At 73.2% G+C, this 56,216-nt stretch carries 54 protein-coding genes and 2 pseudogenes (2 of these 56 cut by a window edge); 32 read left to right on the top strand and 24 right to left on the bottom strand.

All coding sequences use genetic code 11. The features are described from left to right. Positions 1–1,258, top strand: the 3' portion of a protein-coding gene (locus HS045_RS12510; protein WP_196451462.1) for a transglycosylase domain-containing protein. It extends 965 nt beyond the left edge of the window; only the last 1,258 of its 2,223 coding nucleotides appear in the window; the start codon falls outside the window, past its left edge; it ends in the stop codon at positions 1,256–1,258. A gap of 124 nt (positions 1,259–1,382) precedes the next feature. Here the strand turns inward: HS045_RS12510 and HS045_RS12515 are convergent. Together HS045_RS12515 and HS045_RS12520 are read right to left on the bottom strand one after the other, a co-directional pair. Continuing rightward, a pseudogene (locus tag HS045_RS12515) lies at positions 1,383–3,391 on the bottom strand (thioredoxin domain-containing protein). A 157-nt stretch (positions 3,392–3,548) separates the two neighbouring features. Next, on the bottom strand, positions 3,549–5,204 hold the full coding sequence (locus HS045_RS12520; RefSeq protein ID WP_196451463.1) for a recombinase family protein: 1,656 nt from the start codon (positions 5,202–5,204) through the stop codon (positions 3,549–3,551). 121 nt (positions 5,205–5,325) lie between these two features. Here HS045_RS12520 and HS045_RS12525 point away from each other — a divergent pair, with 121 nt between their 5' ends. Further along, positions 5,326–5,598 (top strand): transposase, encoded by a 273-nt coding sequence (locus HS045_RS12525; RefSeq protein WP_307827598.1) that lies wholly within the window; start codon positions 5,326–5,328, stop codon positions 5,596–5,598. Here HS045_RS12525 and HS045_RS12530 read toward each other — a convergent pair whose 3' ends face one another. Next, positions 5,599–5,742: a hypothetical protein gene (locus HS045_RS12530; RefSeq protein WP_196451466.1), complete on the bottom strand. Its 144-nt coding sequence runs from the start codon at positions 5,740–5,742 to the stop codon at positions 5,599–5,601. A gap of 304 nt (positions 5,743–6,046) precedes the next feature. Between HS045_RS12530 and HS045_RS12535 the strand changes: the two genes are divergently transcribed. Further along, entirely contained in the window at positions 6,047–7,225 is a 1,179-nt protein-coding gene (locus HS045_RS12535) for a hypothetical protein (RefSeq protein WP_196451468.1), read from the top strand. Between the two features lie 24 nt (positions 7,226–7,249). Here the strand turns inward: HS045_RS12535 and HS045_RS12540 are convergent, their stop codons facing one another. Together HS045_RS12540 and mca (HS045_RS12545) are read right to left on the bottom strand one after the other, a co-directional pair. Then, positions 7,250–7,447: a hypothetical protein gene (locus tag HS045_RS12540; RefSeq protein WP_196451469.1), complete on the bottom strand. Its 198-nt coding sequence runs from the start codon at positions 7,445–7,447 to the stop codon at positions 7,250–7,252. A gap of 34 nt (positions 7,448–7,481) precedes the next feature. Next, complete coding sequence (gene mca, locus HS045_RS12545; protein ID WP_196451470.1) at positions 7,482–8,369, bottom strand: mycothiol conjugate amidase Mca; 888 nt, start codon at positions 8,367–8,369, stop codon at positions 7,482–7,484. Between the two features lie 170 nt (positions 8,370–8,539). Here mca (HS045_RS12545) and HS045_RS12550 point away from each other — a divergent pair, with 170 nt between their 5' ends. The 3 genes from HS045_RS12550 (at position 8,540) to HS045_RS36125 (ending at position 11,101) form a co-directional block, all read left to right on the top strand. After that, positions 8,540–8,968 carry a DUF4307 domain-containing protein gene (locus tag HS045_RS12550; protein WP_196451471.1) on the top strand — a complete coding sequence of 143 codons (429 nt, stop codon included), beginning with the start codon at positions 8,540–8,542 and terminating at the stop codon, positions 8,966–8,968. Positions 8,969–9,074: 106 nt separating this feature from the next. After that, positions 9,075–9,578: a transcription elongation factor GreA gene (gene greA / locus HS045_RS12555; protein WP_068901175.1), complete on the top strand. Its 504-nt coding sequence runs from the start codon at positions 9,075–9,077 to the stop codon at positions 9,576–9,578. A 122-nt stretch (positions 9,579–9,700) separates the two neighbouring features. Continuing rightward, entirely contained in the window at positions 9,701–11,101 is a 1,401-nt protein-coding gene (locus HS045_RS36125; RefSeq protein ID WP_196451472.1) for a C40 family peptidase, read from the top strand. Positions 11,102–11,163: 62 nt separating this feature from the next. Here HS045_RS36125 and HS045_RS12565 read toward each other — a convergent pair whose 3' ends face one another. Both HS045_RS12565 and HS045_RS12570 read right to left on the bottom strand, forming a co-directional pair. Beyond that, a complete protein-coding gene (locus HS045_RS12565; protein ID WP_196451473.1) occupies positions 11,164–11,808 on the bottom strand; it encodes a TetR family transcriptional regulator in 645 nt (214 codons plus the stop codon). Continuing rightward, positions 11,786–13,276 (bottom strand): MFS transporter, encoded by a 1,491-nt coding sequence (locus tag HS045_RS12570; protein WP_230884012.1) that lies wholly within the window; start codon positions 13,274–13,276, stop codon positions 11,786–11,788. The genes HS045_RS12565 and HS045_RS12570 overlap by 23 nt, the downstream gene beginning before the upstream one ends. A gap of 82 nt (positions 13,277–13,358) precedes the next feature. Between HS045_RS12570 and HS045_RS12575 the strand changes: the two genes are divergently transcribed. From HS045_RS12575 to HS045_RS12610, 8 genes are all read left to right on the top strand, one after another. Next, on the top strand, positions 13,359–13,886 hold the full coding sequence (locus tag HS045_RS12575; protein WP_196451474.1) for a hypothetical protein: 528 nt from the start codon (positions 13,359–13,361) through the stop codon (positions 13,884–13,886). Positions 13,887–14,175: 289 nt separating this feature from the next. Continuing rightward, positions 14,176–15,975 carry a phosphoenolpyruvate carboxykinase (GTP) gene (locus tag HS045_RS12580; protein ID WP_196451475.1) on the top strand — a complete coding sequence of 600 codons (1,800 nt, stop codon included), beginning with the start codon at positions 14,176–14,178 and terminating at the stop codon, positions 15,973–15,975. A gap of 347 nt (positions 15,976–16,322) precedes the next feature. Further along, positions 16,323–17,306 (top strand): TIGR04222 domain-containing membrane protein, encoded by a 984-nt coding sequence (locus tag HS045_RS34485; RefSeq protein WP_196451476.1) that lies wholly within the window; start codon positions 16,323–16,325, stop codon positions 17,304–17,306. A 35-nt stretch (positions 17,307–17,341) separates the two neighbouring features. Continuing rightward, entirely contained in the window at positions 17,342–18,172 is an 831-nt protein-coding gene (locus HS045_RS12590) for a DUF692 domain-containing protein (RefSeq protein ID WP_196451478.1), read from the top strand. Then, positions 18,165–18,773, top strand: a complete 609-nt coding sequence (locus HS045_RS12595; protein WP_196451479.1) for a hypothetical protein — start codon at positions 18,165–18,167, stop codon at positions 18,771–18,773. Before HS045_RS12590 ends, HS045_RS12595 begins: the two co-directional genes overlap by 8 nt. Before the next feature lie 42 nt (positions 18,774–18,815). Further along, positions 18,816–19,388, top strand: a complete 573-nt coding sequence (locus HS045_RS12600) for a hypothetical protein (protein WP_196451480.1) — start codon at positions 18,816–18,818, stop codon at positions 19,386–19,388. Between the two features lie 85 nt (positions 19,389–19,473). After that, positions 19,474–20,241 (top strand): isoprenyl transferase, encoded by a 768-nt coding sequence (locus HS045_RS12605; RefSeq protein ID WP_196451481.1) that lies wholly within the window; start codon positions 19,474–19,476, stop codon positions 20,239–20,241. Positions 20,242–20,484: 243 nt separating this feature from the next. Beyond that, a complete protein-coding gene (locus HS045_RS12610; protein WP_196451482.1) occupies positions 20,485–21,807 on the top strand; it encodes a PhoH family protein in 1,323 nt (440 codons plus the stop codon). 140 nt (positions 21,808–21,947) lie between these two features. Here the strand turns inward: HS045_RS12610 and HS045_RS12615 are convergent, their stop codons facing one another. The 3 genes from HS045_RS12615 to HS045_RS12625 are packed head-to-tail and all read right to left on the bottom strand — an operon-like array spanning position 21,948 to position 24,702. Beyond that, positions 21,948–22,604: a hypothetical protein gene (locus HS045_RS12615; RefSeq protein WP_196451483.1), complete on the bottom strand. Its 657-nt coding sequence runs from the start codon at positions 22,602–22,604 to the stop codon at positions 21,948–21,950. Beyond that, complete coding sequence (locus HS045_RS12620; protein ID WP_196451484.1) at positions 22,601–24,031, bottom strand: sensor histidine kinase; 1,431 nt, start codon at positions 24,029–24,031, stop codon at positions 22,601–22,603. Before HS045_RS12620 ends, HS045_RS12615 begins: the two co-directional genes overlap by 4 nt. Continuing rightward, positions 24,028–24,702: a response regulator transcription factor gene (locus HS045_RS12625; RefSeq protein WP_196451485.1), complete on the bottom strand. Its 675-nt coding sequence runs from the start codon at positions 24,700–24,702 to the stop codon at positions 24,028–24,030. The genes HS045_RS12620 and HS045_RS12625 overlap by 4 nt, the downstream gene beginning before the upstream one ends. A gap of 526 nt (positions 24,703–25,228) precedes the next feature. On the opposite strand from HS045_RS12625, the gene HS045_RS36130 reads away from it, so the two are divergent. The 3 genes from HS045_RS36130 (at position 25,229) to mca (HS045_RS12640) (ending at position 28,960) form a co-directional block, all read left to right on the top strand. Continuing rightward, the gene (locus HS045_RS36130) at positions 25,229–25,846 is read left to right on the top strand and encodes a transglycosylase SLT domain-containing protein (protein WP_374191391.1); all 618 of its coding nucleotides are present in this window, start codon (positions 25,229–25,231) and stop codon (positions 25,844–25,846) included. Between the two features lie 96 nt (positions 25,847–25,942). Then, a complete protein-coding gene (locus HS045_RS12635) occupies positions 25,943–27,913 on the top strand; it encodes a glycosyltransferase family 2 protein (RefSeq protein WP_196451486.1) in 1,971 nt (656 codons plus the stop codon). A gap of 183 nt (positions 27,914–28,096) precedes the next feature. Further along, positions 28,097–28,960 (top strand): mycothiol conjugate amidase Mca, encoded by an 864-nt coding sequence (mca, locus tag HS045_RS12640; protein WP_230884015.1) that lies wholly within the window; start codon positions 28,097–28,099, stop codon positions 28,958–28,960. Here mca (HS045_RS12640) and HS045_RS12645 read toward each other — a convergent pair. From HS045_RS12645 to HS045_RS12665, 5 genes are all read right to left on the bottom strand, one after another. Beyond that, positions 28,950–29,336, bottom strand: coding sequence for a tautomerase family protein (locus HS045_RS12645; protein ID WP_196451487.1), 387 nt, complete (start codon positions 29,334–29,336; stop codon positions 28,950–28,952). The genes mca (HS045_RS12640) and HS045_RS12645 overlap by 11 nt on opposite strands. Positions 29,337–29,489: 153 nt before the next feature. Continuing rightward, the gene (locus HS045_RS12650; RefSeq protein WP_196451489.1) at positions 29,490–30,890 is read right to left on the bottom strand and encodes an aspartate ammonia-lyase; all 1,401 of its coding nucleotides are present in this window, start codon (positions 30,888–30,890) and stop codon (positions 29,490–29,492) included. Between the two features lie 123 nt (positions 30,891–31,013). Beyond that, entirely contained in the window at positions 31,014–32,768 is a 1,755-nt protein-coding gene (locus tag HS045_RS35840) for a serine/threonine-protein kinase (protein ID WP_304609602.1), read from the bottom strand. Between the two features lie 36 nt (positions 32,769–32,804). After that, positions 32,805–33,953, bottom strand: a complete 1,149-nt coding sequence (locus HS045_RS12660) for a serine/threonine-protein kinase (RefSeq protein ID WP_196451490.1) — start codon at positions 33,951–33,953, stop codon at positions 32,805–32,807. A gap of 199 nt (positions 33,954–34,152) precedes the next feature. Then, a complete protein-coding gene (locus tag HS045_RS12665; RefSeq protein ID WP_374191380.1) occupies positions 34,153–34,677 on the bottom strand; it encodes a MarR family winged helix-turn-helix transcriptional regulator in 525 nt (174 codons plus the stop codon). Between the two features lie 181 nt (positions 34,678–34,858). Between HS045_RS12665 and HS045_RS34495 the strand changes: the two are divergent. The 3 genes and pseudogenes from HS045_RS34495 to HS045_RS12680 all read left to right on the top strand — a co-directional run. Next, positions 34,859–35,089 (top strand): annotated as a pseudogene (locus tag HS045_RS34495) (RNA polymerase sigma factor); the annotation flags it as partial. 565 nt (positions 35,090–35,654) lie between these two features. Then, positions 35,655–36,476 carry an alpha/beta fold hydrolase gene (locus HS045_RS12675; RefSeq protein WP_196451491.1) on the top strand — a complete coding sequence of 274 codons (822 nt, stop codon included), beginning with the start codon at positions 35,655–35,657 and terminating at the stop codon, positions 36,474–36,476. A gap of 180 nt (positions 36,477–36,656) precedes the next feature. Continuing rightward, positions 36,657–37,499 (top strand): alpha/beta fold hydrolase, encoded by an 843-nt coding sequence (locus HS045_RS12680; RefSeq protein ID WP_196451492.1) that lies wholly within the window; start codon positions 36,657–36,659, stop codon positions 37,497–37,499. Between the two features lie 125 nt (positions 37,500–37,624). Here the strand turns inward: HS045_RS12680 and HS045_RS12685 are convergent, their stop codons facing one another. After that, complete coding sequence (locus HS045_RS12685) at positions 37,625–39,280, bottom strand: fumarate hydratase (RefSeq protein ID WP_196451493.1); 1,656 nt, start codon at positions 39,278–39,280, stop codon at positions 37,625–37,627. Between the two features lie 239 nt (positions 39,281–39,519). Here HS045_RS12685 and HS045_RS35415 point away from each other — a divergent pair, with 239 nt between their 5' ends. Together HS045_RS35415 and HS045_RS35420 are read left to right on the top strand one after the other, a co-directional pair. Beyond that, on the top strand, positions 39,520–39,651 hold the full coding sequence (locus tag HS045_RS35415) for a hypothetical protein (protein WP_255531804.1): 132 nt from the start codon (positions 39,520–39,522) through the stop codon (positions 39,649–39,651). A 175-nt stretch (positions 39,652–39,826) separates the two neighbouring features. Beyond that, entirely contained in the window at positions 39,827–39,958 is a 132-nt protein-coding gene (locus HS045_RS35420) for a hypothetical protein (protein WP_255531805.1), read from the top strand. 59 nt (positions 39,959–40,017) lie between these two features. Here HS045_RS35420 and HS045_RS12690 read toward each other — a convergent pair whose 3' ends face one another. After that, on the bottom strand, positions 40,018–40,941 hold the full coding sequence (locus tag HS045_RS12690) for a DMT family transporter (protein WP_196451494.1): 924 nt from the start codon (positions 40,939–40,941) through the stop codon (positions 40,018–40,020). A 67-nt stretch (positions 40,942–41,008) separates the two neighbouring features. Between HS045_RS12690 and HS045_RS12695 the strand changes: the two genes are divergently transcribed. Next, positions 41,009–42,454 carry a PLP-dependent aminotransferase family protein gene (locus HS045_RS12695; protein WP_196451495.1) on the top strand — a complete coding sequence of 482 codons (1,446 nt, stop codon included), beginning with the start codon at positions 41,009–41,011 and terminating at the stop codon, positions 42,452–42,454. On the opposite strand, the gene HS045_RS12700 is transcribed toward HS045_RS12695, so the two are convergent. After that, positions 42,432–43,643 carry an MFS transporter gene (locus tag HS045_RS12700; RefSeq protein ID WP_196451496.1) on the bottom strand — a complete coding sequence of 404 codons (1,212 nt, stop codon included), beginning with the start codon at positions 43,641–43,643 and terminating at the stop codon, positions 42,432–42,434. The two genes, HS045_RS12695 and HS045_RS12700, sit on opposite strands and share 23 nt — an antisense overlap. Before the next feature lie 123 nt (positions 43,644–43,766). On the opposite strand from HS045_RS12700, the gene HS045_RS12705 reads away from it, so the two are divergent. Beyond that, entirely contained in the window at positions 43,767–44,405 is a 639-nt protein-coding gene (locus HS045_RS12705) for a DUF1707 domain-containing protein (RefSeq protein ID WP_196451497.1), read from the top strand. A 157-nt stretch (positions 44,406–44,562) separates the two neighbouring features. Here HS045_RS12705 and glpX read toward each other — a convergent pair whose 3' ends face one another. Beyond that, positions 44,563–45,597, bottom strand: a complete 1,035-nt coding sequence (glpX, locus tag HS045_RS12710) for a class II fructose-bisphosphatase (RefSeq protein WP_196451498.1) — start codon at positions 45,595–45,597, stop codon at positions 44,563–44,565. A gap of 82 nt (positions 45,598–45,679) precedes the next feature. Here glpX and HS045_RS12715 point away from each other — a divergent pair, with 82 nt between their 5' ends. Together HS045_RS12715 and HS045_RS12720 are read left to right on the top strand one after the other, a co-directional pair. Then, positions 45,680–46,291 carry a TetR/AcrR family transcriptional regulator gene (locus tag HS045_RS12715; RefSeq protein ID WP_196451499.1) on the top strand — a complete coding sequence of 204 codons (612 nt, stop codon included), beginning with the start codon at positions 45,680–45,682 and terminating at the stop codon, positions 46,289–46,291. 61 nt (positions 46,292–46,352) lie between these two features. Further along, positions 46,353–46,901, top strand: coding sequence for a DUF4245 domain-containing protein (locus HS045_RS12720; RefSeq protein WP_196451501.1), 549 nt, complete (start codon positions 46,353–46,355; stop codon positions 46,899–46,901). Between the two features lie 52 nt (positions 46,902–46,953). Here the strand turns inward: HS045_RS12720 and HS045_RS12725 are convergent, their stop codons facing one another. Beyond that, positions 46,954–47,184, bottom strand: coding sequence for an exodeoxyribonuclease VII small subunit (locus tag HS045_RS12725; protein ID WP_196451502.1), 231 nt, complete (start codon positions 47,182–47,184; stop codon positions 46,954–46,956). Positions 47,185–47,369: 185 nt separating this feature from the next. On the opposite strand from HS045_RS12725, the gene HS045_RS12730 reads away from it, so the two are divergent. The 3 genes from HS045_RS12730 to HS045_RS12740 all read left to right on the top strand — a co-directional run bounded on the left by HS045_RS12730 (position 47,370) and on the right by HS045_RS12740 (position 49,416). Then, positions 47,370–47,954 (top strand): PadR family transcriptional regulator, encoded by a 585-nt coding sequence (locus HS045_RS12730; RefSeq protein ID WP_196451503.1) that lies wholly within the window; start codon positions 47,370–47,372, stop codon positions 47,952–47,954. Beyond that, on the top strand, positions 47,951–48,880 hold the full coding sequence (locus HS045_RS12735; protein WP_196451505.1) for a CPBP family intramembrane glutamic endopeptidase: 930 nt from the start codon (positions 47,951–47,953) through the stop codon (positions 48,878–48,880). Before HS045_RS12730 ends, HS045_RS12735 begins: the two co-directional genes overlap by 4 nt. A 65-nt stretch (positions 48,881–48,945) precedes the next feature. Then, positions 48,946–49,416, top strand: coding sequence for a GNAT family N-acetyltransferase (locus HS045_RS12740; protein WP_196451507.1), 471 nt, complete (start codon positions 48,946–48,948; stop codon positions 49,414–49,416). Between the two features lie 109 nt (positions 49,417–49,525). Here the strand turns inward: HS045_RS12740 and xseA are convergent, their stop codons facing one another. Together xseA and HS045_RS12750 are read right to left on the bottom strand one after the other, a co-directional pair. Next, positions 49,526–50,743: an exodeoxyribonuclease VII large subunit gene (gene xseA, locus HS045_RS12745; RefSeq protein ID WP_196451508.1), complete on the bottom strand. Its 1,218-nt coding sequence runs from the start codon at positions 50,741–50,743 to the stop codon at positions 49,526–49,528. A 26-nt stretch (positions 50,744–50,769) separates the two neighbouring features. Continuing rightward, positions 50,770–51,852, bottom strand: coding sequence for a hypothetical protein (locus HS045_RS12750; protein WP_196451509.1), 1,083 nt, complete (start codon positions 51,850–51,852; stop codon positions 50,770–50,772). A gap of 109 nt (positions 51,853–51,961) precedes the next feature. Here HS045_RS12750 and HS045_RS12755 point away from each other — a divergent pair, with 109 nt between their 5' ends. Continuing rightward, a complete protein-coding gene (locus HS045_RS12755; protein WP_196451510.1) occupies positions 51,962–52,930 on the top strand; it encodes a 4-hydroxy-3-methylbut-2-enyl diphosphate reductase in 969 nt (322 codons plus the stop codon). A 113-nt stretch (positions 52,931–53,043) separates the two neighbouring features. Here the strand turns inward: HS045_RS12755 and HS045_RS12760 are convergent, their stop codons facing one another. Both HS045_RS12760 and HS045_RS12765 read right to left on the bottom strand, forming a co-directional pair. Next, positions 53,044–53,580, bottom strand: coding sequence for a DUF6542 domain-containing protein (locus HS045_RS12760; protein WP_196451511.1), 537 nt, complete (start codon positions 53,578–53,580; stop codon positions 53,044–53,046). Between the two features lie 81 nt (positions 53,581–53,661). Continuing rightward, positions 53,662–54,975 (bottom strand): DNA recombination protein RmuC, encoded by a 1,314-nt coding sequence (locus HS045_RS12765; RefSeq protein WP_196451512.1) that lies wholly within the window; start codon positions 54,973–54,975, stop codon positions 53,662–53,664. A gap of 170 nt (positions 54,976–55,145) precedes the next feature. On the opposite strand from HS045_RS12765, the gene HS045_RS12770 reads away from it, so the two are divergent. Beyond that, entirely contained in the window at positions 55,146–55,961 is an 816-nt protein-coding gene (locus HS045_RS12770) for a hypothetical protein (RefSeq protein ID WP_196451513.1), read from the top strand. Positions 55,962–55,972: 11 nt separating this feature from the next. Next, positions 55,973–56,216 carry the 5' end (the start) of a redox-regulated ATPase YchF gene (ychF, locus tag HS045_RS12775; protein ID WP_196451514.1) on the top strand. Its footprint extends 845 nt past the window's final position, so only the first 244 of its 1,089 coding nucleotides appear in the window; the start codon lies at positions 55,973–55,975; the stop codon falls past the right edge of the window.

The raw sequence follows: 56,216 nt of genomic DNA on the forward strand, positions 1-56,216 counted from the left end.
GGACACCCCGAAGAAGGTCCGCACCGGCCTGGCCGCCGTCGACCCCGCGACCGGCGAGGTCGCCGCCTTCTACGGCGGGCGGGACTACGACGCCAACAAGTTCGACAACGCCTTCTCCGCCGAGGTGCCGGCCGGATCCACCTTCAAGGCCTACGTGCTGGCCGCGGCCCTGGAGAACGGCCTCGGCCTCGGCACCCGGGTCGAGGGGAACTCGCCGATGCGGGTCGCCTCCGCCCCCGAGGCCATCCCCAACTCCGGCGGCGCCTCCTACGGCAGGGTCGACCTGGTGCGGGCCATGCGCCACTCGGTGAACACCGCCTTCGTCGACCTCGGCCAGAAGGTCGGCCTGGACAAGGTGACCGAGGCCGCCGAGGCCGCGGGCATCCCCGTCGACCAGCTCACCCCCCACCAGGCCGCGCCCACGCTGCCGCTGGGCGTGGCCTCGGTGAGCGCCGTGCAGAACGCCTCCGGATTCGCCGTCTTCGCCGCGGACGGCGTGCACCGCCGGGCCCACGTGATCCGCTCGATCACCGGCACCGAGGGCAAGCTGAAGATCACGGAGAAGGGTGAGCGGGTCTTCTCCGAGCGGACCGCCGCCGACGTCACCTACGCGCTGACCCAGGTGGTCACGGGCGGTACCGGTACGGCGGCCCGCCTGCACGACCGCCCGGCGGCCGGCAAGACCGGCACCACGGACGAGTCCGCGTCCGCCTGGTTCACCGGCTTCACCCCGCAGCTGTCGGTCGCGGTGGACATGTTCCGCGACGACAACAAGCCGGTGGTCGTGGGCGGCGCGGCCCAGTCCGGCGGGCAGTACCCCGCCCAGATCTGGCGCGCCTTCATGGCCGAGGCGATGGCCGGCAAGCCCGTCGAGACGTTCCCCGAGCCGTCCTCCCACGGCCACTCCGCCCCCTCCACCGACGACACCCCGGGCCACTGGGGCGACCCCGAGGTCGGCACCGGCGACCCCGGTCACTGGGGCGACCCCGTCCCGGAGGAGCCGGCCTCTCCGACACCGGACGAGCCGACCGCGCCCGCCCCCGACGAGCCGGACGTTCCCGACCCGGGGCGGCCGACCGCCCCTCCGCCGCCGGACGAGCCGACGGTCCCCGCCCCGGACGACCCGGAGCCCGGCCCCGGGGACGGGACGGGAGACGGGACAGGGACAGGGACCGGGACAGGGACCGGGACAGGCGGCGGCTCCGGGGACGGGACCGGCGTGGAGTCCACCGGCCAGGCCGCGGTCCCGGTGGGCTGACCGGGGGCACGCCGGGGACGCCGGCGCCGGGGACGCGGGCCCGCCGGGATCCCCGCCGCGGAGCGGTCCTCCGCTGAGGAACGGTTCTCCGCCCCGGAGACGCCCGGGACGGAGGGCGCCCCTCTCAGGAGGTCCGGGCGGCGTCGCCCAGCTCCGTCCTGAGCGCGTCCGGGGTGGTGACCGGCATCCGGCAGGTGAAGCCCCGGCACACGTACGCCGCGGGGGAACCGCCGACCGGCCCCCGGCCCTCCAGCAGCGGCACCCCGGACGAACCGGGCTCGCCCAGCGCGACGACCAGGCCGGGCACGGCCGACAGCAGCGCGGCCCGGTGCAGCGCGGCGGTGGCCGGGTCGTCCGCGGGGCCCACGACCGCGACCTCGACGGGACCGGCGACGGCCGCCTGCGCCACGGCCAGGCCCCATCCGGCGAACCGGGCGTGCCGGGGGGCCAGCACGCTCACCGTGCCGAGGGCCGCCTCCGCGGCCTCCCGGTGGCGGGCGGAACCGGTCAGCGCCGCGTAGGAGAGCAGGGCCCCGGCCGCGGCGAACCGCCCCGAGGGCGTGGCGTTGTCGGTGGGGTCCTGGGGCCGCTGGAACAGCCGCTCGGCGTCGTCGGCAGTGTCGAAGAACCCGCCGGAGCCGTCGGAGAAGCGGTCGAGCACGGTGTCCAGCAGCGCCCCGGCGCGCCGGAACCAGCGGACCTCCCCGGTCACCGCGTAGAGCGCGAGCAGTCCCTCCGCCAGGTCCGCGTAGTCCTCCAGGACGCCCGCGTGCCCGCCCGCCCGGCCGTCGCGCGAGGTGCGCAGCAGCCGGTCGCCGTCCAGGTGCAGCCCGTCCAGGAGCAGGGCCGCCTCCCGGGCCGCCGCCACCAGGTCGGGCCGGTCGAACAGCGCTCCGGCCTCGGCGAGCGCGGCGACGGCCAGACCGTTCCAGGCGGCGACGACCTTGTCGTCCCGGCCCGGCCGCACCCGCCGGGAGCGGGCCCGCAGCAGGGCGGCGCGCACCCGTTCGAACCGGGCGGGGTCGTCGGGGTCGGCGGGGAGCTGGAGCACCGAGGTGCCGTGCTCGAAGGTCCCGGTCACCGCGAACAGCCCGACCGCCCAGTCGCCGTCGTCGGGCCCCAGGACCTCGCGCAGCTCCTCGGGCGTCCAGGCGTAGAACCTGCCCTCCACGCCTTCGCTGTCGGCGTCCAGGGCCGAGGCGAAGCCGCCCTGCGGGGTGCGCATCTCCGACAGCAGCCAGTCGGCGGTCTCCAGGGCCACCCGCCGGCCCAGCACCGAGCCGGTGGCGCGCCACCAGTGCGCGTAGACCCGCAGCAGCAGCGCGTTGTCGTAGAGCATCTTCTCGAAGTGCGGCACGACCCACCCGGCGTCCACGCTGTAGCGGGCGAACCCCCCGGCGAGCTGGTCGTAGATGCCGCCCCGGGCCATGGCCTCCAGCGTGCGCCCGGCCATGCGGAGCGCGTCCGGCCCGCCGTGCCGGAGCAGGAACTCCAGCACCATCGACGGCGGGAACTTGGGCGCCCCGCCGAAACCGCCGCGGACCGGGTCGAAGGACTCGGCCAGGCCGCGCACCGCCTCCTCCAGCGTCTCGGCCGAGGGGACCGGGCCGGCCGGGAACGCGGTGTGCTCGTTCAGCGCCTCGACGATCTTCGAGCCCTGGGTGAGGACGGCCTCGCGGTCGTTGCGCCAGGCGTTCGAGACCCCGACGAGCAGGCGCTGGAACTGCGGCCGGGGGAAGTAGGTGCCGGTGTAGAAGGGGTGGCCCTCCGGCGTGGCGAAGACCGTCATCGGCCAGCCGCCGTGGCCGGTCATCGCCTGCGTGGCCGCCATGTAGACCGCGTCCACGTCGGGCCGCTCCTCGCGGTCCACCTTGACGTTGACGAAGTGCTCGTTCATCAGCTCGGCGGTGCCGGCGTCCTCGAACGACTCGTGCGCCATGACATGGCACCAAGAATGACGGGATGCTAGAAGCGGGGTAACCAATGGCAGGACGAGTAGCCGATCGAAATCAGCAGTGGTACGTCCCGCCTTCGCGCTTCCAGCATCGCCTCCTTCCCCCACGGCCGCCAATCCACCGGATTGGCGGCGTGCTGTAGGAGGTAGGGAGACGTCTCTCTACCGAGCTGATTCATGACCTCAGCATGTCACACCACCATGGCCGTGATCATCATGACCCCGGAGAAGGGCCAGGACGACGGGTCGGTTGGATGTGCGGATTGCTGAGCGGCCTGCCTCCTCGCCGGGGTGGGCAGGCAAGAAGCGACAACGGTCAGGCAGCCGGCTGGGCGTTCACTTCCGATGAACCTCATTGACAGGCGTCTGGCGACCCTCTCTCCATACGATCTTGATGTCCTTGGCTGAGGCGGTCTTCACACCCCTGCCGACGGGGTGAACGATGACGGCGGTGAACATGCCCTTGATCGTGGCGCGTCGCTGACGCAGGTCCATGGCGTTATCCCAGAGATGGTCGATGTCTCCGGAGAGGAGATGCGCCTCCGTCTGCTTGGCCGTCCAGTCGGCACGCTCTAGCTGAAGCTCTTTCAGATGATCTTCAATCTTCGCGGTGAGCCGGAAGTGGCAGTCATCGCTGATCTTGCTGGCGACCCACCGCTGCGCGAGTGCGTTGAGCTTCCGGTCGAGTTCCTGGAGGAGTTCGTCCTTCTCCCATGCGGGCTCCGGGGCGGCAAGGGCTGCACGCTCCTTGAGCTCGGCCTTCACCAGGTTGGTGATCAACTCGTCCAGTGCCGCGCCCGAGCGGCCGACTCCTGAGCAACCAGCACTGGTTTTGGGCGGGCAGACGTAGACGTACCCGGACTTGCTGCGCTTGTCGGGACTTCCGCGGAGTTTGGCCATGCACATGCGGCCGGTGCCAGGGATGATCTTTCCGCAGCTCAAGATGCCGGAGAGCAGGTATTTAGTCGCCTTGTCCGTGCTGAGTGCCTCGCGTGGAGCGGTCGTCCAGGTGCGCTCGTCTTCGCGGGGCGGTGGGGCGCCTCGGTCCGGCCTTCGGATGCGTGGTTTACCGCGTTCCCAGACCTTGTAGATCTCCTCGGCGCTGCAAACGGTCTCCCATTCTCCGATCTTGGGCTTACCTGTGCGGTCATCGACGTAGATCTCTCCGTCGATGACGCGCAGGCCGGCGTTCCTGGGGTTTCGGACGATCTGTTTGACGGTCTGGTCGCGCCAGGGCCCACCCTTGCGCGTGGGAATGCCGGACTCTTGGAAGATTCGCGTGATGGATCCCCAGGATTTTCCGTCGATGCACGCTTCGATCGCTCTGCGTACCACCGGGGATTCGACGGGGTCGAGTTTCATGCCGTCGGCTGAGAAGCCGAAGGGCCTGCCTCCGGTATGAGGGATGCCGCGTATGGCGAGGCCTTCGTGCCAGAGCCGGGTGCGAGCCTTCTTCTTGCGGATCTCGCCCATGGAGATGGTGATGCTGGCCAGACCACGGATCTCGGAACCTTCGACGTACAGGTCTTGATCACCGGCGTGGTCGATGAAGTGCCGTCCGGGCCGGCTGCGGAAGGCCGCGATGAAGCGCTCCCGCTGCGAGGGGAGACGGTAGATGCGGTCCTCGTCGACGGTGATGACTCCGCCGACGGGATAGCCTTCCGGCGTCGTTCCGCGGGCGAGGTCGGAGAGCATGGCTTCGAAGTCGGGCCGGTATTCGTCTTTCGCGCTCGACAGGCCGTTGTCTGTGTAGCGGCGGACGATGAGGTACTGAGGGCCCAAACGGCGTATGCGGGCGCGCATGCTCCCGTGCTGGGTGGAGACACCGCCGGTTTCGTTCTTGCCTGTGCGGGTGTCGGAGATTCGGGCATAGGCGATGAGGCAGATGAGGTTCTGCTCGATGCATTCGATGACGCTGGGAAGCCCGGCGGGGACACCGCGTTCCGCTAGATCGGCCAGCGTTTCCGGAATCGGTTGCGAGTCGATCGCCACTGATGGCCCCTTCCCTGATGATTTTATTACTCGCATCATGAAATCGCATTGATTAATGGAAGGCGGGTAATTCGCGCTGCCCACCGGTTACACCTGGTCGCGCCTCGGGCGGCGGGCGGTGGTGTCCCGGACCGTACTGCTGGACGATGCCTCGGCGCACGTGGCCAAGGCGTTCAGGGGCAGACGAGAGCAACTGGCCGAGATCGGGGTGGGGCTGCTCTCCCTGCCGCCGCGCAGTCCGGAGTTGAACGACATCGAGCGGGTCTGGCACGCGGCGAAGTACGAGGATTACCCGCGGTGTGCCCAGACCACCGTCGATGCCATCGGTGAAGCCGTGGACCGGGCCATGACCCGGCAACGAGATCGGATTCAGGGATCAGGGCGATGGGGATGATCAGCAGATGTCCCGCGTTCCGCGGCCACCAGGGGGGCAGATCATCGCGAAGACGCGCTCGTCGCGGTAGACCACCTCGGGTTCCGGGTCCGAGGTGAGGTGGCAGAACGGGTAGTGGTGGTCGGCGGGCTCGTGGTTGTGCACCGGGCGCCTCCCGGGCTGGTCGTCGACGTCCGTGGAGCCTGGTTTCGGCGAGGTCCACGCACCCCTTCAGGGCGCAAACCGCAGCGAATTTCACCGAAACCGCTTGGAGTCCTCTCGTCGCGCGCAACAACCTCGCCTTCTACCCGCGAGGAACGGGGAACGCGGACTTGGTGGTGACCCGGTTGTAGGACGTGGCCGACAGGTTGCGCGCTGTACGACCCTTTCCGTCGGAGCCGGACATCCTGGGGGGTTCCGATGCGGCCGTCCTCCCGCCGGAGGCGGGAGGGGCGTAGGCTCACCGGGCGTGGACCTCGACTTCATCTGTGTGCACGCGGGGCGTCCGGCGTCGGAGCTGACCCGGCGCGACGTGGCCCGCGCGCTCCTGGCGGTGCCCTCGGGGGTGGCGCTGGTGGCCCTCGGCGACCTGCGGCGGGCCATGCTGGCGGCGGGCAACCCGCTCTCGGCGGTCTTCTGGGAGTCGGCCAGGGCGACGCTGGGGGCGATCGAGTCCGGGAGCGCGACCATCGGCGACGTGCAGCGCTGGCTGGAGGCCACCGGGACCGAGCCGCTGCTGCTGACCCGGAGCTTCTTCGTCTGGCCGGAGGAGGACGAGCGGGGACCGGTCGCCGGGGAGATGTTCGGCCGGCTGGTCGCCCGGCTGGAGGAGCTGGTCGCGGCGGGGGAGATCGACCCGGACGCGCTCGCCCGGGGCGACGCGGCGGCCCGCACGGCCTACGAGGACCTGCAGGAGGCGTGGCTGTCCGGCCCGCTGCCCGACGGCCGGGTCCCCGGGCCGGCGGTGAGCGACGAGCAGGACGAGGAGCTGTTCGCGGCCTGGGACGAGGAGGAGGCCTTCGCCCTCGACGAGCTGCGGCGCATCCTGGCCGGACTGCCCGATCCGGTGCGGCCCGAGGCCGAGCTGCGGGCCGCCTGCGCACGGCTGCGCGCGGTGCTGGCCGACCCCGGGTATCCCGGGAGCGTGCTGCGGGCGTGCGCCGGGTACGGCGACGGGCCGCTGCCCGCCGACGACGAGGAGCTCTGGCTGGCCGTCGCGGCCGGCATCGCCGGACCGGTCTCCGACCTGCCGGAGGACGACGACGGGGTGGAGGACGACGACGGGGTGGAGGAGACCGCCGACGCGGAGGGCGGGTTCGGCGCCGAGGACACGGCGCTGGCCTCGTTGTGCGCGATCCACCACGCCGACTGGCTGGCCGCGGTGGCCGCGCTGGCCAGGCGCGGCCCCGGGGTGCTGGCTTCGCCCGAGCGGATCGCGCGGCTCATCGCCGAGTCCGACGACATCGACGTCGACATGGACGAGCCGGAGGACCTGGAGGCGACCGAGGCGCTGTTCGGCGCGGTCACGCCCCTGTGGCGGTCGCTGGGCGTCGTCGACGGCAGCGGGATCCTCACCCCGCTGGGCCACTGGGGCCTGCCCCGGGCGCTGGAGCGGGCCTGGTCGTCGTCGGACGCGCTCGGCGACTGACGGCCCGCCGTACGGGCGCCGGGCCTACGGGGCCCGGGTGGCGCCGTTCGGCGTGCCGTCCGCGTCCTCCCGGTCGGTCTCGGAGGGTAGCTCGATCTTCGAGATCTGCTTCCTCATCGACTTGACGAGCAGGAAGAGCGCGAGGCCCAGCGCCGCCACGACCAGGAACCCCAGGAGGCCCGGGCTGACGTCACCCTTGGGGACGGTGTCGAATGCAATCACGCGTCAAGTCTGCCACCGCGGGTCCGCGGTCGGTTCAGGGGCGGGAGGCGTGGCTCACCTCGTCGGCGTGGATGCCGGCGAAGAGGTCGTCCTCGGGCAGCTCGGTGTCCACCAGGGAACGGGCCAGGTGGTAGTCCTCGGTCGGCCAGATCTCGCGCTGCAGGTCGCGCGGGCAGACGAACCAGAACCCGTCGGGGTCGACCTGCGTGGCGTGCGCGAGCAGGGCCTCGTCGCGGACCTCGAAGTAGTCGCCGCACGGGACGCGGCTGGTCACCGGCCACTTCTGCGGGCGGTCCTCCCAGCGGGCGATCCAGTCGGCGTACGGCGAGCCGATGCCGCGCGCGGTCATGGCCTCGTGCAGCGCCTCGAACCGGTCCTTGGTGAAGCCCATGTGGTAGTAGAGCTTCAGCGGCTGCCAGGGCTCGCCCGCCTCGGGGTAGCGGTCGGGGTCGCCGGCGGCCTCGAAGGCCTCCACCGAGACGCGGTTGGTCATGATGTGGTCGGGGTGCGGGTAGCCGCCGTCGTCGTCGTAGGTCAGGATGACGTGCGGCCGGAACTCGCGGACCGCGGCGACCAGCGGCGCCGAGGCGACCTCCAGGGGCTGCAACGCGAAGCATCCCTCCGGCAGCGGCTCGGTCTCGTCATCGGGCAGGCCGGAGTCGACGAAACCGAGGAAACGCTGCTTCACCCCGAGGATCTCGCGCGCCCGCTCCATCTCCAGGCGCCGCACCTCGCCGATGTTCTCAAGGATGTCGGGGCGGTCCATCTTGGGGTTCAGGATCGAGCCCCGCTCCCCCCCGGTGAGGGTGCACACGAGCACGTCCACGCCTTCGGCGACGTAGCGTGCCATCGTGGCGGCGCCCTTGCTCGACTCATCGTCGGGATGCGCGTGAACGGCCATCAGCCTCAGCGGTGCACTCACGGCTCGACGTCTCCTCTTTCAGTGGTGCGGCTCGGACCCCCGCCGGCCTCGCGGCTTGGCCTGGATCACTCCAGGAAGAGGCTAGTTTCTCTATGGCGGTCGCGAGAGCGGGGCCCCCGCAAGGGACAATTGTCTCGGATAACGCCGAGGTAGTGCAGGGAGATTCCGTCATGGCCACCAACGAGGCCGACGAGGGCCGGTTCGAGGGCCCCGTCCTCGGCACCCCGGGCGACTTCCCCGACCGGCCGGAGCGCCGGGGGCGTTTCGTCGTCCACGTGGTGATCGCGATCCTGTGCGCGGTGACGGCGGGCGGGTGGGGGTACGTGATGTGGGCGGCCAAGGGCGAGACCGAGGTCATCAAGCAGATCATCGCGTTCGACGTCGGCCGGCCCGGCTCCGCGCAGATCACCTTCGAGGTGATCAAGCCCTCCGACCGGGCGGCCGTGTGCCGGTTGCGCGCCATGGACGTCGGCCACGCGGAGGTCGGGAGCCGCGAGCTGGACATTCCCGCTGGTGAGGGATATGTCCGCCTTACTGAACGGCTAGAGACCAGTGCTCAGGCCACTTCTGCTGACGTCGAATACTGCTATCTCGTATAGTGAGACATTTGGGGAAGCGTTCGAGCGGTTAACTTGTTAGCCTGTCGAGATTCGACCGTCCGCTCATCCCCAGCACGATGCCCCACAGAGGAAGCAAGGAGAACCCGTGGCCGACTCCCACATCGAGAGCGTCACCTGGCTCACTCAGGAGGCGTACGACCGCCTGAAGGCGGAGTTCGAATACCTCTCGGGGCCCGGGCGCGTCGACATCGCCAAGAAGATCGAGGCCGCCCGCGAAGAGGGCGACCTGAAGGAGAACGGCGGCTACCACGCCGCCAAGGACGAGCAGGGCAAGATGGAGGCCCGCATCTTCCACCTCCGCCAGATCCTGGACACCGCCAAGGTCGGTGAGGCGCCGCGCACCGAGGGCGTCGTCGGACCCGGCATGACCGTCACCGTCCGGTTCGAGGGCGACGACGAGGAGGTGGCGTTCCTGCTGGCCTCCCGCGAGGAGAGCGGCGCCCCGATCGACGTCTACTCGCCCAAGTCCCCGCTCGGCGCGGCGATCAACGGCAAGAAGGTCGGCGAGAAGGCCACCTACACGATGCCGAACGGCCGCTCCAACACGGTGGAGATCCTGGAGGCCGTGCCGTACAACGGCGGCAACTGACCGACGAGGACGGTTGGACCGATCCGCCGGGACAGGGTCCCGGCGGATCGCCATGTCTCCGGGGGAGTTTCCATTCCCGTCGGTGACCATGGTGCGGGTAGTGACTGTTTCGGCGGGTTCGCGTGCATCCGTCGGCGGAGTACGGCAGGCTCGTGGGCCGGACCCCGTCCGAGGGGGACGGCCGGGCGGAACGGGTGGAGTTCGACGGAGGGGGAGACGGCGTGTTCGAGCGGCGGACGCGTGTCTCCGACGTGGTCCGGGAGGTCTGCCGCGACCTGGCCTACCGCCCGCGTCTGCGGCCCGGCGGACGCGGCCGGGGTGCGCCGGGGCGGTCCGCCCCGGCGGTCGCGGTGCCGGCGGTCGCGGTCCTGCTGGTCGCGGTGCTGGCGGCGGACCTGGTGGTGCTGAGCCGGATGCCGGAGCAGGCGCCGGAGCGCGGCGGTGCGGACACCGTCGCCGCCCGCCGGTCCGCCGACCGGCGGGAACTGGCCCGCACCACGACGGCCGCGGCGTCCGTCCCGTCCTCCGGCGTCCCGTCCCCCGCGGTCCCGCCGCCCGTCGCCCCGCTGACCGAGATGCGCAAGCCGCACCTGTTCGTGGTCGCGAACCGGCCGCTGAGCTCCGCCGTCGTGGCGAGGGCGGCACGGATCAAGGGGATCCGGTCGATCGAGCGGGCCGACGCCGCCGAGGTCGTGATGGACGACAAGCGGGTGCAGACGCTGGGGGTGGACCCCTCGACGTTCCGCGCCTACACGCCCCGGCCGACCGCCACCTCCGACAAGCTCTGGCGCAACGTCGCGGCGGGAGAGGTCGCCGTCTCCTTCGTCCTCGGCAACGACGGGGGCCTGGCGCTGGGCCGGACCGTCGCCAGCGGCGGGCGCGCCCTGCGGGTGGGCGCCTACGCCACGATGGGCATGGGCGCCATCGACGCGGTGGTCTCCCGGCGGACGGCGCGCGAGCTCGGCATCCCGGAGAACAACGCCCTGGTGGTGAGCGCCCCGAAGGCCGACTCGACCCGGCTCCGCGCGGCCCTGCTCAAGGTCCTGCCGAAGGGCAGCCAGGTCGTCGCGATCAACCCGGTCTTCAAGGCCGCGCCGCGGAAGGTCTGGCCGGTGTCGGCCTTCATGAGCCCGGACCAGGTGCGGACCGCGCTCACCGCGGCGATCGGCAAGCTGGGCCGCCCGTACGTCTGGGGCGCCGAGGGGCCGGACACCTTCGACTGCTCCGGCCTGGTGCAGTGGGCCTACGCGCAGGCGGGCGTCCGGGTCCCCCGGGTGACGCACCAGCAGTTCGTGTCGGGTCCGCAGATCCCGCTCTCCCAGGCCCAGCCGGGCGACCTGCTGTTCTGGCGGCACGACCCGACCAACCCCGGCTACGTCTCGCACGTGGCGATCTACTGGGGCGGCGGGAAGATGCTGCACGCCCCGCGGACGGGCGACGTGGTCAAACTCGTCCCGGTCTCCACGCGGAACTTCGCCGGGGCCGTCCGCGTCAGCCCGCAGCTCGCCGCACGGGCGGGCTGAGCCGGGTCTCCGCGCGGGCCCCGGCCCTGGGCGGCGCGGTCGCCGTGCCGGACGCGGCCGTGTCAGGGACGCAGGCCCGACTCCAGGAGGGCGAGGGTCTCGTCGACGATGTCGGCCAGCGGGCGGGTCCCGTCGCTCCCGGCCCAGGAGAACAGCGCGGCCAGCATGGCGCCGACCACCGCCCCGGCCGCCGTCCGGGCGAGCAGGTCGGCGGCGGGTCGGTCGGGGGGAACGCGGTCGGCGGCGGGTCGGTCGGCGGGGGCGGGGGCCATGCGCGCGGCGAGCGCCCGGGTGAACACGTCGATGGTGGCGATCATGTTGTCGACGGCGCGGGCGCGCAGCGCGGGGTGGCTGAGCTGGAGCCTGGTGCGGGCCCGGATCTGCTCCTCCTCCTCGGGGGGGATCTGCGCGAACGCCTCGCGCATCGCGGCGCGCAGCGCGGGCACCGGGTCCAGGCCGGCGGGCTGGGCGGCCAGCGCGGCCAGCATGACGGGGTCGTAGTCGTCCTGGACGACCACGTCCTCCTTGGTGGGGAAGTAGCGGAAGAACGTGCTGGGCGAGATCTCGGCGGCCTCCGCGATCTGCTCGACCGTCGTCGCCTCGTAGCCCTGCTCGGCGAACAGTCGCAGGGCCTGCTCCTGGATCGTCCGCCGGGTCCGGGCCTTCTTGCGTTCGCGCAGTCCCTCAGGGCGCGGAGGTGAGCTCATGCGCAGATTCTCGCGCGTCGTCCGCGCGCATGAACACCGCCACGGCCGCGGCGCCCGCCGCGGCCAGCGCCGCGCACACCAGCAGTACGTCGCTCATGCCGCCGGTGAAGGACTCCCGGGCGGCGGCGGCGAGCGCGGGGTCGCCGAGCCGTACGGCGGCGGCCACGGAGTCCCGTGCGGCCTCCGGAGCGCCCCCGGGCAGCCCGTCCGCGTAGCCGGCGGAGAGCAGGCTGCCCAGTCCGGCGACGCCGAACACGCCGCCGACCTGCCGCAGCGCCTGCAGCGTGCCGGAGCCCGCGCCCACCCGCTCCTGGGGCAGTACGGCCAGCACGCCGTCCATCGCCGGGACCATCGCCAGCCCCACGCCGGCCCCCGCCACGGTCAGCCAGACGGCGATGAAGCCGTATCCGGAGGAGGCGCCGGTCAGGGCGCCGAGGGCGAGGCCGCCGGCGAGCAGCGCCAGGCCGGCCGGCAGGAGCACACGCAGGCTCAGCCGGCCCAGCAGGCGCTCGCCGGCCAGGCCGCCGGCCATCAGGCCGAGCACCATGGGCACGACGCGGATCCCGGTGCCGAACGCGTCGTGTCCCAGGACGGCCTGGAGGTGGAGCGGGACCACGAACAGCACGCCCATCATGGCCAGCGAGACGAGGGTCGCGCCGGCGGAGCCCCACAGGAAGACCCGGTCGGTGAAGAGGCGGAGGTCCATCATGGGCGCGGGGGAGCGGGCCTCCACCATGACGAACGCGGTGAGCAGGACCACGCCGGCGGCGAGCGGGACCAGCACGGCGGGTGAGGTCCAGCCGGCCGAGGGCGCCTCGATCACGCCGTGGACCAGCGCGGCGAGCCCGCCGACCGAGAGCAGCGCGCCGGGCAGGTCGAAGCGGGGCCGCCGCTCGTCGCGCGACTCCGGCAGCAGCACCGCGGCCGCCGCCAGGGCGACGGCCACCACGGGGAGGTTGATCAGGAAGATCGAGCCCCAGTGGAAGCGGTCGAGCAGATAGCCGCCGAGGATCGGTCCCAGTGGCAGGCCGAGGGCCATCCCCGCCGACCAGGCCGCGATGGCCTTCGAACGCTCGTGCGGAGGGAAGAGGCTCGGCAGGATCGACACGGAGAGCGGCATGATCAGGGCGCCCCCGGCGCCGAGGAGTACGCGGGCGGCGATGAGCGCCGCCGAACCCCCGGCCGTCGCGGCGAGGAGCGAGGCCGCGCCGAAGACGGCCAGCCCGGTCAGGAGGAGGCGCTTGCGGCCGAAGCGGTCACCGAGGACGCCGGCGGGGAGGAGGAGGGCGGCGAAGGGGATCAGGTAGGCGTCCACGATCCACTGCAGCTCGCCGGTCGAGGCGCCGAGGTCCACGGCGAGCGTGGGCAGGGCGACGTTCAGGATCGTCGCGTCCAGTCCGATGACGAGAACGCTCAGCACCAGCGCGGCCAGGGCCCACCAGCGACGGGAAGAAATGATAGCAACCATGATTTGAGAGTAACTCTCAAAATCTAGCTTGTGTCAAAATATTTCCCGGCCCATCTTTGTGAAATGGTGTAATCTTCATTACATGGAGAACGAAGAAGTAGAGGCGCAGCTGCGCGGTTGGTTCACGGGCCGGCTGCCCGAGGAGTGGTTCGACGGTCCGCTCGAGATCACCCTGGACCGCGAGGAGATCACGGTGGTGGGTGCGCTCCGCCCGCCCGCGTCCGCCGCGGGCTCCTCGGAGGTGGAGCGGGTCGCCGCCGTGGAGGGCGCCGTGCAGCGCTTCCGGGAGGAGACCCGGGAGCGGCGCATCGAGGTCGCCCTGGAGGCCGAGCACCGGTTCCGGCGGAAGGTCTCCTGGGGGGTCGCGGTCGAGGGGGAGCGGGTGATGTTCACCACACTGTCGGTCCCCGTCATGACGCGGCTGCGCCAGTCCGAGCGCCGGGTGCTGGACACCCTCGTGGCCGCCGGAGTGGCGCGCAGCCGCAGTGACGCGCTCGCCTGGTGCGTGCGCCTGGTGGGCCGGCACGCCGACACCTGGCTGGCCGATCTGCGGGACGCGCTCCAGCACGTCGACCGGGTGCGGGCGGCGGGCCCCGACGTGACGTCCTGAGGCTGGGCAGGGAAAAGGCCCTGTCGCGTGGTCTGAACCTTTCGGCTCATTGGTTTAGACCTTCCGCAATGGCCTATACCAATCTTTGGTGCGGTTTATTTAAGCTCGCTTCTTTTGGGTAGGGGAACGCAATCATCGCGGCCTCTGCCAGCCCATACGTCCGACGGTGGGACCGGGCGGAGGTCGTGGAGACGCGCGCCGGGAGTAATTCACTGGTCTATGCCAATTGGATTGCATCCGGTTTCTTGTCGATGATGATTCCGCCTGAGAAGCGTGAGGAGCCGCCACAGTGACCGCAACCGTTGACGTATCCACCTCCAGTCCGACCACCCACGAGGAACTGATCGCCTGGGTCAACGAGATCGCCGAGCTCACCCGTCCGGACCGGATCGAGTGGTGCGACGGCTCGGAGGCCGAGTGGACGCGCCTGACGAACCTGCTGGTCGAGCAGGGCACGTTCAAGCGCCTGGCCAAGCGGCAGAACAGCTTCTACGCCGCCTCCGACCCGAGCGACGTCGCCCGCGTCGAGGACCGCACCTACATCTGCTCCGAGAAGGAGGAGGACGCCGGGCCGACCAACAACTGGATCGCCCCGGCCGAGATGCGGGCGACCTTCGGCGAGCTGTTCGCCGGCTGCATGCGCGGGCGCACGATGTACGTGGTCCCGTTCTGCATGGGCCCGCTCGGCGGCGAGATCTCCCAGCTCGGCGTCGAGATCACCGACTCGCCCTACGTGGCGGTCTCGATGCGGATCATGACCAGGATGGGCGAGCCCGCCCTCCGCCTCATCGAGGAGCGCGGCGACTTCGTCAAGGCCGTGCACTCGGTCGGCGCCCCCCTGGAGCCCGGCCAGGCCGACGTGCCGTGGCCGTGCAGCTCCACCAAGTACATCAGCCACTTCCCCGAGACCCGCGAGATCTGGTCCTACGGCTCCGGGTACGGCGGCAACGCCCTGCTCGGCAAGAAGTGCTACGCGCTGCGCATCGCCAGCACCATGGCCCGGGACGAGGGCTGGCTGGCCGAGCACATGCTCATCCTCAAGCTCACCCCGCCGGCCGGGGAGACCCGCTACATCGCGGCGGCCTTCCCCTCCGCGTGCGGCAAGACCAACCTCGCCATGCTCCAGCCGACGATCCCGGGCTGGAAGGTCGAGACGATCGGCGACGACATCGCCTGGATGCGCTTCGGCGACGACGGCCGGCTGTACGCGATCAACCCGGAGGCGGGCTTCTTCGGCGTCGCGCCCGGCACCGGCGAGTCCACCAACGCCAACGCGGTCAAGGCGCTCTGGGGCAACAGCATCTTCACCAACGTCGCCCTCACCGATGACGGCGACGTGTGGTGGGAGGGCCTGACCGACGAGCCCCCGGCGCACCTGACCGACTGGAAGGGGCGCGACTGGACCCCGGGCGGCGACGAGCCCGCCGCCCACCCGAACGCCCGCTTCACGGTGCCCGCCGGCCAGTGCCCGACCATCGCCCCCGAGTGGCAGGACCCCGCGGGGGTGCCGATCTCGGCGATCCTGTTCGGCGGACGCCGGGCCACCGCGGTCCCGCTGGTCACCGAGGCGCGCGATTGGAACCACGGCGTCTTCATCGGGGCGAACATCGCCTCCGAGAAGACCGCCGCCGCCGAGGGCAAGGTCGGCGAGCTGCGCCGCGACCCCTTCGCGATGCTGCCGTTCTGCGGGTACAACATGGGCGACTACTTCGCCCACTGGGTCCGGATCGGCGAGCGCGCGGGCGCGCGGCTGCCGCGGATCTACTACGTGAACTGGTTCCGCAAGAACGCCGACGGCGCGTTCATCTGGCCCGGCTTCGGCGAGAACAGCCGCGTGCTCAAGTGGATCGTGGACCGCCTCAACGGGCGGGCCGAGGCCGTCGAGACGCCCATCGGCATGCTCCCGGCCGAGCTGGACACCGAGGGCCTCGACCTGTCCGAGGAGGACCTGGCCACCCTGTTCACCGTGGACCGGGAGGTCTGGCGGGAGGAGACGAAGCTGATCCCGCCCTTCTTCGAGACCTTCGGCGACCACCTGCCCCGCGAACTCTGGGACGAGTACAACGCCCTGGTCGAGCGCCTGGGCTGACGGCGGGGACGCCGGCGGCCGGGGCCTCCCGGCGGAGCCCGGCTCCCCGCCTGACCGACCACGTGCGTGTCCGACGGGACCCGCCGGCTCCATCCGGGAGGCCCCGGCCGCCGGCAGGTCCGCCCGGCCGGGGCCGCGCGGTACGGCCGGGGCCGCGTGGTACGGCCGGGGCCGCGCGGTACGGCCCGGCGGCGTCCGCCCGGCCGGGGCCGCGCCGTACGGCGGCAGGCCGGGGAACGGGGTGCTCCGGTGGAGCGACCGGATTGAGACCTCCGGGCTGAAACTTCCTCGGGGTCCCGGGCGTCTACCTGACAAACGGGGCCGACACCCCTTCCCAGGAGGCGGACGTGGAAGTCGTACTGTTCGTCATCGCGGTCATCCTGCTCGGGGCCGTGGTCACCTTGTCGACGGTCCTGAGCGGGCAGCAGCGTGAGGTCCGCGAGGCCGCCGCGTACCACCAGGGGCGGCCGATCACCCCCTACCACCTGGCCTACCTGGCCGGCGGGCCGCGCCGTACGGTCAACACCGCGTTCGCCATGCTCGCCAGGGGCGGCGGCATCCGGGTCGCGCGCGGCGGGCGGATCGGTCTCGTGGCCGGGGCCCCGCCGTCTCCGGACGGCATCGAGCACGCCGTCCTGTCGGCCCTGGCCGCCCGCTCCGGCACCTGCCCGGTCGGGGAGCTGCGCCGTACGGTGGCCGAGGGGCCGGCCATGGCGGCCCTGCGCGGCGACCTGGAGGGCATGGGCCTGCTGGTGCCCGGCGGCGCGCTGGACGGGGCGGGCAGGTCGCTGAGGCGGCTCCTGGTCGTCTCGCTGCTCGCGGCGTTCCTCACCGCCGACGCCGTCGTGCTGCTCGCCGTCCTGGACCTCGCGGAGCCCGGGCTGGGCATCGGCGCGGTGCTGATCGGCTTCGCGGCGGCGCTGATCGGCCTGATCACCTACGGTACGCAGCGCAGGGCGCTGCGCAACGTGCTCACCCGGGCCGGGCGCGACGTGCTCGACTCCGCCCGCCGCGTGCACATCCGGGGGGCCGCCCACCCGGCGGGCGGCGACCTGGCCTTCGCGGTCGGCGCCCCGGTCGCCCTGTACGGCCTCAGCGAGGCCGGCGACCCCGCGCTGGAGGAGGAGCTGAAGCAGTCCGACGGCGGCGCCGGCTCCGTGGGCGGCGCGTGCGGCGGCGGCGACTTCGGCTCCGGAGGCTCGGGCGACGCCACCTACGGCGGCGGGGACTTCGGCTCGGGAGGCGACTCCGGGGGCGGTTCCGGAGGCGACTCGGGCGGCGGGTCCAGTTGCGGGGGCGGTGGCTGCGGCGGCGGCTGCGGCGGCGGATGAGCGAGGGGCGGCCGGAGACCGGAGAACGTTCGCCGGTGGTGACGGAGGGGGAGGCGGCGGTGGGTGAGCGGCTCGGCGTCGGGATCGGCTGGCGGCCGGAGATCGACCTGACCGTGGAACGCCTGCCCGGCGTCGACTTCGTCGAGGTCGTCGCGGAGAACGTCCGCCCCGATCGGCTCCCGGAGTCGCTGCGGGTGCTGCGCGCCCGCAGTGTGCCGGTGATCCCGCACGGGGTCGGGCTGGGCGTCGGCGGGGCCGAGCCGCCGGACCCCGGTCGGCTGGCGCACCTGGCGGCCTGCGCGGAGGCGCTGGACGCGCCGCTGGTCAGCGAGCACCTCGCCTTCGTGCGGGCGGGCGGGCTGGAGGCGGGCCACCTGCTGCCGGTCCCGCGGACCCGGCGGGCGCTCGCGGTCGTGACGGAGAACGTGCGGCGGGCACAGGACGCCCTGCCCGTCCCGCTGGCGCTGGAGAACGTGGCGGCGCTCTTCGGCTGGCCGGAGGACGAGATGACCGAGGCGGAGTTCCTCGGCGAGCTGGTCGCCGCGACCGGGGTCGGGCTCCTCGTCGACGTGGCCAACCTCTACACCAACCAGGTCAACCTGGGCCTGTCGGCCGTCGGGGCGCTGGACGCGCTGCCGCTGTCCGCGCTCGCCTACGTCCACGTGGCGGGTGGCCACGAGCACGGCGGGCTCTGGCACGACACCCACACCGCGCACGTCTCCGACGAGATCCTGGCCGTCCTGTCGGAGCTCTGCGCCCGGGTGGACCCGCCCGGGGTGCTGCTGGAGTGGGACGCCGACTACCCGAGCGACGCGGTGCTGGAGTCCGAGCTGGACCGGATCCGCGAGGCGATGGCCCGTGGCTGAGGCCGCTCCTCGGCAGGAGCCCGCCGGGGCGCGGGCGGCGGACCGGGAGGAGCCCGCCGGGGCGCGGGCGGCGGACCGGGAGGGATCGGGCCCCGGCGGGCGGTGCGGGCGGGAGGAGCTGGCGAGGGCGCAGGCCGAGCTGCTGGCCGCCCTGGTGGCGGGGGCGCAGGCGCCCCCGGGGTTCGACGGGGAGCGCCTGCGGATCCAGGCGGCGAGCCTGGTCGCCAAGCGGCGGAGCCTGGTGGCCCGGCTCCGCCCGGACCTGGTGCAGGCCCTCGGTGAGGGCTTCCGGGCCGAGTTCGCCGCCTACGCCTCCGGCCGGCCCAGGCCGCCGGGCGGTTCCCGCGCCGACGCCGCGGACTTCGCCGAGCACCTCGCCCGGACCGGGCGGATCGCGGCCGGGAACGGGATCGCGGCAGGGAACACGACCGCGGCAGGGAACGCGGCAGGGAACACGACCGCGACGGGGAACGGGACCCGGGCCGGGGGCGGAGCCGTCGCCGACCCGTCGCGGACGCCGGGCCGGTGGGCCCGCCTGGTCCGGTGGCTGGTCCGGTGGCTGGGCGGGGAGCGGGAGACGAGGGAGGGTGACGGACGGTGAGCGGGACGTTTTGCCGGGGCGAGGCGGGATACGCTCCCTGACGTGGGGGAACTTCGCTGCGTCGACGGATCATGCCTGACCGTCACGCCCGTGGTGTGCCGGGACAGCGTCGGCGAGCCGTACGAGATCACGCTCGAACTCCGCCGCGACGGCCTGCCGTACGGGACGGTGGGAGAGCGGTGCGGCTGGTTCCTCGCCCGGCTGGCGCGGGGGGTGGCCGAGGCCCGCGCCGACCGGGCGGCGAAGTGGCCCGACCCCGACGACCGCTTCCCCGGGCCGCCGGACCGCCCGGGCGGCGGGGAGGGCGGCGAGCGGGACGAGGAACTGTTCGCCTTTCGTTACCGGACCCGCAGGGGCGCGGCCGGCGGCGGCGAACTCCGCTGCCGGCTGCGCACGGTCCCGGTCTGGGTCCCCGGGGGCGAGGACGCCGGCCGGGGCGCTCCGGGCGGGTGGCGGCTGACCCGCCGGGCGTTCCTGGAGGCCTGGGGGAGCGGCGGGGTGGGGCTGCGCGCCGTGCTGACCTCGGCCGAGCTGGGCGTCTTCGTGCGGGAGCTCGTCGAGGAGGCCGAGGAGCGGCTGCGGTCCCAGGCGCCCGGGGACGCCGCACGCACCTGAGCGCGGGGGCGGAGAGGTCCCCGGGGCGGCGATAATTGCCTGTCGGCGTCCACAGGCGACGGGCGCCCGCGGGAGGGAAATCCACATGGGCGTGCGCGATCTCGTGTACCGGCTGTACGAACGGCGGCTGGAGACCAGGCTGTCCCGTGACGGCGACATGGTCCCCCGCCACGTCGGTGTGATCGTGGACGGCAACCGGCGCTGGGCGCGGTCGATGGGCATCGACGACGTCAGCCGGGGGCACCGCAAGGGCGCGGACAAGATCTCCGAACTGCTCTGCTGGTGCCGGGAGGCCGGCGTCGAGGTCGTCACCGTGTGGCTGCTGTCCAGCGAGAACATCAACCGCTCCAAGGACGAGCTGGAACCCCTCATGAAGATCATCGAGGATGTGGTCCAGGAGCTCGTGGCCGACGGCTGGCACATCAAGCCGGTGGGAGCGCTCGATCTGCTGCCCGATCACACGGCACATGTCCTGAAAAATGCAAAAGAAGAAACATCGCACCGTCCAGGTTTGATTGTGAACGTTGCGGTTGGGTATGGAGGAAGGCGTGAGATCGCTGATGCGGTGCGCTCCCTCCTGCTGGAGCACGCCAGCAAGGGGGCGACCATCGAGGACCTGGTCGAGGTCCTCGATGTGGAGCAGATCGCGGAGCATCTCTACACGCGCGGCCAGCCCGACCCGGACCTGGTCATCCGGACCTCGGGAGAGCAGCGGCTCTCCGGCTTCCTGCTCTGGCAGAGCGCCCACTCCGAGTTCTACTTCTGCGAGGCCTACTGGCCCGACTTCCGCAAGGTGGACTTCCTCCGGGCGCTCCGCTCCTACGCCGCGCGGCATCGCCGGTACGGCACCTGAAACGCAACGTGAACACCCCCTTTCGGTCACGCATGGCCCATTGGACGGTGGGTATTCAGGACGTACCGTAAGAAGTGGGCGGGCGAAGCCCGTCCACTCCGGAGAGGGCCCGCCTTTGCGTCACGACCTGCTGAGGGGGGCCGGTCGCCGGCGCCCGCTCGGCATGCCGCGAGCGCGGTCCCGGGTCCGGTCCGCATCCCAGCTCATGGCAGGGCGCCCCCCAGGGCGCCCGGGGGAGAACGCGTGGCACACCCTTCGTCCGCATCCACGTCTCCGGCCGGCAACCGGAAGACGTACGTTCTGGACACCTCGGTCCTGCTGGCGGATCCGGCGGCGATAAGCCGCTTCGCCGAGCACGAGGTCGTCCTCCCGATCGTCGTCGTCACCGAGTTGGAGGCCAAGCGCCATCATCCCGAGCTCGGCTACTTCGCGCGCAAGGCGCTGCGCCACCTCGACGACCTGAGGGTGACCCACGGACGTCTGGACGAGCCCATGCCGATCGGCGAGGGCACCATCCGGGTCGAGCTCAACCACAGCGACCCGTCCATCCTGCCCGCCGGGTTCCGCCTCGGCGACAACGACACCCGCATCCTGACCGTCGCGCGCTCCCTGGCCTCCGAGGGCCTCGACGTGGTGCTGGTCTCCAAGGACCTCCCGATGCGGATCAAGGCCGCCTCCGTCGGGCTGGCCGCGGAGGAGTACCGCGCCGAGCTCGTCGTGGAGTCCGGCTGGACCGGCATGGCCGAGCTGCAGGTGACCGAGGAGGACATCGAGACGCTCTTCGAGCACCGCGTCGCCGACCTGGCCGAGGCCCGCGAACTGCCCACGCACACCGGCCTGCGGCTGCTGTCCAGCCGGGGTTCGGCACTGGGCCGGGTGCTGCCCGACAAGTCCGTCCGGCTGGTCCGCGGCGACCGCGAGGTGTTCGGCGTGCACGGCCGCTCCGCCGAGCAGCGCATCGCCCTGGACCTGCTCATGGACCCCGAGGTCGGCATCGTCTCGATGGGCGGCCGGGCCGGCACCGGCAAGTCCGCGCTCGCGCTCTGCGCGGGCCTGGAGGCGGTCCTGGAGCGCCGCCAGCACCGCAAGGTCATCGTCTTCCGCCCGCTGTACGCCGTGGGCGGCCAGGAGCTGGGCTACCTGCCCGGTTCCGAGAACGAGAAGATGGGCCCGTGGGCGCAGGCCGTCTACGACACCCTGGGCGCGGTGACCACGCCCGAGGTGATCGAGGAGGTCATGGACCGGGGGATGCTGGAGGTGCTCCCGCTCACCCACATCCGCGGGCGCTCGCTGCACGACGCCTTCGTGATCGTCGACGAGGCGCAGTCCCTGGAGCGCGGGGTGCTGCTCACGGTGCTGAGCCGGATCGGCGCCAACTCCCGGGTGGTGCTCACCCACGACGTCGCCCAGCGGGACAACCTGCGGGTGGGCCGGCACGACGGCGTGGTCGCGGTGGTGGAGAAGCTCAAGGGCCACCCGCTGTTCGCGCACGTCACGCTGACCCGTTCGGAGCGCTCGCCGATCGCCGCGCTGGTCACCGAGATGCTGGAGGACTTCACGGCGTAGGCCGGTCCCGCCGTCCCCTCCCGGGAGGGGACGGCGGGACGCGCCCGCGGTCGCCGCCGTACACGGGGCCTCCTCCGCACGCGGGAGGGGCGCGTACGGCGCGGCAGGACGCGTCGCGCGGTCCGGGCGCGCCGTACGGCTCACGGGGGCAGGCGCACCCCCCGGCCCGCCAGGTCCTGGTACTCGGAGCAGCCGTGCTCGCCCAGCGACTCCGGGCGGCCGGGGAAGAGCCGGGTGATCTCGACGCTCCAGATGCTCGCCTGCTTGTTCTGCCGGACGGTGCAGGTGATCTGGGCGAGTCCCAGCCGGGTGATCCGGCCCTCGCCGGTGACGATCACGTTCAGCCGGTAGCCCAGGTCGTCGACGGGTTCGCTGCGCTGCGCGGTTCCGGCGTACCGGGTGGTCTTGATGTCGTAGTAGTCGAACCCGGTCAGCTCGCTGGTCAGCCCCGGCCGCGGCGGCTGCTGACCGGCGCGGAAGAGGCTCTTGACGACGTTCTCGGTCGAGTCCGACGCCACCGGGACCCGGACGGGCTGCAGGGTGCCGTCGTCGACCATGTAGACCGTCACCCACGTCGGGCTGTAGCTGATCACCGGCGGACGGCCGGCGTCCCGCACAGCGGTGGGGGAGACGCCGCACCCCGTCGCCGCCGTCGCCGCCAGTACGGCCAGCAGCGCGGCGGCCGGAGCCGCGCTCCGCCGCGGGCGGGTGCGCCGCGTGCGGGTACGGAACGCCGGGCGGGCATCCGTGCGGGGACCTGTGGAGAGGGGCGCGCGGGCGCCCGTGCGGAGGTTCATGCGGGAGCCTGCGCGGGAGGCCGCGTCGAGGGCAGCCAGACCGTGAAGAGCGTGCCCGGCCGCTGCGGGCGCACCGAGATCGTGCCGCCGTGCAACTGGGCGTTGGAGCGGGCGATGGAGAGCCCGAGCCCGCTGCCGTCGCCTCGGCGGCCGGCCTTGTAGAAGCGGTTGAACACGTGCGGCAGGTCCGTCGGGGGGATCCCCCCGCCGTGGTCGCGCACCTTCACCTCCAGGCCGTGGGCGGTGGCGCGGGCGGTGACCACGACCGGGGGCTCACCGTGGCGCAGGGCGTTGCCGACCAGGTTGGCGAGGATGACGTCGAAGCGCGGCGGATCGACGGAGAAGGCGAGCCCCGCCGGGACCGCCACCTCCACCTGCTCCGACCAGCCCCGGATCTCCAGGCAGTCGTGGATCGCGTCGGCGACGCTCACGGTCTCCGGATTGAGGACGGCCGTGCCCGAGTCGAACCGGCTCGCCTCGATGAGCTGCTCCACGAGGGTGCGGAGCCGTTCGATCTCGCGCAGCACCAGCCGGACGGCGGTGGCCGGTTCGCGGGGCAGCCGCCCGGCCTCCTCCGAGAGCATGTCCGTCACCGCGGTCATCGCGGTCAGCGGGGTCCGCAGCTCGTGCGAGACGTCGGCCACGAACCGGCGGGACATCGCCTCCAGCGCCCGCAGCTCGGACACGCTCCGCTCCAGCGCCGCGGCGGTGTCGTTGAACGTCGCGGTGAGCTCGGCGAGCTCGTCCTGCCCGCGCACGGGGAGCCGGGTGTCCAGGTGCCCGGCGCCGAGCGCGCGGGCGGCCGAGCCGAGCCGCCGGACCGGGAGCAGCACGCGCTGGGCCGAGAACAGGGCCACGGTGAGCGCGACGACGAGCATGATGGCGGTCGCCGCCGCGAGCGGCCGGCGCATGCCGACCAGGAGCTGCTCCTCCTGGGACAGGGGGACGAACACGAAGACGCTCATGCCGGTGGGCTGGGCGATGTGGATGGGCTCCACCCGCCACACGGGGGTGCCGATCACCAGCCACATGGCGCCCCGGATCTCCTGCCTCTTGGTCACCATGCGGTCGGCGGCGCGGGTGCGCAGGTCGGCGGGGACGTCGCCGAGGCCGAACTCCCCGTCGGGGTACAGGTAGTCCTCGTACAGGACGACCACGGACCGGCTCTGCGCGCGCAGGCTCATCTGCAGGGCGGAGATCTCCAGGTCGGTCGGGGGGCCGTCCCCGGGCCAGAGCGCGCCGATGGGGACCCGGGAGCCTTCGAGGGTCTCGCGCACGTCGGCCACGGCCACCTCCTCCGCGCGTTCGATGACCCGGTTCTTGACGAGCTCGTAGCCGATCCCCGCGACCAGCGCGGAGGCCGTGACGGCGATCAGGGTGAAGGCGGCGACCAGCCGCCCGCGCAGCCCGGTGTACACCCGCTTCACGGCGGGCTGAACCGGTAGCCGAAGCCCCGCACGGTGTGGATGAACACGGGTTCGGCGGGCACGGGCTCGATCTTGGCGCGGATCCGCTGCACGCAGGCGTCCACCAGCCGGGAGTCCGCGGCGTGGGTGTGGTCCCACACGACCCGGAGCAGGTATCTGCGGTTGAGCACCTGGCCGGGATGGCGGACCAGCTCCAGCAGCAGGCGCAGCTCGGTGGGGGTCAGGTGGATCTCGTGGCCGGCCAGCGAGACCTTCAGCGCGCCCTTGTCGATGACCAGGTCGCCGAAGGTGACGCGGTCGGAGGAGACGGATTCGGCGCGGCGCAGGACCGCTCGGATCCGCGCGTCCAGCACCCGGGGCTCCACGGGCTTGACCACGTAGTCGTCGGCTCCCGCCTCCAGGCCCACGACCACGTCGAGGTCGTCGCCCCGGGCGGTGAGGAGGATCACCGGCAGCTGGTCCATCCTGCGGATCCGGCGGCACACCTCGACGCCGTCGATCCCGGGCAGCATGACGTCCAGGACGGCGATCTCCGGACGGCGCGACCGGATGTGGTCGAGCGCCTCCTCGCCGGTGGCGTAGGAGGTCACGGAGTGCCCCTGCCGGGCCAGTGCCAGTTCGAGACCGGTCCGGACGGAGGGGTCGTCTTCGACGAGGAGTATGCCGGCCACCCGGTCATTATTCTTCCAACGCCTCATAGCGCCCTACTCGTCATGAAAACGTGACATGGTCGGCGGGCGGCCGCGAGGAGATCGGGGCGGAGGCGGAGCCGGTGGAAAGCGCCGTTCCCGCCGGGGGAGGGGAGGTCGTTCGATAGATCGGTTTCTATGTGACCAAAGTCACATTTTTAATCTCGGAGTAAGCAAAGTCCCCGGTAATCAGGCGATCGGTCATGAAAAGGTCATGGGACGCTCCAGGGAAAACCATCCGGATCTCCCGTTCCGGTTGCGGACCACCCCCCGGGTCACGGCAAGCTCATAGGTCGTGAGTCCAGGATCGTCGCACCCCGAGGGAGAGCGCCCGCAGGACGCGGGGCGCCAGGCCCGCCGTTCCCGCCGCGCGTCCGGGAGACCGGCCAGGAGCGCGCCCGGCGGCGCCGCACCGGCCGGCGGCACGCCCGCCGCGGGTGAGCCGCCCAGGAGCGGGAGGCGCGGCCCCGGAAGCGGCGGGAGGCGCGGCGGGCCGAGGCCCAAGCACATCGCCGTCATCGCCGCGGTGACCGTGGTGCTCGTCGGAGGCGGGGCCTACACCGCGCACACCGCGATCCAGAACGCCTCCGCCCCCCCGCAGGAGCCGCTCGCCCTGGAGGAGCTGGCCAGGGCGTTCAGCGGGGACCCGTTCGGGCCCGATCCCGCGGCGGACGCGCTGAAGGCCCAGGCGGTCCAGGCGCTCAAGGAGGACGCGCTCCGGCGCAAGCGCGAGGGCCGGGAGCCGCTCGACCACATCAAGATCGTCAAGGAGGCGCCGGGCGGCGGCGGGTTCGACCCCAAGGAGCTCCCGGCGGGCACCGCGAACCCGACCGGCAACAAGGCCCTGGGCAAGCAGATGCTGGAGGCCCGCGGCTGGGGCGACCAGTGGGGCTGCCTGGAGAAGCTCTGGATGAAGGAGAGCGGCTGGAACGAGCGGGCGATGAACCGCTCCAGCGGCGCCTACGGCATCCCCCAGTCGCTGCCCGGCCACAAGATGGCCAGCGCCGGCGGTGACTGGCAGACCAACCCCGCCACCCAGATCGAGTGGGGCCTGAGCTACATCAAGGGCCGGTACGGCACTCCCTGCGGAGCGTGGGGCCATTCCCAGGCCAAGGGCTGGTACTGACGCGCGAGGCCACTCCCCGGCCAAGCGCCGGTACGGAAACGTCAGAAAGCGGCACGTCTGACCGGCCGGGGGAGGTAAGCGCCGCATCCTGGCCGCATGGGTGTGAAGGTCAGCGTGGTGGTGCCGGTCCGCGATCCCGGTGATACCGCCAACGCGTGTATCCACTCGGCGGTCGAGCAGTCGATGTCCCCGGAGGAGTTCGAGGTCATCTTCGCCGACGACGGGTCGGACGACGGGACGCGGCAGCGGCTGGCCATGGTCGCCGCGGCGTGGCCGAACGTCCGCGTGCTGCACCTGCCGCCCACCGGTTCGCCGATGCGGGGCCGCAACGCCGCCCTGGAGGTCGCCAAGGGCGAGTACGTCTACCTGATGGGCCAGACGGACCGGCTGGAGCGCACCGCCCTGGAACGGATGTACGAGCGCGCGACGGCGACCGGCGCGGACATCCTCGTCGGGCGGCTGGAGGGGGGCGACGGCCCGCCGCCGAGGGCGTTCGACGCCGACCGGGAGCACGCCGACATCCTCACCGACGGACTGCTCTCCCTGCTCACCCCGCACAAGCTCTACCGCAGGGCGTTCCTGGCGGCCGAACGGCTCACCTTCCCCGAACCCGGCGGGATCCTGTCGGAGCAGGCCTTCGCGGTCCGGGCCTACCTGCGGGCGGGGAACATCACCGTCATGGCGGGGGAGGTCTGCTGCCACCTCGGGGAGCGGCCGGAGCCGCCGGTCGCCCCGGCCGTCCAGGCGGCGGAGCTGCGCGCGCTGCTCGACGCCGTCGACGAGGCCGTGCCCGACGGGCGCAGGCGCGACCGCATGTACGCGCACTGGTTCCGCACCGCGATCCTGCCGCAGCTCGGCGGGGACGTCTTCAGCCTCTCCTCGCGGGAGCGGTCGGCCACCTTCACCGCGCTGCGGGAGCTGGTCCTGGCCCGCTTCCCCGAACGGCTCGACGACCGCCTCCCCGTCCACCTGCGCATGCGCGCGGCGCTGCTGCGCGCCGGCCGGCCCGACCAGCTCGTCATGCTCTCGCAGGCCACCCGCGAGACCCACCTGAAGGCCGACCTGAAGGAGCTCGCCTGGAACGGCGGCGTGCTGGAGCTGGGCATCGCGATGGAGCTGATGTGGACCGGCGACACCCCCACCTGCTTCGTCCCGCACGGCGACCGCCTGGTCTGGAAGCCGCCGATCCCGCTGGAAGGACTCGGCTCCCTGGAACGGGTGGCCGACGTCACCGAGGCGGTGGCCGCCGCCGGGTTCGACGCCTACCTCCGCCACCGCGACACCGGGATGGTCCACATGCTCCCGGTGACGTGCTCGGTGCTCCGTCTCCCGCACCGCGACCGGATGCGGGTGCAGATCACCGGGACGGCCTCGTTCGACGTCACCGCCACCTTCCTCGGCCAGCCGCTGCCGTCCGGGTTCTGGGAGATCCACGTCCGCATGTACGGCGGGCCGCACCGGGCCCGCGCCCGGGTGACCGGGGAGCCGTTCGAGCACTCGGGGGCGCTGGCCGACTACCCCGGGCGGCCGGTCGTCCCCTGGTGGTGCGACGAGGGGCTGCCCGGCGTCTGCGTGGAGCCCCGGCTGCTGTCCGACGCGATCGCCCTCGTCTCGCAGGACGCCACGAGCGTGCGCCGCCGCGACCACGTCTTCTTCGTCGTGCCCGTGCCGTACCTGCCGGAGGGGGGCGGGCCCCCCGGCGAGCTGGTGCTGCGCCGGGCGGGCGGGCGGCGCGAGATCTCCGTGCCGGCCCTGGTCGAGCCCGGCGAGCCCGGCATGATCGGCGGGAGCCTGGTGGCCAAGGTGCCGACCCGGCGGCTGCCCCAGCGCGATCTGCTGGTCCCCGGCCGCTGGACGCCGTTCCTGCGGATGGACGGCCAGGAGGTCGGGCTCCGCTTCCGGGTGCGGATGAGCCGCTTCGGCGGGGTGGAGGTCCACCCCGCCGCCGCGGCCCGCCTGCCCGAACGGCGCTACCCGCTGCTGCGGCGCATCGCGGTGCGCATCCCGGGGGTCCGCAACATGATGCGGTTCACCCGGACCCTGCAGCGGCGCTACCTGCCCGGCTGACGGCCGTCCGCGGGCTCATCCGGGGCGGGCTCATCCGGGGCGGGCTCATCCGGGGCGGGAAGGGATCGCCCGCCGCCGGGGTTCGGAGGAATGTCGCAGGCGCGGTCTAGGGTCGGGAGAGGTCCGGGCCGATCGCCCCCGCGGCCCAGACATCCAGGACACCGAAGACCCCCGAGGACGCCCATGACCGCGAACCCGCTGCGCCTGATGGCCGTGCACGCCCACCCCGACGACGAGTCCAGCAAGGGGGCGGCGACGACGGCCCGCTACGTCTCCGAGGGGGTGGACGTGCTGGTCTGCACCTGCACCGGAGGAGAGCGCGGCGACGTGCTCAATCCCGCGATGGACCGGCCCGGCGTGCTGGAGGACATGGCGGAGATCCGGCGCAAGGAGATGGCCGAGGCCGCCGCGATCCTCGGGATCGGCCACCGCTGGCTCGGCTTCGTCGACTCGGGGCTGCCGGGCGAGGGGGAGCCGCTGCCGGAGGGGTGCTTCGCGCTGCAGGACCCGGTGGTCGCCGCGGAGCCGCTGGTGGCGGCGATCCGGGAGTTCCGGCCGCACGTGATCGTCACCTACGACGAGAGCGGGGGCTACCCGCACCCCGACCACATCATGACCAACCGGGTGGCCGTCGAGGCGTTCGAGGCGGCGGGCGACCCGGAGCGCCACCCCGGGACCGGGGAGCCCTGGCAGCCGCTCAAGCTCTACTACATCGCGTCGTTCTCCCGCGCGTGGTTCACCGCGATCCACGAGGGGCTGCTGGCCCGGGGGCTGCCGTCCCCGCTGGCGGAGATGGTGACCGACGACTGGTTCGAGGGGATGCCGGAGCTGGCGGTGACCACCCGGGTGACCTGCGACGACCACTTCGAGATCCGTGACCGGGCGATGAAGGCCCACGCCACCCAGATCGACCCGGACGGCCCCTGGTTCGCCCACCCCCGCGACCTGGAGCGCGAGGTGTGGCCCACGGAGGACTACCACCTCGCCCGCTCCCTGGTGGAGACGGAGCTGCCCGAGACCGACCTGTTCGCCGGGATCAGACCGTGACCGGGTAGGTCAGCGCCAGCTCGTCGCCGGGGACGCCCCGGATGCCCCAGTTCACCTGGGGCGACTCCATGATCACGATCTCCAGGTCGTCGGCGGGGAGGCCGAGCGCCTCACCGGTCCGGGCGAACAGCGTCCGGATCAGCTCCCGCTTGGCCTCCTCCGACCGGCCCTGGAAGCAGACGATCTCCACGATCAGGTAGCGCTCGCTCCGCTGCGGGCAGACGAGGTCCTCGGCGTCCAGCAGCAGGAACCGGTGGAACCGCTTGTCCTCGGGGAGTCTCCACGCCTCGGTCAGGCAGCCGTGCACGACGTCGGAGAGCTCCCGGCGGAGCGGGGCCCAGACGTCGCGGCGGCCGTAGAACTTGATCTGCGCCATGGCGCCGAGTCTCGCAGATCGCCGCGCACGACGCCCGGCCGGGCACGGAGCGGACCGCTGCTCCCGCCCGGGGCGGAGCGGTCCGCGCTCCCGGTTCTGCGGACGGCCCGGTCAGGCGGCCGGTCCGCGCTCCCGGTTCTGCGGACGGCCCGGTCAGGCGGGCGGGGTGGGCGGACGGGTCATGGAGAGCACGTCGAGCAGCGCGTCGAGCCGTTCTTCGGTGATGGTGCCGTTCGCGACGTGCCCGCGCTCGACGACGACCTCGCGGATGGTCTTCCGCTCGGCCAGCGCCTGCTTGGCGATCTTCGCCGCCTCCTCGTAGCCGACGTAGCGGTTGAGCGGGGTGACGATGGACGGCGACGACTCGGCGTACTCCCGCAGGCGCGCGGTGTTGGCCGTGACGCCGTGCACGCAGCGGTCGGCCAGCAGCCGGGAGACGTTGGCCAGCAGCCGGATGGACTCCAGGGCGTTGCGGGCCATGACCGGCAGGGCGACGTTGAGCTCGAAGGTGCCCGAGGCTCCGGCGAAGGCGATGGCCGCGTCGTTCCCGATGACCTGCGCGGCGACCATGCACACGGCCTCGGGGATGACGGGGTTGACCTTGCCGGGCATGATCGACGAGCCCGGCTGGAGGTCGGGCAGGTTGATCTCGCCGAGTCCCGCGCGCGGACCCGACCCCATCCAGCGGAGATCGTTCGCGATCTTGTTGAGGGAGACCGCGACCGTCCGGAGCTGCCCGGAGAGCTCCACGACGGCGTCCCGGGCGCTCTGCGCCTCGAAGTGGTCGGGAGCCTCGCAGAAGGGGAGGTCGGTGACGTCGCGGAGCTTCGCGATGACCTTCGTGGCGAAACCCGGCGGGGTGTTGATCCCGGTCCCGACGGCCGTGCCGCCCAGCGGGAGCTGGGCGAGGTGGGGCAGCGCGCTCCGCACCCGGGCGACGGCGTTGTCGATCTGGGTGGCGTACCCCCCGAACTCCTGGCCGAGCGTGACCGGGGTGGCGTCCATCAGGTGCGTACGGCCCGCCTTGACCACCTCGTCGAACTCGATCGACTTCTCGCGCAGCGCGGTGGCCAGGTGCCGCAGGGAGGGGATCAGGTGGTAGGTCACCTCGGTCAGGGCGGCGACGTGGATGGAGGTGGGGAACACGTCGTTGGACGACTGGGAGGCGTTGACGTGGTCGTTGGGGTGGACCGGGCGGCCCAGCCGCTCCTCGGCGAGCGTGGCGATGACCTCGTTGACGTTCATGTTGGAGGAGGTCCCCGAGCCGGTCTGGAAGACGTCGACCGGGAACTCGCCGTCCCACTCGTTCTCCGCGATGTCGGTGGCGGCCTCGGCGATCGCCTGGGCCAGCTCCTTGTCGAGCACTCCCAGCTCGGCGTTGACCTCGGCGGCGACCGCCTTGATCAGGCCGAGGGCGGCGATGTGGGGACTCTCCAGACCGCGCCCCGAGACGGGGAAGTTCTCTATCGCCCGCTGGGTCTGGGCCCGCCACTTCGCGCTCGCCGGAACGTGCACTTCGCCCATGGAGTCATGTTCGATCCGATACTCGCTCATGGACCCAGTCTGCAACGCGGGGGATGAGGCGGACGTTCCAGGCGGACCTCTACCGCCGTCGTCCGGTCCGGTTCGGACCGCCCGGACCGTCGCCCGGGCGGTCGTCCGGACGACGGCGCACGCTCATCCCGCATAGAGGATCGCCAGGACGAGGACGATGATGACCACCAGCGCGGCGGTCGCCACGCCCATCAGGACGAGCGCCCCGGCCCGCTTCTTCTGCTGCTGCGCGGCCTGCTGCTCCCCCGGTCCGACGATCGAGAACAACTCGGTCCCCAGACCGGGCGCGGAGTCGTCGTCACCGGGCCACCCCGGGCCGGCTCCCTGCGAGGGCGGGCCGGGCCGCCCCCCCGGCGCTCCCGGTCCGGCGGGTCCGTTCGGTCCGCCGAACCCGCCGGGTCCGTTCGGTCCGCCGAACCCGGCGGGTCCGTTCGGCCCACCGAACCCGCCGGGTCCGTTCGGCCCACCGGATCCGCCGGGTCCCGGGAGCGCTCCGGTCTCCGTCGGCCCGTCGCCCGGGGCGAACCCTCCCGGACCCGTCGGCGGTACGCCGTGGAACGGCGGCCCCGAGGGGCCCTGTCCGTCGGAGAACCCTCGCGGAGGTGCCGGAGGGCCACCCGTCGGCGACCCGCCCGGACCCCCGGGTCCCGGATTCCCCGGCCCCGAGGCGCCGGGCACCGGGGCCCCCGGACCCCCGGGCTCTCCCCGGCGACCCGGAGCGACCGGCCCCCGGGCCACCGGGGTGCCCAGGCCGGAGACGGGGCCGGAGGCGGCCTGGGGCCGGGACGCGGGTGGTGCGGGTGGGGCCGGGGGAGTCCGGCCGGTGCCGGGGAGGGGGCGCCCGATCGTGGGACGGGCGACCATCATCGTCCGGTCGGCGTCGAACTCCTCGTCCGGCCCCGTACCGTTGGCGCCGCCGCCCGTGGCGCCGCCCCCGGTCCACGCCCGGCCCTCGGCGCCGGAGCCGTGACGGGGGGCGGAACCGGCTCCGCCGCCCGCCGCGGGAGAGGACCCCGCCGGGGCCCGAGACGCCTCAGGAGGCGCCGCCGCGGCCAGGGGGGTGTCCGCCACGGCCCGGAGCATGGCGATCGCCTGGGAGGGCGTGAGCCGTACCGTGTGGTCCTTCTCCAGCAACTGCTCCAGGACCGGGCGGAGCGGGCCCGCCTGGACCGGCGGGTCGACGCTCTCGGTCATCAGCGCGGCGAGCGTCTCGGCCATCGTGGACCGTTCGTACGCCGGCCGGCCCTCGACCGCGAAGTACAGCGTGGCCCCGAGCGACCAGAGGTCGGACGCGGGTCCGGTGTGCTCCCCCCGGGCCCGCTCGGGCGCCGTGTACCCCGGGGAACCGATCACCATGCCGGTCTGGGTGAGGCTCGTGTCCCCCTCGGCCTTGGCGATGCCGAAGTCGGTCAGGACGACCCGGCCGCTCTCGGTGATCAGCACGTTCCCGGGCTTCACGTCGCGGTGGAGCACGCCTTGGGCGTGGGCGGCCCGCAGCGCGTCCAGCAGGTCGACCCCGATCGCGGCCACGAGCCGGGGCGGGAGGGGCCCCTCCTCCTCGACCACCTGCTCCAGGGAGCGGGCCTGCACCAGCTCCATGATGATCCAGGGGCTGCCGTCCTCGATGATCGCATCGTGGACGGTGGCGACGGAGGGATGGCTGATGCGGGCGGCGGTACGACCCTCGCGGATCATGCGCTCCCGCAGTTCGGCGCGCTGTGCCTCGCTGAGCCCGGGCTCCTGGCGGATCTCCTTGATCGCCACCTCGCGGCCCAGGGAACGGTCGTGGGCACGCCAAACGGTGCCCATCGTCCCCCGGCCGAGCGGGGTGATCAGCTCATAACGGCCAGCGAGCACGCGCGTCTGCTGTTCCGGCATGAGAAGAAGATAAGCGATTACTCCTTGAGGAACGCTTTAGCCTCGCTTGCGGAGTTCCCTGGGCCAGAGACTGCGGGGCAGCATCAGCCGGATGACCGGTGACATGAGGCGCACCAGAGGGTGGACCAGGGGGCGCGGCGTGGACCTCGGCGCCAGCGGCGGCTTGCGGTGGTTCCCCTCGGCAGGACGCCGGTGCCCGCGGGGCGGCGGCACCGGGGTGGCGACCGGCGGCGGGGGCGGGACCGGCGCGGTGCCGGCCCGGTGCAGGCCGCGATGCTGGGGCCTGCGGGTGAACGAGGGCACGCCGATCGCCGGGGCGGGCCGTACGGGCTTGCCCGCGGAGCGGCCGAGGGGCTCCTCGGGGGTCCCGCCGGCCGCCACCCGGGCCAGCATGAGCGAGGCGCGGACCGGGTCGAGCCGGGTGGCGGGATCGATCGTGAGCAGTCCGCGGAGCACCGGGGCCAGGGGGCCCGCCTTCTCCATCGGGATCGGCTCGCCGCTGGTCAGCGCGGCCAGCGCGGCGGCGGCCGTGCGCCGTCCGTGCAGGCCCCGGCCCTCGACGGCGGTGTAGAGGGTCGCGCCGAGGGACCACAGGTCGGCGGCCGGGCTCGCCTTGGAGCCCAGCACCCGCTCCGGCGCGATGTAGCCGGCCGAGCCGAGCACGATGCCGGCCTGGGTGATCGAGACCTCGCCCTCCAGCGCGGCGAGGCCGAAGTCGGTGAGGACCGCGCGCTCGTCGGTCACCAGGACGTTGCTGGGCTTCACGTCGCGGTGCAGGATGCCCTTGGCGTGCACGGCGCGCAGCGCGCCCAGCACCTGCCGCCCGATCTCGGCGGCCTGGCGCGGCGGGAGCGGCCCCTCCTGCTGGACCAGCTGCTCCAGGGACCTGGCCCTGAGCAGCTCCATGACGATCCAGGGGCGCTCGTCCTCGGTGACGACGTCGAAGACCGTGATCACCGAGGGGTGCGCGACCATCGCGGTCGCCCGCCCCTCGCGCTCGGTCCGCGCGCACAGCTCGGCCCGCAGCTCCTCGTCGAGGACCAGCGGCAGCCGCACCTCCTTGACCGCCACCTCACGGTCGAGCAGCTCGTCGTGCGCTCGCCAAACGGTGCCCATGCCGCCGCGCCCGACCGGCTCGGCGAGCCGGTAGCGCGCGGCAAGAAGGTATCCGGACGGCGCACGCATGATGGGCAGCTTACCGATTTGCGTAGTGCGACCAGTAGAGACAGGGCCGAAAGTTCTTGTCCATTGCGGTCAGATTCTTTCTCGGGTGACTGTCAGTGTGCGCACGGTGATCGGTTCCGGGGATCGGCGCCGGGCCGTACGGTCCCCGGCGGGGCGGGACGGGACGGTTCCCGGCGGGGCGGGGCGGGGTGGTGGGGCGTCAGCTCCCTGAACCGGATGCCGTGCGGGCGGTGCCGGACGGCGTGCGCGCCGCGTACGCCGCGGCCGAGTCGGTGAGGGTGTGCAGGAGGCCCTGCAGCCGGACGATGGCCGCGCCGTCGATGCCCACGGCCTCGCCGATGACGTCCGGGATGTGCCGCGCCCGCTCCCGCAGGGCCCGTCCCTCCTCGGTGAGGGTGACGGTCACGGAACGCTCGTCGTCGGCGCGCCGGCGCCGCTCCAGCAGGCCGTTCGCCTCCAGGCGTTTGAGCAGGGGGGAGACGGTGTTGTAGTCGAGCCGCAGCTCGTCGACGATCGCGCGGACCGGGCTCTCCTCCCGCCGCCAGAGCAGGACCATCACGAGGTACTGCGGATAGGTCAGGCCCAGAGGGTCGAGCAGGGTGCGGTAGACGGAGGTGACGCTGCGTGAGGCGGCGTACAGGTCGAAGCAGAGCATCGCGGCCAGCGGTCCGGAGCCGCCGGCCCGCGGGTCGTCCGTGCCGGGGCGGTGCGTGTCCGAGTCCATGGACCGAGTGTAGGCGGAAAAGGGCGACGGCGACCGGATCGTGCGCGATTCGATCTCCCGTTATTGAAGCGGGACCGGTCCCCTGACCGGCGGCCGCAGGGCCGCCGGTCGCCCCTGTGAAGGATTCCGGCCCGATGCGACAAGTACAGATGACCGCAAACGCCAGGAAAGGTCGGCATGCATGACAATCCTCCACGAAGTCGCCGAAGTCGCCGAAGTCGACGACGCGATCCTCATTGGGAGATCACTGGACGAATCCGAGGTCTTCGCCGTCCTGTTCGACCGGCATGCGCCGCTCCTGCACCGCTACGTGACCAGGCGCCTGGGCCCCAGCGCGGCGGAGGACGTGGTGGCCGACACCTTCCTGGCCGCCTTCCAGCGCCGCGGCGACTACGACCGGAGCCGCTCCGACGCCCGGCCGTGGCTGTACGGCATCGCCTCCAACCTGATCGGCCGCCGGCGGCGCACCGAGACGGGCCTCTGCCGCGCGTATGTCCGCAGCGGCGTGCACCCGGCGGAGCTGTCCGGCTCCCGGATCGAGGACGGGGTCACCGCCCTGGCCGTCAACCGGCCGCTCGCGCTGGCCCTGATGGGGCTCGCGCAGGCCGATCGCGACGTGCTGCTGCTCGTCGCGCGGGCCGAACTGAGCTACCGGGACCGAGACCGCCGCCTACGCGGTCACCGAGGGAGCGGACGGCACGGTCAGGGTCGCCGTCAACGAGCTGCGCGACCCCGCCGGGCTGGAGGCCAGGCTGGGCGAGGCGGGCGTCAAGGCCGACGTGACCTTCCTGGCCCCGGGCACGTGGTGCGCGGCCCCCCGGTTCACCGGCGTGGACCGGACCTATGGCGGGGCGCCCGTCGCGCCGTCCTCGACGGTCCCGAGGGTGATGCAGATCACATCGCTGTCGACTATCTCGTGTACGATGTAATCGGGTACGTTTTGATCACTTCGAAAAACCGCTTCCCCGGAGGACCCGATGACCCGCTTCGCCCGCCCCCTCACCGCTCTGCTCGCCACGGCCGCCGCGGCCTCCGCGCTCACCGCCGCCGCTCCGGCGGCCTCCGCCGGGGCCTCCGCCGGAACCGCGGACGCGGCCAAGCCCACCATCGTGCTTGTGCACGGCGCGTTCGCCGACGCCTCCAGCTGGAACGGCGTGGCCGAGCGGCTCCAGCGCCGGGGCTACACCGTGATCGCGTCGGCGAACCCGCTGCGCGGCCTGGCCGACGACGCCGCCGCCACCGCCGCCCTGCTCAAGAGCGTCAAGGGCCCCGTCGTCCTGGCCGGCCACTCGTACGGCGGCGCGGTCATCACCAACGCGGCCCGCGGCAACGACGCCGTCAAGGCCCTCGTCTACGTCGCGGCCTTCATCCCGGAGCAGGGCGAGAGCGCCGCCGACCTGGCCGGCAAGTACCCCGGCAGCACCCTCGGCGAGACCCTGCGGGAGGTGCCGCTGCCCGGCGGCGGGACCGACCTCTACGTCCGCCAGGACAGGTTCCGCAAGCAGTTCGCCCACGACGTCCCCGCCCGCGACGCCAAGCTGATGGCCGCCGCCCAGCGCCCCGTCACCGCCGCCGCGCTCAACGAGCCCTCCGGCGCCCCCGCCTGGAAGGACGTCGCCTCCTGGGCGCTGATCCCGACCGGCGACAAGAACATCCCGCCGGCCTCGCTGCGCTTCATGGCCGAGCGCGCCGGGGCCCGCGCCGCCGTCGAGGTCGAGGGCGCCTCGCACGCCGTCCTGGTCTCCCGCCCCGACGCGGTGGCGGACCTGATCGAGCGCGCCGCCGCCGGCCGCCGCTAGAGGATCGATCGCACCGCCGCGGGGGAGCCGCCGGACGGGTGTCCGCAGGGCGGCCGGTGCTCCCCGATCTCTGGCGGCCGCCGCCGGGCCGCCTCCGCGTCCCGTCCCGTTCACCTCTTCGCCGCAGTTAATCCGTACATTCGCCCCAGTAGTGATCTCATGCACCACGAAGGAATGAAAATGGCCTACATCACCGTCGGTACCGAGAACTCCACCCCCGTCGAGCTCTACTACGAGGACCACGGCGCCGGCCGGCCGGTCGTGCTCATCCACGGCTACCCCCTCGACGGGCACTCCTGGGAGAAGCAGCTCCCGGCCCTGCTGGAGACCGGCCACCGGGTCATCACCTACGACCGGCGCGGGTTCGGCCGCTCCAGCCGGCCCACCACGGGCTACGACTACGACACCTTCGCCGCGGACCTCGACGTCCTGATGCGCACCCTCGACCTGCGCGACGCCGTGCTCGTCGGGTTCTCCATGGGCAGCGGCGAGGTCACCCGCTACCTGAGCACCTACGGCACCGAGCGGGTCGGCAAGGCCGCCTTCCTCGCGTTGCTCCAGCCGTTCCTGCTCAAGACCGACGACAACCCCGACGGCGTCGACCAGTCCGTCTTCGACGGGATCCTCCAGGCCGTCACCGACGACCGCTACGCCTACTTCGACGCCTTCTACGCCGACTTCTACAACACCGACGAGAACCTCGGCGGACGTCTCAGCGAGGCGGCCCTGCGGTCGAGCTGGAACGTGGCCGCCGGGTCCTCGGCCTACGCCTCGGCCGCGTGCGTGCCGACCTGGATCACCGACTTCCGCGCCGACGTCGCCGCCATCGCCGCCTCCGGGATCCCCGCGCTGATCCTGCACGGCACCGCCGACCGCATCCTGCCCATCGATGCCACCGCCCGTCAGCTGCACAAGGCACTGCCGGAGGCGGCCTACGTCGAGATCGACGGCGCCCCGCACGGCCTGCTGTGGACCCACGCCGCCGAGGTCAACAAGGCGCTCGTCGACTTCCTCACCGACTGAGCGTCCCCGGGTCCCGGCGTCTGCGCTCACGGCGTCCGCGGTCACGGCGGCCCGGCGGCCGTGCCCCGGTCACCGTGTCCCGGTCACCGCCTCCCGCCCCGCCGGCCCGTCCCCGAACCCCGCGGTCAGCTCCGGCGGCCGATGGACAGGGCCGGGCCGGTGCGGTCCACGAAGAAGTCCTCGCCCTTGTCGTCGACCACGATGAAGGCGGGGAAGTCCTCGACCTCGATCTTCCAGACGGCCTCCATGCCGAGCTCCGGGTACTCCAGGACCTCGACCTTGCGGATGCAGTCCTGGGCCAGGCGGGCGGCCGGACCGCCGATGGAGCCCAGGTAGAAGCCGCCGTACCGCTGGCAGGCCTCGGTGACCTGCTTGGAGCGGTTGCCCTTGGCGAGCATCACCATGGAGCCGCCCGCGGCCTGGAAGCGCTCGACGTAGGAGTCCATGCGACCGGCGGTGGTCGGGCCGAAGGAGCCGGAGGCGTAGCCCTCGGGGGTCTTGGCCGGACCGGCGTAGTAGACGGCGTGGTCCTTCAGGTACTGCGGCATCTCGCCGCCCGCGTCGAGCAGCTCGCCGATCTTGGCGTGCGCGATGTCGCGGGCGACGACCAGCGGGCCGGTCAGCGAGAGGCGGGTCTTGACCGGGTACTTCGTCAGCTCGGCGAGGATCTCCGCCATCGGCCGGTTGAGGTCGATCTTCACCACGTCGTCCGAGAGGTGCTCGTCGGTGGTGTCCGGCAGGAACCGGGCCGGGTCGGTCTCCAGCCGCTCCAGGAAGACCCCCTCGGGGGTGATCTTCGCCAGGGCCTGGCGGTCGGCGCTGCAGGAGACCGCGACGGCCACCGGGCAGGAGGCGCCGTGCCGGGGCAGGCGGATCACCCGGACGTCGTGGCAGAAGTACTTGCCGCCGAACTGGGCGCCGATGCCGAGCCTCTGGGTGAGCTCGAAGACCTTGGCCTCCAGCTCGGTGTCGCGGAAGCCGTGCCCGCTGGGGGAGCCGGAGGTGGGGATGGAGTCCAGGTAGCGGGCGCTGGCGTACTTCGCCGTCTTCAGCGCGTACTCGGCCGAGGTGCCGCCCACCACGATCGCCAGGTGGTACGGCGGGCAGGCCGCGGTGCCCAGGGAGCGGATCTTCTCCTCCAGGAAGGCCAGCATGCGCTTCTCGTTGAGGACGGCCTTGGTCTCCTGGTAGAGGAACGACTTGTTGGCGCTGCCGCCGCCCTTGGCCATGAACAGCAGCTTGTACTCGTCCGGGTGGCCGTGCGGGTCCTCGGCGTACAGCTCGATCTGGGCGGGGAGGTTGGAGCCGGTGTTCCTCTCCTCCCACATGGTGATCGGGGCCATCTGCGAGTAGCGCAGGTTCAGCCGGGTGTAGGCGTCGTAGACGCCGCGCGAGATGTGCGCGGCGTCGGCGCCGTCGGTCAGCACGTGCCGGCCGCGCTTGCCCATCACGATGGCGGTGCCGGTGTCCTGGCACATCGGCAGCACGCCGCCGGCCGAGATGGAGGCGTTCTTCAGCAGGTCGAGGGCGACGAAGCGGTCGTTGCCGCTGGACTCGGGATCGTCGATGATCTTCCGGAGCTGGGCGAGGTGCGACGACCGGAGGTAGTGCGAGATGTCGTGGATCGCGGTCTCGGTGAGCAGCCGCAGCGCCTCGGGGTCGACCTCCAGGAACCTGCGGCCCGCGGCCTCGACGACGCGCACCCCCTCGCTGCTGACCAGGCGGTACTCCGTCTCGTCCGTTCCCAGGGGGAGCAGGTCGGTGTAGTCGAACTCGGGCATCGTCTTCGATCCTCCGTGCCGGGGCCTTCTGCCGGTTCTCGCCGGCTCCTGCTAGAGGGTACGGCCTCCCGCCGGGCGTTCCGGAAGGCGTCCGCCGTACGGCTCCGCGGGCTCCCGCCGGGCGCTGCCGCCTTCCGGGCGGATTGGGCGAACCATGACGCGCCCGGGACGTCCGCTTGCCCGCGCGGCGACGGAGGGATGAGGGAAAGGATCCATTCCGCTCCACCGAGGGGGAAGCCATGGAAGCCAGTCAGATCGTGATGCTGGGATTCGGCCTTCTGGTGCTCGCCGGGCTGCTCGTGCCGCTGATCGGGCTCGTTCTGCACGAACTGGGCGCCCGGGACCAGGAGTGGCCGATCGCCCGCCGCTGAGGACCGCGGGCCGGATCCGGGCGCCCCTTCCCGCGCCCGGCGCCCGTCCGGGGGAACGCCCTTGGCGGGCCCATGCGGTTTCCGTGCCGTTCCTTGCCCGCACGGGGAGCACGACCGGCGGAGGATGGACATTGAGGCCGTATGAACTGGATGTCCGGCATCTCAGGGGAAAATCATGGAAATCGGCTCTTATGTTCTGTTCGCCATCGGCTTGCTCATCATCGGCGGGCTCGTGGGGTCACTGCTCACCATCGTGCTCCACATGGTCGCCGAGGAGAACAAGGACCAGCGCCCGCTGCACCGCTGACGCGCCGTCACCCGTCAGGCCCGCTCCGCCACCGCGGACGCCGGTCGGGCCGTCACCCATCAGGCCCGCTCCGCCACCGCGGACGCCGGTCGGCCGGGGACGGCCTCTCCGCGCCCGGATCCGGCCGTGAGCCCGACGGCGATCCCGGTGACGACCAGCGCGGCCCCGGCCAGGTCGGCGGTGGACGGCGCGCCGAACCCGAGCACCGCGCCGGTGGCCATCGCGCCGACCGGGATCAGCCCGGCGAACAGCCCGGCCGCGGCGGCGCCGAGCCGGGGCAGCGCGTCGTACCAGAGGAAGAACGCCACGGCGGTGACGACGACCGCCTGGTAGCCCAGGCCCGCCGCCTCGGCGGCGGTCGGCGCGCGCAGCGCCGCGGTCCCGTCGGCCAGCAGCCCGATCACCCCCAGCAGCGGTACGGCCAGCGCGGCGGAGTAGGCCGAGACCCGCAGCGCGCCCAGCCGGGGCAGCAGCGGAATGGCCAGCACCGAGAAGCAGACCTCGCAGGCCAGCGCGCCCAGCGACCACAGCAGCCCGGCCGGCTCGCCGCTGCCCAGGCCGGTGGCCACGGTGGCCCCGGTGACCACGACCGCCGCCGCCCCGAGCACCCGGGGGGAGGGCCGTCCGCCGATCAGGGCGAGCGCCAGCGGGACGGTGCCGAGCACGGTGCCGACCAGCGCGGGCCCCCCGTGCCGGGTGGCCTCGATCACGCAGACGTTGAAGACCGCCAGCCCGGTGAGGGCGAGGGCGGCCAGCAGGGCGGCCTCGCGCGGCGACGGCCGGACGAACCGCAGGCCCGACAGCCGGACGACGGCCAGCAGGATCACCGCGGCCAGCAGGTAGCGCACCGCCTGCCCGCCGTAGACCGGATAGTCCCCGATCAGACCGGAGACCCCGGCCAGGGTGCCCACCAGGAACATCGCCCCGGCCGCCTGGGCGGGACCGCGGAACCGGGCCGCGCGGATGGTGAGGGTGTCGCTCATGCCCGGAATGCTAGGGAGATAATGGTTTCCTCGTTCAGTCCAATCATCGCGGAGGAGAGAGGACCAATTGGCCGATCTCCATCTGAGCGTCGACCGGGCCGCGGGCGGGATCGCCGGGCAGATCACCCGCGAGCTGCGCGAGGCCGTACGGCAGGGCCGGCTGACCGCCGGGGCGCGGCTGCCGGCGAGCCGGGAGCTGGCCAGGGACCTCGGGCTGTCGCGGGGCGTCGTCGTCGAGGCGTACGAGCAGCTGGTCGCCGAGGGGTTCCTGGTCGCGCGGATCGGGGCCGGGACCCGGGTGGCGCCCGCCGCGGGCCGTACCGCCGGGGCCGGCCCCGGCGCATCCGGGGCGGAGGTCCGCGAGCACGACTACGGGCGTCGTCCCACCTCTCCCGACCTGCGGACCTTCCCCCGGGAGCGGTGGCTGGCCGCGACCCGGCGGGTGCTCGCCTCCCTGCCCGCCGGAGGCCTGGACTACGGCGACCCCGGCGGCGTCCGCGAGCTGCGCGAGGAGCTGGCCGCCTACCTGCGCCGGGTCCGGGGCGCCGACGCGAACCCGGACGACCTGGTGATCGTGGGCGGGGTCGCCCAGGGGCTCAGCCTCACCGTCCAGGTGCTCGCCGGGCGCTTCCCCGAGGCGCGACCCGGCCGCGACCTCGGCTGGTTCACCGGCCCCGCCGCGCGCCCGGCGGGCCGCGACCGCGGCGTACGGCTCGCGGTGGAGGACCCGACCGGCCTGCGCCAGCTGCCGCTGCTGCGGGCCGCGGGCGCCGACCTGGTCGCCGTCCCGGTCGACGGGGAGGGTGTCGACGTGGCGGCGCTGGCCGCGACGGAGGCGCGGGCGGTGCTGCTCACCCCGGCCCACCACTACCCGACCGGGGTGGTGCTCTCCCCGCGCCGCCGCGCGGAGCTGACCGCGTGGGCCGCGGCGGCGGGCGCGGTGGTCCTGGAGGACGACTACGACGCGGAGTTCCGGTTCGACCGCGACCCGGTGGGCTGCCTGCAGGGACTGGCCCCCGGCCGGGTGGTCCTCGCCGGGAGCGTCAGCAAGTCCCTGGCCCCGGGGCTCCGGCTCGGCTGGGTGGCGGCCCCGCCGCACATCGCCGCGGCGGTACGGCGGGCGCGGGCGGAGCAGGACATGGGATCCCCGGTGCTGGAGCAGCACGTGCTGGCGGACCTGCTGCGGACCGGGGCCTACGACCGGCACCTGCGGCGGATGCGCCGGGAGTACCGGGCCCGGCGGGACGCCCTCGTACGGGCCCTGGCCGAGCACCTCCCCGAGATCACGGTGCGGGGCGTCTCCGCGGGGCTGCACCTGCTCGCCGAACTGCCCGGCGGCTGGGACGAGCGGGCCGTCGCGGCGGCGGCCCGGGCCCGTGGCCTGGCGGCCGAGCCGGTGGGCCCGATGCGCCGCCGGCCGGGCCCGCCCGCCCTGGTCATGGGGTTCGCGCGGCTCCCGGCCCACCGCGCCGGAGAGATCGTCGCCGCGGTCACCGGGGACCTCCCCCGCTGACGGCGGTGGCGGTCCTCAGCCGGAAGCCGCCGGCCAGCGGCACGATCAGGGCGATCAGCACCACCGCGGGCACGAACGCCGCCCGCACGTCCACGGCGTCGTTGATCGTGCCGACCGCGGCGGCGCCGACGACGAACCCGACGTAGTTGAACAGGTTGACCCGCGCGATCGCCGTCTCGGCTCCGGCGCCGAGCCGTCCCGCCGCCGAGAACGACTGCGGGGCGATGACGGACAGACCCACCCCGACCAGGCCGAACGCCAGGACGGCCACGACCGGGCCGGGGGCGGCGACGACGCCGAGCGCGCCCAGCGCCCCGACCACCGCGCCCGCGCGGACCACGGGGGCCGGGCCGTGGCGGCGGACGGCGAGGTCGCCGGGGACCCGCGCCAGGAGCATGGCGGCCTGGTAGGCGAAGTAGGCCAGCGGCACCAGCCACCCGCTCGCGGCGAGCGCCTTCTCCATGTAGACCGTGCCGTAGTTGGAGACCGCCGCGTCGCCGACGTAGAGGAACGCCATCGCCAGGCAGAGCGGGATGATCGGCCGCCACGGCACCCGGACCGGCGCGGCGTCCTCCACCGTGTGCTCCGTTGCGGGATCTGCGGCCGTCCGGCGCGGGGCCCGCTCCTCGGCGGCGCCGTACAGGCGGGGGAGCAGGGCCAGCGAGACGAGCGCGCCGAGCAGCATCGGGAGGGAGAAGGCCCAGAACAGGTCCACCTCCAGGGCGCTGAAGGCGGAGTTGAGCCCGGCCCCCAGCATCGAGCCGACGCTCCAGACCGCGTGGAAGCCGGTCAGCACGCTCATGCCGTACCGGCGCTCGACCGCCACCGCCTGCATGTTCATGGCCGCGTCGACCGCCCCGACGAAGAGCCCGAAGGCGGCGCTCAGGCCGTAGAGCCCGGCGAGCCGGTCGTTGGAGGCCATCAGGACCACGACGGCGCAGACGGCGAGCTGGGAGAGCCTCAGGACGGGGGCGCTGCCGTAGCGCGCGGCCAGGGGGGCGGCGGCGACGCTCCCGACGCCCGCGATCAACGGCACCAGCAGCAGGACCAGTGTGAGGTCGCCGTCGCTCAGGCCGAACGCGCGCTGCAGGTCGATCACGTGGGTGAGCAGGGTGGCGAAGCACAGGCCCTGGACGAAGAAGGCGGCCCAGGTCGCCACCCGTGCCTGCCGGTCACGCGGGGTCGGCATCGCGACCTCCAGAGAACATGAGGGGGGTTCAAGTTCTCGTCAGGCTAGGCGCGTCTCTCCTCCGGGTCAACGGTCGTCCGCGTGCCGGGCGCATCCGGTTCCGGCAGGGATTATCGTCGAGGCGTGGACGATCCCAGACCTCCCGCGACACCATCCGCGCCGCCTCCGGCGAGGCGTCCCGCGGTCCGGGGGAACGCGCCGGAACCGCGTCCCGGCGACCTGCGGGCGGGGGACTCCGACCGGGAGCGGGTGGCCGCGGTCCTGGGCGACGCGCTCGCCGACGGCAGACTGGACCACGACGAGCACGAGGAGCGGCTGGAGGCGGTCTACCGGGCCCGCACGCTGGGCGAGCTCGCCGCGATCACCACCGACCTGCTCCCGCCCGAGGCCCAGCCGCTGCGCACCGACGCCCGGCCCGTGACGGCCTTCTTCGGCTCGGAGAAGCGCTCGGGCCGCTGGGTGGTGCCCACCCGCTTCTCCGCCACCGCGGTCTGCGCCAACGTCACCCTGGACCTGTGCGAGGCGCTGCTCCAGTCCAGCCACGTGACCCTCCAGGTCACCGTGATCGGGGGGACGCTCACGCTGGTCGTCCCGGAGGGCGTGCGGATCGAGATGCCCGCCTCGATCTTCCTGGGCGGGAAGAGGAACCAGGTCCGCCCCTCTCCCGACGGCCCGGTCATCGAGATCACCGGCCTCGTCTCCATGGGCAGCGTGATCGCCAAGTCGCCCAAGCGGCCCCGCCGTTCCTGGTTCCGCCGCTGACCCGCGGGCCCCAGCGGCTCCGCGGCCGGTCTGAGGCCGGTCGGTCGGTCCGCGGCCGGTCTGAGGCGGGTCCACGCGGTCGGTCCGCGGCCGGTTCTCCGGCCTGCTCCCGGCCCGGCCCGGCCGCGGACGCGCCGGGCCCGCCCGCGGCCGGGCCTCAGCCGGCGCTGTCGAAGTTGATCGCGCTGTAGGCGCGGAGCTTCCAGAGCTGGTGCTCCGACTCGATCTTGCGGATCGTGCCGGACCGGCCGCGCATCACCAGGGAGCCGGTCACGGCCCGGCCGCCCCGGTAGCGCACACCCTGCATGATCTCCCCGTCGGTGATCCCGGAGGCCGCGAAGAACACGTCGTCGGACTTGACCAGGTCGTCGGTGGTCAGCGTGGCGTCCAGGTCGAGGCCCGCGTCCAGCGCCTTGCGGCGTTCGGCGTCGTCCCGCGGCCACAGCCTGCCCTGGATCACCCCGCCCAGGCACTTGAGCGCGCAGGCCGCGATGATGCCCTCGGGCGTGCCGCCGACGCCGAGCATGAGGTCGATGCCGGTGCCCGTGCGGGCCGCCATGATCGCACCGGCCACGTCGCCGTCGGTGATGAGCTTGATCCGTGCGCCGGCCTCCCGGATCTCGCTGATGATCTTCTCGTGCCGGGGCCGGTCGAGGACGACCACGGTCACGTCCGAGGACTCGCACCCCTTGGCGCGGGCCACCGCGGCGATGTTGTCGGCCACCGGCGCGTTGATGTCCACCGAGGAGGCGGCCTCCGGGCCGGTCACCAGCTTGTCCATGTAGAAGACGGCGGACGGGTCGTACATCGAGCCGCGCTCGCTGACCGCGATCACCGAGATGGCGTTGGGCATGCCCAGCGCGGTGAGGCGGGTGCCGTCGATCGGGTCCACGGCCACGTCGCACTCCGCGCCGGTGCCGTCGCCCACGGACTCGCCGTTGTAGAGCATCGGCGCGTTGTCCTTCTCGCCCTCGCCGATCACGACCACGCCGTTCATCGACACGGTGTTGATCAGCTGGCGCATCGCGTTGACGGCCGCGCCGTCGGCGCCGTTCTTGTCACCCCGCCCGACCCAGCGGGCGGCGGCCATCGCGGCGGCCTCGGTCACCCGGACCAGCTCCAGGGCGAGGTTGCGATCGGGCGCGTGCGCGCCCGTGGCGAGGGCGGCGGGAACGGAGGTCTGCTCGGACATGCGAAAGGCCCCTCTCGTGGATTACTGCAACGATCGTAGTTGTCCCCCTCTTGCCTGCCCGGGAAGGGATAATCTGCCGACCATGAGCAGCGACACGGATCGGTCGGCGACGGGCGTGACCGCACGGACCTCGGAGCGGGGCGCCGCCACGCGCGTCGCGCTCCTGGCGGCGGCCAGGGAGGTCTTCGTCACGAGCGGCTTCGCCGACGCCGGGGTCACCGAGGTGGTCGCGCGCGCGGGGGCGAGCGTGGGCAGCCTCTACCACCACTTCTCCGGCAAGGCCGATCTCTACCTGACCCTCTTCGAGGAGTTCCAGGCCCGGCAGACCCAGCGCACCAAGCAGGCGCTCCAGACGGTCAGGTCCGAGGGCGAGACCGACCCGATGCGGCTGTTCATCGCCGGGGCCCGCGCCTACCTGGAGGGCTGCCTGGCCGAGCGCGAGCTCGCCGCGCTGTTCCTGCGCGGCGACGGCCCGCCCGGCTTCGAGCTCGTCGTGCGCGACCGGCTGCGCCAGTGGGCCAAGCGCAACGCCGCGCTGTTCGACGGCGACGAGGGCGCGCTGGTCGTGGTCGTCACCGGGGCGCTCGCCGCCGCCGTCTCCGAGATCGTCCTGTCGCCGGACGAGGACGCCTCCCGCCGGCTCGCCGAGGACGTGCTCGCCATCATCGGGCGGATCCCCGGCCCGCAGGCGTGACACCCCGCCCGGCCGCACCTGCAGGCCGGACCGCGCCCCCGGACGGGTAGTCTCGCCACTCGTGCAACGGTTCACTGAGGGTTTCCGCGGCTACGTCGCCGCGATGCTGATCTGCCTCCTCGGCGTGTTCGTCTTCCTGTTGGTCACGCCGCAGAGCAGGGAAGAGCACATCCCCAGGATCGACTACTCCATCGACGTCGCCAACATGCGGCGGGACGCGCCGTACCGGGTCTGGACGCCCGAGCCGGTGCCCGCCGACTGGATCCCCACCAGTTCCCGGAAGACCGCGCAGCGGGGCGTGGTGACCTGGCGGCTCGGCTTCGCCACCGCCAAGGGCGCCGACGGCGAGCGCGAGCACGTGATGCTCGCGCAGAGCGACGAGAAGCCCGCCGCCGGGTTCGCCGACCGGATGGCCAACAGCGACCGGGCCCTGGGCACCGTCCCGATCGCCGGCGCGGTCTGGGAGAAGCGCCAGCGGGAGGACAAGGACCAGCGCTCGCTGGTGCGGATCCTGCCCGACTGCGTGATCGTCGTCACCGGCACCGCCGGGTGGGACGAGCTGACCGCCTTCGCCGGCTCGCTGAAGCAGCAGCCGAAGGTCACCTCCTAGCCGGACCCGCGGAGGCCGGGGAAGGAGCCCCGCGGAGGGCGCAGGGGAGGGCTCAGAAGGGCTCGTCCCCGCCCGGGTCGGGCCGCCCGCGCTGCGCCATGGCCGCGGCGAGCTTCACCCGGGCGCCCTGCAGCCACTCCTCGCAGAGCGCGGCCAGCCGCTCGCCGCGCTCCCACAGCTCGATCGACTCCTCCAGGGTGAGCCCGCCCGCCTCCAGGCGGCGGACCACCTCGGTCAGCTCCTCGCGAGCCTGCTCGTACGACGGTGTCTTCTCCTCGGCCACGCACCCACCCTAGCGGTGCGCCGCCGGGCGGGCCGGTCGTGGCCGGACCGGCGGGCCCCGGCGTGGACGCCGGGGCGGGGTCGTACCGGGTTCGGCGGGGAGAGGGATCTCCGGTCCCCTGCGCGGACGATTGCCGTACTCTCCTATCTCTGTTAGATATATCTAACAGAGATAGGGAGGCGTCGATGGCACGGCGAAGTCAGACGGAGACGGCGGTGCTGGGGGCGTTGAGCATGCACCCGATGACGGCTTACGCGCTCAGGGAGGCCATCCGGGATGTGCTCGGGCACTTCTGGAGCGAGAGCTTCGGGCAGATCTACCCGACGCTCGGCGCCCTCGAACAGCAGGGCCACGTGGAACGCCGCGAGGGGTCGCGTTCCGGCTCGTCGACCTTCGCCATCACCGACTCCGGAAGCGCCCGCCTGCGCGAGCTGCTGAGCGAGCCGATCGCGGCGACGCCGCCGCGGAGCGGGCTCCTGTTGCGGCTGTTCTTCGGCCGGACCCTGGGCGTGCGCAAGTGCCGGGAGCTGCTGCTGGAGACCAGGGCGGACGCCGAGCGGAGCCTGGCCGAGTACGAAGGCATGGCCCGCACGATCTCCGCCGAGGAGGCGGGCTCTCCGGACCTGCCCTACGTCCTGATGACCATATCCGCCGGCCGGCACAACGCCGTGGCCGCCATCGCCTGGGCCGACGAGGCCCTCGCTCTGCTCGAGGCCGTCCCCGGAGACGACCCCGCCGGGGACGGCCCCCCTGCGAACGGAGAGTCATGATGACCACCTCGGCCCGCCCCCTGGACGGCGCGGAGCGGCTCCGGCCGGTCTCGCGCCTGCGCGCCCGGATCAACTTCGCCGTCTTCTCGGCCGTCACCGTAGGCGGCGGCTGGCTCTTCGCCGCCATGGACCGGGCCACCGGGCAGACCGTCGGCACCGGGAGCGTGACCTCCGCCGCCGGCGGCACGAACGGGCAGGGACTGTGGATCGCCGTCCCGGCGCTGACCGCGCTCGTCCTGTACTTCCTCAACCGGGACGGCGCGGGACGCCTGGGGCTCACGCTGCGGTTCGCGGGCCGGGCCCGCTGGTTCGCGTTCGCGGCGGTGTTCTCCCCGGCCGTGGCCGCCGTCGCGGTGGCGGCGGCCACGGCCTCCGGCGCCGCGACGTTCTCCGCCGCCCCGCGCGCCGGCGAGCAGCCCCTCCTCGCCGCCTTCGCCACCGCGCTCGGCTTCCTGGTGGTCAAGAACCTGCTGGAGGAGTTCATCTTCCGCGGCTACGGCACGCGCACCGCGATGGCGCTCGGCCTGCGCGGTGTCGCCCCGCACGTCCTCGTCGGACTGGTCTGGGGACTGTGGCACCTCCCGCTGTACACCGTCTGGATGTCCCAGGCGGACTTCCGCCAGAGCACGACGCTGCCGTGGGCGTGGTACCTGCCGACCTTCCTCGCGGGCATCGTGGCGATGGCCGTCCTCTACGGCGAGATGCGCGTGCGGACCGGCTCGATCTGGCCCGGCGTGGTGCTCCATACGGTGAGCAACGCCCTCACGACCCCGCTCCTGATCAACGGCCATGTGCGCTACGAGGACCACGGCGACGTGGTGTTCGGCCTCGCCGGCAACTCGGTCGTCTCGGTCCTCTTCTTCGGCGTGCCCGGGCTCCTCCTCCTGCGCCGTCGGAACCGGGGGCGCCCGGCCTCCGGGGAGTGAGCCCGCGGCCCGGCCCGTCAGGCCGGCCTGACGGAGCGCCACCGGACGGCTGGAAGACTGGCGGGGTGAGTGTGCGTGACGCGACCCCCGGCGACATCCCCGAGCTGGTCCGCCTGCGGGAGATCCTGACCGAACGGATGGCCAGGGACGGGACCTACCCGCTCTCCGAGCACTGGCAGGAGTCCTACGCCGACAGCCTCGCCGAGCGGATCGGCACCCCCGACACGGCCGTCTACGTGGTGGACGCCCCCGGGGGAGGCCTCGCCTCCTGCGGGATCGGCCTGGTCTTCAACCGCTTCCCGGGACCGTCCCTCCCCGACGGCCGGTACGGCTACATCCAGGGGATGACCACCGACCCCCGGCACCGGCGCAGGGGACACGGCCGGGCCGTCCTGGGCGCGCTCCTGGACTGGTACCGGGCGGGCGGCGTCCGGAAGGTGGACCTGCACGCGACCTCGGACGGGGAGCCGCTCTACCGCGAGCTCGGCTTCGTCGAGGACGGCTACCCCTCGCTCACCTGGCGGGACCCCTGCTGACCCGGTTCGCCCGGCGGGCGCCTTCCCGGGTCCCTCAGTCTGACCGGCGGGCGCCTTCCCGGTCCCTCCGGGCAGCCGGGATCCCTCCGGGCGGTGACGACCTCCCCGCTCACGCGCCGGGATCCCTCCGGGCGGTGACGACCGTGATCCGGTCGTCGGGGAAGCGGACCGTCAGCTCGTCGCCTCCGGTCACGTCGGCCGCCCGCCGTACGACGTCGCCGGAGGGGCGCTGCACGATCGCGTAGCCGCGCTCCAGGGTGGCGGCGGGGGAGAGGGCGACCAGGCGGGCGCGCAGGTGGCCGAGGGAGTCCTGGGCGCGGTCCAGGGAGCCGGTGAGCGCGCGCCGGGTCCGGTCCCGCAGCTGCTCGGCCTGCTCGGCCCGGCGCTCGATCTCGCGGACCGGGTCGGACAGGGACGGCCGGGAGCGGACCGCCGCCAGCCAGGCCGTCTCGCGGTCCAGCCAGCCGCCCGCCACCCGGCGGCCCCGGTCGCGGAGCTGGCGCACCAGCGCGAGCTGCTCGCCGACGTCCGGCACGACCTTCTTGGCCGCGTCGGTCGGAGTGGAGGCCCGCACGTCGGCGACCAGGTCGAGCAGCGGGCCGTCCTGCTCGTGGCCGATCGCGCTGACCACCGGCGTCAGGCACGCGGCCACCGCCCGGACCAGCGCCTCGTCGGAGAAGGGCAGCAGGTCCTCCATCGACCCGCCGCCCCGGGCGATCACGATGACCTCGACCTCGCCGTCGGCGTCGAGCCGGTGCAGCGCCTCGGTGACCTCGCCCACGGCGTACGGTCCCTGCACGGCCGCCTGCTCGACCTTGAACCGCACCGCGGGCCAGCGGCGCCGCGCGTTCTCCAGCACGTCGCGCTCGGCCGCCGAGTCGCGGCCGCAGATCAGCCCGACCGTGCCGGGCAGGAACGGCAGGCGGCGCTTGCGGTCGGCGGCGAAGAGCCCCTCGGCGGCGAGCACCTGGCGCAGCCGCTCCAGCCGGGCCAGCAGCTCGCCGACGCCGACCGGGCGCATCTCCAGGGCGGTGAACGCGAAGGAGCCCCGGTTGACCCAGAAGTCGGGCTTCAGATTCATCACGACCCGGGCGCCGTCCACCGGGCGGGGGACGGTCGCCTCGTAGACCCCGCGGGGACAGGTCACCTTGGTGGACACGTTCGCCACCGGGTCGCGCAGCGTCAGGAACACCGTGCCGCCCCGCGCGGTCAGCTCGGTGATCTGCCCCTCGACCCAGACGGTGCCGAGCCTGCCGATCCAGCCGCCGACCATCTGCAGGACGGTGCGGACCGGCAGCGGCTGCTCCGGAGTGGTCTTCGACGTCATGCCGGAAGCCTAGGGGGCGGAGGCGGTCACTCGGCGGCCTCCAGCTTCGCGAGGCGGTTCTCGTACATCCGCACGACCTCGGGGCGGGCCGTGGTCGCCTGCTCGTAGGCGATCATGATCCTGATCTGCTGGGCGCTCTTGCCGCGCATGCGGGCGCGGAGCGAGGCGACGGTCAACCCGGAGTAACCGGGCAGCGGCTCGGCGGGCACGTCCTCACCGGCCGTCGCGGGTGCGGCGGTCCCGGGCTCGGCGGCGGGTGCGACGGTCTTCGCGGTCCGGGCGGCCTTCACGGGGGCGGGACCCGCCGCCTCCTTGCGCACCTTGGCCTTCGCGGCCTTCGCCCGGGTGGTCGCGGACGCGGCGAGCTCGGGCTCGGCGGGCTTGGTCTTCACGACCTCGACCTCGGCCTCGACCGGGGCGGCGCCGGCGGCGTCGGGCGTCTCGACCTCCACCTCGACCTCGGCCACCTCGACCTTCACCGCGGGCGGTACGGCGATCACGGGCTCGGGCGCGGGCTCGGCGGCCGTGGGCGCGGGCGCGAAGACGACCGGCGCGGGCCGGGTCCTGCCGCCATTGGAGCCGGACTCGGGCTCGGTGGGCTCGGAGCCGGACTCGGGCTCGGTGGGCTCGGAGCCGGACTCGGGCTCGGTGGGCTCGGAGCCGGACTCGGGCTCGGTGGGCTCGGAGCCGGACTCGGGCTCGGTGGGCTCGGAGCCGGCGGGCTCGACGGCCTCCGGTTCGGTCGGGGAGGTTCCGGTCTGCGCGGGGGCGGCGGTCGCGGTCTCCGTCTCGGGCCCCGTCTCGGGCCCCGTCTCGGGCGCGGGCTTGGGCTTGGCGGGGGCGAAGATGACCGGCTCGCGACGGGCGGGCCGCTCCTCCGCGGTCCCGGCCGTCCCGGCCTGCTCGCCGGTCCCGGCCGCCTGCTCGGACGCCGCCGGACGCTCCTGGTCGAGGTCGTCGGCGCCACCGGCCATGCGCTTGATCCTGCCGCGGACCCGGTCGCCGAGCATCAGCGCCTGACCGACGCCGCTCAGAGTGGTCTGCAGCACGTAGAGGGGGAGTTCCTTCGCCTTCCCGGCGACGTTGCGGAAGAGATCCGGGACTGACATTTCATCTCCTGGAGCACGGTATCGGACGGCTGATTGCGGAAAATAAGCGCTTTGTGAGGTCAAGAGGCACGTGAACGGGCCCCATGGATACTCCACGTAGCATAAGAACATGACTTCAAAGACCCGCGCGACTCGACGCGTGCTTGTGGCGAAGCCCCGTGGTTACTGCGCGGGGGTTGATCGTGCGGTCCAGGCGGTCGAGAGGGCCCTGGAGCAGTACGGCGCGCCGATCTACGTGCGCAAGCAGATCGTGCACAACACCCATGTGGTCAAGACGCTCGAGGCGCGCGGGGCCGTCTTCGTCGAGGAGACCGAGGAGGTCCCCGAGGGGGCCATCGTGGTCTTCTCCGCCCACGGCGTCTCGCCCGCCGTGCACCAGGAGGCCGCCCAGCGCCGTCTGAAGACGATCGACGCCACCTGCCCGCTCGTCACCAAGGTGCACAACGAGGCCAAGCGCTTCGCCTCCCAGGACTACGACATCCTGCTGATCGGCCACGAGGGCCACGAGGAGGTCGAGGGCACCGCGGGCGAGGCGCCCGAGCACATCCAGCTCGTGGACGGCCTCGGCTCGGTCGGCTCCGTCCAGGTGAAGGACCCCGACCGGCTGGTGTGGCTCTCCCAGACCACGCTCTCGGTGGACGAGACGACCGAGACGGTCACCCGGCTCAAGGAGCGCTTCCCGAACCTGATCGACCCGCCGAGCGACGACATCTGCTACGCCACCCAGAACCGCCAGGTCGCGGTGAAGGAGATCGCCGCCGAGGCCGAGCTGGTCATCGTCGTCGGCTCGGAGAACTCCTCCAACTCCAAGCGCCTGGTCGAGGTGGCCCTCGACCACGGCGCCGACGCCTCCTACCTGGTCGACAACGCCTCGTTCATCCGGGACGAGTGGCTGGAGGGCGTCACCACGGTCGGCGTGACCAGCGGCGCCTCGGTTCCCGAGGAGCTCGTCGCCGAGGTCCTGGCCCGCCTGGCCGGCCACGGCTTCGAGGACGTCGAGGAGGTCGAGTCGGTCGAGGAGAGCGTGCGCTTCGCCCTCCCGCACGAGCTCCGCAAGGACCTGCGCGCCGGGGTCTGAGCCGGACGGGCCCGGGTCCCGCGAGCCTTCGGTCCCGGCACGTCCGGAAGGGCGCCGGAGTCCGGGGAGCAGGAGACCCGCAGGGGCCGGTCCGCGGATCCTCCCGCGGGGGGCTACTGCCCCTCGCGGGGCGAGCCGTACATCCTGGGCTCGAAGTAGCCCTCGGGCTCGGGAGCGAACCCGGCCGCCGCTCCGGCGGCCCCGCCCGCGCGCGGCCGGGGGACGGCGGGCCCGGAGGCGCGCAGTTCGTCGCGCAGGTCGCGGACGCAGCGGGTCAGTCCGCGCCGCCAGGCGATGAGCAGCACCAGCGCCGATCCGGCGAAGAGCCAGGGGGCGCCCCGGGACAGCGAGCTGTAGATCCCCAGCCCGAAGGCCGCCGCCGGCGAGGGCGCGGCCAGGGACCGCACCGCCTCGGCGAGCAGCACGGCGGCGAAGAAGACCAGGGGCGGGGAGACCACGAGCGAGAGCAGGTCGCGCGGGTTGACCAGGGAGACGGCGGCGACGCAGCCGCCCACGAACGCCAGGCCGACGACCGCCGGCAGTCCGAGCACCGTGTTCAGCACGCTGCCCAGCAGCGTGAACACCAGCACGGACGCCACCGCGCCCCGTGCGGTCAGCCGGATGCCGGATGCCGGGTCCCGTCCACTCATGCGATCACCTCACCCGTCCCCCCTCGCGCTGCTCCTGCACGTCTCCAGTGTGGGGCACCCCCCGGTTTCAGGAAACGGCTTTCAAAGCAGGTCGTTGGCCAACTTACCGTTCAGGTGCGGGACGGGGGACGCGCTTGGCGTCTCTTCTTCCAGCAGTTCGGGCGAGGCCAGCGTGCGCGGCAGGTCCTCGACCATCTGCGGCCGGTCGAGGTCGGCGTCGACCAGCCCCAGGTCGTTCAGCTTGCGCGCGCTCACCAGGACCCGGGTCTCCAGGGAGCCCACGGTCCGGTTGTAGGACTCCACGGCCCGGCCCAGCGAGCGGCCCAGCGTGTCCAGGTTCCGCCCCATGCTGCCCAGCCGCTCGTAGAGCTCCTTGCCGAGTTCGAAGACCGCGCGCGCGTTCTCGCTGAGCGCGGCCTGCTGCCAGGCGTACTGCGCGGTGCGCAGCATGGTGACCAGCGTGGTGGGGGTGGCGATGTGGACCCGCTTGCGCATGGCGTACTCCAGCAGGCCGGGATCGCGCTCCAGCGCGGGGGCCAGGAACGCCTCTCCGGGGATGAAGAGCACCATGAACTCCGGCGCGGGGCTGAACGCCTGCCAGTAGGCCTTGGCGGACAGCCGGTCCACGTGGTCGCGCACGTGCCGGGCGTGGGCGTCGAGCCGGGCGGAGCGCCGGTCGGGGTCACCGGTCTCCGCGGCCTCCAGATAGGCGGCCAGGGAGACCTTCGCGTCGACGACGATGTTCTTGCCGCCGGCCAGCCGTACCACCATGTCGGGCCGGAGGGCGCCGTCGGCGGTGGCCACGTTCGCCTGCTCCTCGAAGTCGCAGAACCGCTGCATGCCGGCGATCTCGGCGACCCTGCGCAGCTGCAGCTCCCCCCACCGGCCGCCGGCCTCGGGCCGCTGCAGGGCGCGCACCAGGGCGTTCGTCTGGTCGCGGAGGCGGTCGTTGCTCTCTCTGACGATCTCGATGTGCCGGGCCAGCTCCGCGTGGGCGGCCCGCTGGCCCGACTGGGTGTCGCGCAGCTGCGCCTCGACGCGGGCCAGGGTGTCCTTCAGGGGTTCGATCAGGTGCTCGACCGCCTGCTTGCGCTGCTCCAGCTCTCCCGCGGCCTCGGCGCGGCCGGCGGCCATCCGGGTCTCGGCCAGCTCAAGGAAGCGCAGGTTGTTGACGTCGAGCGCGCGGGCCGACAGGGCCTGGAAGCGCTCGGCGAGCTGCTCCTCGACGTAGGCGACCTTCTCCTCGGCGGCCCGCGCCCGGGCCTCGGCGTCCGCCAGGCGGGCGACGGCGTCGGCGGTCGCGGCCGAGGCCCGGGCCCGGCCCAGCAGGAAGCCGATCGCGAGCCCCGCCGCGAGTCCCACGGCGAGCTGGAAGGCGAGTGCCATGACGTTCATGTCCGCAGATGATCCCAGGTCCGGCGGCCGGGGCCGGGCCGACACGCCTAGCGGACCGGCCGGGCCGTTCCGCTTGTGCACACGTCCTCCATCACTCAAAGTTTCATTGTGAACACGTAAAGTAGGGGGAATTCGTGGGGACACGGGGCTTACGTCTGAGAATGGCGCCGGTGCTGGGGGGTGCGCTCGTCATCGTCGCCACCGCCGGTGCCGCCGCGATCGGGCTCATCGCCGGCCAGGGGGGCGCGGTGCCGGACACCGCGGCGGCGGGCGTCGGCGGGGAGTCCCCGGCCGTGCTCGCCTGGGGCCGGGGGGCCTGCGTCGACCGGCGGGGCGCCAGGTTCGACCTGGTGCCCTGCGCGGCGGCCGACGGCACGGTCATCTCCGTGGTCGGCGTCCGCGCGTCCGAGTGCCCCGCCGAGACGGACGAGCTGGTCGTGATCTCCGGTGCGCCGGCCGCGCCGGGCCGGGCGGGGGCGGCCGGGGAGGTGGCCCCGCAGAGCCTGCGGACGGGCCGTACGGCGTGCGTGCGCGACCTGCGGGGGCCGCGCGCCGGAGAGCCGGGCCGGGGCGGCGGGGTGCTGCGCGCGGGTGACTGCCTGGCGCTGCGCGGCGGGGAGCTGCCGTGCTCGGCGCGGGGCTGGTACGGCAGGGTGCTGGCGGTGGTCGGCGCGGAGGAGACGTGCCCGGACGGCGCGCTCGACGCGCTCGCCGTCGGCGGCAGGGAGGTCGCCTGCCTGGGTGAGGGGGGCGGGGTGCTCGCCGTGGGCGACTGCGTGGTGCGGCCCCGGGAGCGGCTGGTCAGCCGCCTGGCACTCACCAGGGCGCCGTGCGGCTCTTCGCGCGCCTGGGCCCGGGTGACGGCCCGGGCCGGCTCCACCGACGGCTGCCCGGCCGGTTCGGACCGCTATCTGCGGGTGCGCGGGCCGGGGATTCCCCGTCCTGTGACCTGCCTGCGGCGAGTGGCACTGCACGGCTCCCCGTAGACTCGGGTCGCGTGAGCCTGAGCATCGGCATCGTCGGACTGCCCAACGTCGGCAAGTCCACGCTTTTCAACGCGCTGACCAAGACCGCCAACGCCCTGGCGGCGAACTACCCGTTCGCCACCATCGAGCCCAACGTGGGCATCGTCGGCGTGCCCGACCCGCGTCTGGAGAAGCTGGCCGAGATCTTCGGCTCCGCCCGGATCCTGCCCGCGAAGGTCGAGTTCGTCGACATCGCCGGTCTGGTCAAAGGCGCCT

Origin of the sequence: Planomonospora sp. ID82291, from assembly GCF_015711645.1 — a bacterium.
GTDB lineage: Bacteria > Actinomycetota > Actinomycetes > Streptosporangiales > Streptosporangiaceae > Planomonospora.

What these genes read in the sequence shown, in the direction of transcription:
- HS045_RS12550 (WP_196451471.1), top strand. Translation starts at nt 8,540, where the DNA reads ATGGCCACCAACGAGGCCGACGAGGGCCGGTTCGAGGGCCCCGTCCTC.
- HS045_RS12565 (WP_196451473.1), bottom strand. Translation starts at nt 11,808, where the DNA reads ATGAGCTCACCTCCGCGCCCTGAGGGACTGCGCGAACGCAAGAAGGCC.
- HS045_RS12570 (WP_230884012.1), bottom strand. Translation starts at nt 13,276, where the DNA reads ATGGTTGCTATCATTTCTTCCCGTCGCTGGTGGGCCCTGGCCGCGCTG.
- HS045_RS12575 (WP_196451474.1), top strand. Translation starts at nt 13,359, where the DNA reads ATGGAGAACGAAGAAGTAGAGGCGCAGCTGCGCGGTTGGTTCACGGGC.
- HS045_RS12605 (WP_196451481.1), top strand. Translation starts at nt 19,474, where the DNA reads ATGGGCGTGCGCGATCTCGTGTACCGGCTGTACGAACGGCGGCTGGAG.
- HS045_RS12615 (WP_196451483.1), bottom strand. Translation starts at nt 22,604, where the DNA reads ATGAACCTCCGCACGGGCGCCCGCGCGCCCCTCTCCACAGGTCCCCGC.
- HS045_RS12635 (WP_196451486.1), top strand. Translation starts at nt 25,943, where the DNA reads ATGGGTGTGAAGGTCAGCGTGGTGGTGCCGGTCCGCGATCCCGGTGAT.
- mca (WP_230884015.1), top strand. Translation starts at nt 28,097, where the DNA reads ATGACCGCGAACCCGCTGCGCCTGATGGCCGTGCACGCCCACCCCGAC.
- HS045_RS12645 (WP_196451487.1), bottom strand. Translation starts at nt 29,336, where the DNA reads ATGGCGCAGATCAAGTTCTACGGCCGCCGCGACGTCTGGGCCCCGCTC.
- HS045_RS12650 (WP_196451489.1), bottom strand. Translation starts at nt 30,890, where the DNA reads ATGAGCGAGTATCGGATCGAACATGACTCCATGGGCGAAGTGCACGTT.
- HS045_RS35840 (WP_304609602.1), bottom strand. Translation starts at nt 32,768, where the DNA reads ATGCCGGAACAGCAGACGCGCGTGCTCGCTGGCCGTTATGAGCTGATC.
- HS045_RS12660 (WP_196451490.1), bottom strand. Translation starts at nt 33,953, where the DNA reads ATGCGTGCGCCGTCCGGATACCTTCTTGCCGCGCGCTACCGGCTCGCC.
- HS045_RS12665 (WP_374191380.1), bottom strand. Translation starts at nt 34,677, where the DNA reads ATGGACTCGGACACGCACCGCCCCGGCACGGACGACCCGCGGGCCGGC.
- HS045_RS12675 (WP_196451491.1), top strand. Translation starts at nt 35,655, where the DNA reads ATGACCCGCTTCGCCCGCCCCCTCACCGCTCTGCTCGCCACGGCCGCC.
- HS045_RS12680 (WP_196451492.1), top strand. Translation starts at nt 36,657, where the DNA reads ATGGCCTACATCACCGTCGGTACCGAGAACTCCACCCCCGTCGAGCTC.
- HS045_RS12685 (WP_196451493.1), bottom strand. Translation starts at nt 39,280, where the DNA reads ATGCCCGAGTTCGACTACACCGACCTGCTCCCCCTGGGAACGGACGAG.
- HS045_RS35415 (WP_255531804.1), top strand. Translation starts at nt 39,520, where the DNA reads ATGGAAGCCAGTCAGATCGTGATGCTGGGATTCGGCCTTCTGGTGCTC.
- HS045_RS35420 (WP_255531805.1), top strand. Translation starts at nt 39,827, where the DNA reads ATGGAAATCGGCTCTTATGTTCTGTTCGCCATCGGCTTGCTCATCATC.
- HS045_RS12690 (WP_196451494.1), bottom strand. Translation starts at nt 40,941, where the DNA reads ATGAGCGACACCCTCACCATCCGCGCGGCCCGGTTCCGCGGTCCCGCC.
- HS045_RS12700 (WP_196451496.1), bottom strand. Translation starts at nt 43,643, where the DNA reads ATGCCGACCCCGCGTGACCGGCAGGCACGGGTGGCGACCTGGGCCGCC.
- glpX (WP_196451498.1), bottom strand. Translation starts at nt 45,597, where the DNA reads ATGTCCGAGCAGACCTCCGTTCCCGCCGCCCTCGCCACGGGCGCGCAC.
- HS045_RS12715 (WP_196451499.1), top strand. Translation starts at nt 45,680, where the DNA reads ATGAGCAGCGACACGGATCGGTCGGCGACGGGCGTGACCGCACGGACC.
- HS045_RS12730 (WP_196451503.1), top strand. Translation starts at nt 47,370, where the DNA reads ATGGCACGGCGAAGTCAGACGGAGACGGCGGTGCTGGGGGCGTTGAGC.
- HS045_RS12735 (WP_196451505.1), top strand. Translation starts at nt 47,951, where the DNA reads ATGATGACCACCTCGGCCCGCCCCCTGGACGGCGCGGAGCGGCTCCGG.
- xseA (WP_196451508.1), bottom strand. Translation starts at nt 50,743, where the DNA reads ATGACGTCGAAGACCACTCCGGAGCAGCCGCTGCCGGTCCGCACCGTC.
- HS045_RS12750 (WP_196451509.1), bottom strand. Translation starts at nt 51,852, where the DNA reads ATGTCAGTCCCGGATCTCTTCCGCAACGTCGCCGGGAAGGCGAAGGAA.
- HS045_RS12755 (WP_196451510.1), top strand. Translation starts at nt 51,962, where the DNA reads ATGACTTCAAAGACCCGCGCGACTCGACGCGTGCTTGTGGCGAAGCCC.
- HS045_RS12760 (WP_196451511.1), bottom strand. Translation starts at nt 53,580, where the DNA reads ATGAGTGGACGGGACCCGGCATCCGGCATCCGGCTGACCGCACGGGGC.
- HS045_RS12765 (WP_196451512.1), bottom strand. Translation starts at nt 54,975, where the DNA reads ATGAACGTCATGGCACTCGCCTTCCAGCTCGCCGTGGGACTCGCGGCG.